Here is a 57,671-nt window from a genome sequence, read left to right on the forward strand (position 1 = left end):
CCTCTGCTGTTGTCGCATTTTTCCCCTGTAAAGTCTGTTTGGCCGCTGCGCAGGGAGTTTTTATCCCGATCCCCAGGGTTTGTTTGCATGAGATACATTAAGTCGATGACGCAGCAGAAACTCAGTTTCTTGCTGGCAATCTATATCGGTTTGTTTATGAACTGTGCTGTATTTTTCCGTCGTTTTAGCGGATATGCGCACGAATTCACCGTCTGGAAAGGACTCTCTGCGGTTGTTGAATTAGCCGGCACTGTGCTGGTGACCTTCTTTTTATTACGGCTTCTCTCTTTATTCGGTCGACGGGCCTGGCGTGTGCTGGCCACCTTTGTGGTGCTGTGTTCTGCCGGCGCCAGCTATTATATGACCTTCCTGAACGTGGTTATTGGCTACGGTATTATTGCCTCCGTCATGACCACGGATATTGATTTATCGAAAGAAGTGGTTGGCTGGCATTTCATCGTGTGGCTGGTTTCGGTCAGTATTATCCCATTGGTGTTGATCTGGAGTAACCGCTGCCGCTATACCCTGATGAGACAGATTCGTACGCCGGGCATGAGATGGCGTAGCGTGGCGGTGGTGTTACTGGCAGGTCTGATGGTGTGGGTGCCGATTCGCCTGTTGAGTATGCAACAGAGAAGCGTTGAACGGGAAACCGGCATCGATCTACCCAGCTATGGCGGGGTTGTGGCGAACTCTTATTTACCGTCAAACTGGCTCTCGGCGTTGGGTCTGTACGCCTGGGCGCAGGTGGATGAGTCTTCAGATAACAAATCGCTAATGAACCCGGCCAAAAAGTTTACCTATGTTGCGCCGAAGAACCTCGACGACACCTATGTGGTGTTTATCATCGGCGAAACCACCCGCTGGGATCATATGGGGATTTTTGGCTACGAGCGAAATACCACGCCAAGGCTCGCCCAGGAGAAAAATCTGGCCGCGTTCCGGGGATATTCCTGTGATACGGCAACCAAACTTTCTCTGCGCTGCATGTTTGTACGTGAAGGTGGGGCGGAAGAAAATCCTCAGCGAACCCTCAAAGAACAAAACGTTTTTGCCGTGCTTACTCAGTTAGGGTTCAAGACAGACCTTTACGCAATGCAAAGCGAGATGTGGTTTTACAGTAATACCATGGCGGAGAACATCTCCTACCGTGAGCAGATCGGCGCTGAGCCGCGTAACCGTGGCAAAAACGTTGATGACATGCTGTTGATTCCCGAGATGCAGCAGTCTCTGCAGCAGAACGATGACGGTAGTAAGCACCTGATTATTCTGCATACCAAAGGCTCGCATTTTAACTATACGCAGCGCTACACCCGTGAATATGCACAGTGGAAGCCGGAATGCGTCAATGTTGATAGCGGCTGCTCAAAAGCTGAGATGATCAACTCATTCGATAACTCGGTAACCTATGTGGATCACTTTATTACGCAAGTGTTTGATCAGCTGCGCGATAAGAAAGCGATAGTGTTCTACGCCGCCGATCACGGTGAGTCGATTAACGAGCGTGAGCACCTGCACGGGACGCCGCGTAAAATGGCGCCGCCAGAGCAGTTCCGCGTTCCTATGCTAGTGTGGATGTCTGACAAGTATCTGGAAGATCCCGACCATGCGAAGGCGTTCGCACATCTGAAGCAAGAAGCTGATATGAAGGTGCCGCGTCGTCATGTGGAGCTATACGACACTATTTTAGGTTGCCTCGGTTATACCTCGCCAAATGGCGGTATTAACGAAAATAACAACTGGTGCCGTATTCCGGACGCGAAGAAGGTTGCAGCCCAGTAACGAAGGCTGCTGACTTTCTCGCCGATCAAATGGCATTTTGATGCTAAGGGATTGACGGGCGCGCTGCTGAGCAGTAAGATGCGCCCCGCATTCGGTGATTGGCGCAGCCTGGTAGCGCACTTCGTTCGGGACGAAGGGGTCGGAGGTTCGAATCCTCTATCACCGACCAAATTAGAAAAGCCAGCCTTCGGGCTGGCTTTTTGCTTTCCGGAATTGACGAGGATGAGAACCTCCGGGGGAAAGAGGTTCGACTCGAGCGTAGCGAGAGAACGTTGCGCCAGCAACGGCCCGCAGGGCGAGCCACGTAGTGGCGAGTAATCCTCTATCACCGACCAAATTCAAAACCCTGCTCAACGAGCAGGGTTTTTTGCGTTTGTAGGCCTGATAAGCGCAGCGCCATCAGGCAATTCGGGAGGCATCGCCGGATGGCGTCGCAGGCGCCTTATCCGGCCTACAGGCTTAGTTTCATCCCGGCGTGTAAGGCGTTATTCCAACCCCACCTTTGACCTTCATTTTGCCTACAAAAATTGTGCGCCACTTCCCACTGACTGTTAACGATTCTGTGACATATTCCATTGCCTTTTTTTATATTTGCATGAAACTTTTTTTGCGCTACTTATGGCTGAACCTGGCATTTTCCGCTGTGCGTTTTAACGTTCATGGTATTAATCGCTCAGATATGCAGCATTAATTTAGAAAGTTTTAAGAATTTGCATAAATGTTAATCACCAAATGTTGCGAAATATTAAGAAGTTTATTCTGGCACAGAGCGCGTAGCACAAATTTCCCTGCTGAAAATAGCCGTCTGCACTTTTTTTAATCTTTGTTTGTCAATTCTCACCGTTGGTGTAAATCACGGTTACCTGTATTGACGTTTTCACATTCTGTTGACAGATTGTAGGGCATGAGGGGCATTTCATGGAGAATCCGCACTGCAACTCAGTCGCTTATGTGAACGGAATCCCCATCCTCTTAACGCCGACCCGGCCGGGTAAAAAACAAAAAAGGCCAGGCGGTGCAAACCCACTGCAAAGGGTAAAACAACAAACATCACATTTGGAGCAGAAGAATGAGTATTTCCTTGAAGAAGTCAGGGATGCTGAAGCTTGGTCTGAGCCTGGTGGCCATGACCGTCGCAGCAAGCGTACAGGCTAAAACTCTGGTTTATTGTTCAGAAGGATCTCCTGAAGGCTTTAACCCACAGCTTTTCACCTCTGGCACCACCTATGATGCCAGCTCCGTACCGATTTATAACCGCCTGGTTGAATTCAAAATCGGTACCACCGAAGTGATCCCGGGCCTTGCTGAGAAGTGGGAAATCAGCGAAGACGGTAAAACCTACACCTTCCACCTGCGCCAGGGCGTGAAGTGGCAGGACAACAAAGATTTCAAACCGACGCGCGATTTTAACGCCGATGACGTGGTGTTCTCGTTCGATCGTCAGAAAAATGCCCAGAACCCGTACCACAAAGTCTCTGGCGGCAGTTATGAATACTTCGAAGGGATGGGTCTGCCAGATCTGATCTCCGAAGTGAAAAAAGTGGACGATAAAACCGTTCAGTTCGTGCTGACGCGTCCGGAAGCACCGTTCCTGGCCGATCTGGCGATGGACTTTGCTTCTATTCTTTCTAAAGAATACGCGGACAACATGCTGAAAGCCGGTTCCCCGGAGAAAGTAGACCTCAACCCAATTGGTACCGGTCCGTTCCAGCTGCAGCAATACCAGAAAGACTCCCGTATTCTGTATAAAGCTTTCCCTGGCTACTGGGGTACTAAGCCGCAGATCGACCGTCTGGTCTTCTCTATTACGCCTGACGCTTCCGTGCGTTACGCCAAACTGCAGAAGAACGAATGCCAGGTGATGCCGTATCCGAACCCGGCAGACATCGCGCGCATGAAGCAGGATAAAAACATCAACCTGATGGAGCAGGCTGGTCTGAACGTGGGCTACCTCTCTTACAACACCGAGAAGAAACCGTTTGATGACGTTAAAGTTCGTCAGGCACTGACTTACGCGGTAAACAAAGAAGCGATCATCAAAGCCGTTTACCAGGGCGCTGGCGTAGCTGCGAAGAACCTGATCCCGCCGACTATGTGGGGTTATAACGATGACATTAAAGACTACAGTTACGATCCTGAGAAAGCGAAAGCGCTGCTGAAAGAAGCCGGTCAGGACAAGGGCTTTACCGTTGAACTGTGGGCAATGCCGGTACAGCGTCCGTACAACCCGAACGCGCGCCGTATGGCGGAGATGGTTCAGGCTGACTGGGCGAAAATTGGCGTTCAGGCCAAGATTGTGACCTACGAGTGGGGCGAGTATCTGAAACGCGCCAAAGCGGGTGAGCATCAGGCCGTCATGATGGGCTGGACCGGTGACAACGGGGATCCGGATAACTTCTTCGCCACCCTGTTCAGCTGTGCGGCAGCGAAAGACGGTTCAAACTACTCTCGCTGGTGCTACAAGCCGTTTGAAGACTTGATCCAGCCAGCGCGTGCCACCGACGATCACAACAAGCGTATCGAACTGTACAAACAAGCTCAGGTTGTTATGCACGATCAGGCTCCGGCTCTGATTGTTGCTCACTCCACCGTGTACGAGCCAGTGCGTAAAGAAGTTAAAGGCTATGTGGTTGATCCATTAGGCAAACATCACTTCGAAAACGTCTCTGTCGAATAATTAAAAGCAATCAAGGAAGCGCTGCGCCCCGGTGTTGTGTAGGCCGGATAAGCGCAGCGCCATCCGGCGTAATGCTTTACCCGCGATGCAGTTTGCGTGGGATAAGATTTGTGAGCAATACAGACTCACGGTTCCAGGCCGTGCGTCATTAGAGAGAATCCGGGTTATGTTGCAGTTCATTCTCCGACGTTTGGGACTCGTCATCCCCACGTTTATCGGTATCACTCTTCTCACTTTTGCCTTCGTCCATATGATCCCCGGCGATCCGGTAATGATCATGGCGGGTGAGCGTGGGATCTCCCCTGAGCGTCATGCTCAACTGCTGGCCGAACTTGGTTTGGATAAACCGATGTGGCAGCAGTACCTCCATTATATCTGGGGGGTTATGCATGGTGATTTAGGTATCTCGCTGAAAAGTCGTTTACCTGTGTGGGATGAGTTCGTGCCTCGTTTTAAAGCCACGCTGGAACTTGGTGTCTGCGCGATGATTTTCGCCGTCGCAGTGGGTATTCCGGTGGGTGTGCTTGCCGCCGTTAAGCGCGGTTCCATTTTCGATCACACCGCCGTTGGACTGGCGCTGACCGGTTACTCGATGCCGATTTTCTGGTGGGGCATGATGCTGATCATGCTGGTTTCCGTGCAGTTGAACCTGACGCCGGTTTCCGGCCGGGTGAGCGACATGGTATTCCTTGATGATTCCAACCCGCTGACCGGTTTTATGCTGATTGACACCGCTATCTGGGGTGAAGAGGGTAACTTTATTGATGCGCTGGCGCATATGATCCTGCCCGCGATGGTGCTGGGTACCATTCCTCTGGCGGTAATTGTGCGTATGACTCGTTCATCAATGCTGGAAGTACTGGGTGAAGATTACATTCGTACCGCCCGTGCCAAAGGCCTGACCCGTATGCGGGTCATCATCATTCACGCTTTGCGTAACGCCATGCTGCCCGTTGTCACCGTTATCGGCCTACAGGTTGGTACATTGCTGGCCGGGGCGATCCTGACCGAGACTATTTTCTCATGGCCTGGGCTGGGACGCTGGTTGATCGATGCGTTACAGCGCCGCGATTATCCTGTGGTACAGGGCGGGGTGCTACTGGTCGCGACGATGATTATTCTCGTCAACCTGCTGGTAGACCTGCTGTACGGCGTGGTGAACCCGCGTATTCGTCATAAGAAGTAAGGGGCCATCATGTCACAGGTTACTGAAAATAAAGTTATTGCCGCACCGGTGCCGATGACCCCGATGCAGGAGTTCTGGCACTATTTCAAGCGCAATAAAGGCGCGGTTGTCGGGCTGGTTTATGTTGTCATCATGATTCTGATTGCGGTCTTTGCGAATGTTCTCGCCCCGTATAATCCGGCTGAGCAGTTCCGTGATGCGCTGCTGGCACCGCCTGCGTGGCAGGAAGGCGGCACGATGGCGCACCTGTTTGGTACTGACGATGTGGGCCGCGATGTGCTCTCGCGTCTGATGTACGGCGCGCGTCTGTCGCTGCTGGTCGGCTGTCTGGTCGTGGTTCTCTCCCTGCTGATGGGGGTCATTCTCGGGCTGATCGCCGGCTACTTTGGCGGGATTATCGATAACGTTATCATGCGCGTGGTCGATATCATGCTGGCGCTGCCGAGCCTGTTACTGGCGCTGGTGCTAGTGGCGGTATTTGGCCCCTCGATTGGCAACGCCGCGCTGGCGCTGACGTTCGTGGCGTTACCGCACTATGTGCGCCTGACACGCGCCGCCGTACTGGTGGAAGTCAACCGCGACTACGTTACCGCTTCGCGCGTGGCGGGAGCCGGTGCGATGCGCCAAATGTTCGTCAATATTCTGCCTAACTGTCTTGCGCCGCTGATTGTTCAGGCATCGCTTGGTTTCTCTAACGCTATTCTCGATATGGCTGCCCTCGGCTTTCTGGGGATGGGCGCACAGCCGCCTACGCCGGAATGGGGCACCATGCTCTCTGACGTTCTGCAGTTTGCCCAAAGCGCCTGGTGGGTCGTGACCTTCCCGGGGCTGGCGATCCTGCTGACGGTGCTGGCATTTAACCTGATGGGTGACGGTCTGCGTGACGCGCTCGATCCCAAACTGAAGCAGTAAGAGGTTCGAGATGGCGTTATTAAATGTAGATAAATTATCGGTGCACTTCGGCGACGTAGGCTCCGAATTCCGCGCCGTAGACCGCATTAGCTACAGTGTGAACCAGGGTGAAGTGGTTGGCATTGTGGGAGAGTCCGGCTCTGGTAAGTCTGTCAGTTCGCTGGCGATTATGGGGTTGATTGACTACCCTGGCCGTGTGATGGCCGAAAATCTGGAGTTTAACGGTCGTGACCTGAAGCGCATCTCTGAGAAAGAGCGTCGCCAGCTTGTGGGCGCGGAAGTGGCGATGATTTTCCAGGATCCGATGACCAGCCTTAACCCGTGCTACACCGTCGGCTATCAGATTATGGAAGCCATCAAGGTGCATCAGAGCGGCAATAAAAAAACGCGCGTTCAGCGGGCGATTGACCTGCTGACGCTGGTGGGGATCCCCGATCCGGCTTCGCGTCTGGATGTGTATCCGCACCAGTTGTCCGGTGGGATGAGCCAGCGCGTGATGATCGCGATGGCGATTGCCTGTCGTCCGAAGTTGCTGATTGCCGACGAACCGACGACGGCGCTGGACGTGACCATTCAGGCGCAGATCATCGAGCTGCTGCTGGAGTTGCAGCAAAAAGAGAATATGGCGCTGGTTTTGATTACCCACGACCTGGCGCTGGTGGCAGAAGCGGCGCACAAAATCATCGTGATGTACGCCGGGCAAGTCGTAGAAACCGGCGCTGCACAGGATATTTTCCGCGCGCCGCGTCATCCGTATACCCAGGCATTGCTACGCGCGTTGCCAGAGTTTGCGCAGGATAAAGCGCGTCTGGCCTCGTTACCGGGTGTGGTCCCAGGTAAATATGACCGACCGACGGGCTGTTTGCTGAACCCGCGCTGTCCGTATGCAACCGACAAATGCCGCGCTGAAGAACCTGAACTGAATCTGCTGGAAGGCGGTCGTCAGTCGAAATGCCACTACCCACTTGATGATGCCGGGAGGCCCACACTATGAGTACGCATGAGGCCACCTTGCAACAGCCGCTGTTGCAGGCTATCGATCTGAAAAAGCACTACCCGGTGAAAAAGGGCATGTTCGCCCCGGAACGCCTGGTAAAAGCGCTGGACGGTGTCTCCTTTACCCTCGAGCGCGGTAAAACGCTGGCGGTGGTAGGTGAGTCCGGCTGTGGAAAATCCACGCTTGGCCGCCTGTTGACGATGATTGAAGTGCCGACCGGCGGTGAGCTGTATTACCAGGGGCAGGATCTGCTCAAGCACGACCCGCATGCGCAGAAGTTGCGTCGGCAGAAAATCCAGATTGTGTTCCAGAACCCGTACGGTTCTCTGAATCCGCGTAAGAAAGTGGGGCAGATTCTGGAAGAGCCGTTGCTGATCAACTCCACGCTTAGCAAAGAGCAGCGGCGTGAAAAAGCGCTGGCGATGATGGCGAAAGTCGGGCTGAAAACGGAGCACTACGATCGTTACCCGCATATGTTCTCCGGCGGCCAGCGTCAGCGTATCGCGATTGCCCGTGGTCTGATGCTGGACCCGGACGTGGTGATTGCCGACGAACCGGTCTCGGCGCTCGACGTTTCGGTTCGTGCGCAGGTACTGAATCTGATGATGGATTTACAACAGGATCTTGGACTGTCCTACGTTTTTATCTCGCACGACCTGTCGGTGGTGGAGCACATTGCCGATGAAGTGATGGTGATGTATTTAGGCCGCTGCGTGGAAAAAGGGACCAAGGATCAGATCTTCAATAATCCGCGTCATCCGTATACCCAGGCGCTACTCTCTGCCACGCCACGTCTGAACCCGGACGACCGCCGCGAGCGTATCAAACTGACCGGCGAGCTGCCGAGCCCGCTGAATCCGCCGCCGGGCTGTGCGTTCAATGCTCGTTGCCGCCGCCGCTTTGGTCCGTGTACCCAGCTTCAGCCGCAGTTGAAAGACTATGGCGGTCAGCTGGTGGCCTGTTTCGCCGTTGACCAGGATGAAAACCAACAGCGATAAACGTGGGTTATGACCTAATAACCGGAGCCTTGTGCTCCGGTTTTTTTATATTTTGTTTTTACGTCCACAATGTGAGTCCTCTGGCAGAACATTATTCCACAGCGTCTAAAATGTAGTCAGATTCCCTTTTGTCACAGAAATAGCGATTTCGCAGTTGCTAACGATCAGGAGCAAATGTGGTCACGATACGCTGGGATATTAAAACAATTGATCGTCTGTCGATGGTTGAGGATGTCCTGAAGGAGTTTTCCTGCTGTGATATCAATATCATCTCCATGAAAGTCACGCCGGGACGGATCCTGATTAAATCCTGGTGCCGCCAGTTACAGGATATTTCCTGCGTGCAATCCTGTTTAAGCCAGCGCGCCGATATTATTAACGTCGCTTACCTGTGTGAAGAGATAAGCGAACTGTCAACGTCCGAGCCGGAACGCCCGCGCTATTTCTCTGACATTATTTGCAGTAGCCAGAGCATGCGCTTGCTTATCGAAAAGGCGATCAGAATTGCCGACAGCAAATATACCGTTCTGATCCGCGGTGACACGGGAACCGGCAAGGAGTTACTGGCCCGGGCTATCCATAATTCCGGGCAGCGGCGGTTTTATCCGTTTATTCCGGTCAACTGCTCTGCATTACCTGAGTCGTTGATGGAGAGTGAATTCTTCGGCTATGAGAAAGGGGCCTTTAGCGGCGCAGATTGTAAAGGCAAAAAAGGGCTGTTTGAAATGGCTGATAAAGGCACCCTATTTCTCGATGAGTTTGGTGAAATGTCGCTGAGCTTACAGGCTAAATTACTGCGTGTGCTTCAGGATGGTGGGATCCGTCGCGTTGGCGGGGCACAAATTATACCGGTTAATGTACGTATTATTGTGGCGACCAACGCCAATCTGGAAGAGATGGTGGAACAACGTCTGCTGCGTGCCGATCTCTATTATCGCATCAACGTACTTTCACTCACCATTCCTCCTTTAAGGGAGCGTCCGCAGGATATCACTCTGCTTATTCGCCACTTTGTGCAGAAGTACGCGAAGGAATTTCAGCGCCGGATAATCCTGGATAAAGCCTGTTTTGCGGCCTTGCACCATCACGCCTGGCCGGGAAACGTTCGTGAACTGGAAAATACCATTATTCGTCTGATGCTGATGGCGGAATCGGATGTCATTACCCTCTGGGAATGGTGAATTTACCCGCGGTTGAGCAAGCCCCAACGGAACGCCCTTTTAAAGAACAGGTTCTTAGTGCTGAGCGTCAGCTCATCGAACAAATGGTCGAAGATAATGTGTCGTCGCGGCATATCGCTAAAGCGTTGGGGGTGTCGCATACGACGGTGTTGAATAAAATTCGCAGCTATCAGTTGGAGAGTGTGAGTTAAGCGCCGCCAGTGGCTTCAATAATGGCGACAGGCATAGCAGAATTCCGTACAGCAGGATCAGCCAGGTTTTAACGCCGCGCAATTTCTCCAGTTGCGTTACTTTATAGATCAGGAAAAAAGGAATAATACACGACACAATCCCGTACAGTGGGCTACCCAACTGGAAGAAAACCAGTACCGATACGCGGAACGACACCCAAATAACCAGGGTGATCACAATAAATGTGCAAATACCCAGCGTAAGCACTAACGGATTAATTTTCTCAACGTCAATGACACGACTCAGGACGTTAAGAATAATACCCTTAATCGCCTCATGGAACCCCAGGTAAATACCAAAAAACGCCGTTAATACGGCGAAGATATTCAGTACCGTTGAGGTGATATGAATAATTTGTCCTGGAATAACCTGCGCTGCCAACGCCAGGGCGGAAATATTTTGTTCAAAGGCCGAAACGGCCTCTTCATGGCTAATCGAAAAGGTAAAAGAGAAGGAGAAAAACAGAATAACCGCAATCAGCGTAATGTAACTGATGCGATGCGTGCGTATCGCCATGCGCGTCGCCAGTACCCGGTCAGCCACCCGTTTGCGATAAGCGATGTTCATTGGGTTTAATACCTGTATAAACACCGCAGAGAAGAAGCAGAACGGGATGGTCAACAGCACGTTGCGAAAGAAAACCGAGGCTTCAGGAAATGCGCTGATATTGCTAAAGTTCCAGTGCGGGACCATCGCAAAACCAAACACGATGATGATCCCCACTTTTACTACTACCATCGGACCGGAGATTTTGAACAGCAGCTTTTCTCCCCCGGAAGCAATGGCGACCAGCACGGCAAAAATGGCAACTTTGTAGATTATTGACTGCGAAAGGTCGGCCTCGGTCAAGCGAAAGGTTTTGATATAAGAGGCACTGTCAAATACTACGGATAAGGAATAAATAAATATACCGTGAATAATCATCAGGAAGTAAATGACGCCAAGAAATACGCCCCAGTTTCTCCCCAAATAATGACTTATAATATCGGTATAGTCATTACAGGTTTCACTTTCTGATAATGTTTTTAAATAAATGTCCTGCACAATATAGGTTGCGGGATAAGCAATAATAAAGGCGACAATAAATACCCAAATACCAGTTAAGCCAATTTGTACCGGCATCAGTACCGTTCCGGCGCCAATTGCCATGCCGATACAGAGTAATACCCAGCCAAAATCGTATTTCGTGAACGGTATTTTTTTTGAGATTGGTACGGCGGTTGCTGTATTGTTGCTTAATTGTAATGTGTTGTCCTGCATAGAACCCCCTGCCCAAAATACACGCTCTCCCCGGAAAAGGATTGCGCGTATAGCCAGACTGTTGTGCCTTGATTCCCAACAGCCTGAACCGATCGGCGTCGGCTCAGGCTGTAGTGGTCAGAATGTTGCCTTTCTGATGGCGTGTTCAAGGTCATTAATAATATCTTCTGGATCTTCAAGACCCACAGAAAGACGGATAAGCCCGTCGGTAATACCTGCTTTAAGCCGTTCCTCTGGCGCAACGGGCGAATGTGTCATAGACGCTGGGTGCTGAATGAGGGTTTCGGTATCACCGAGACTGACCGCGAGGAGGCACAATTCTACAGAATTGATCATCCGTCTGCCAGCCTCGAGGCCGCCGGCGATTTCGAAGCTAATAATTCCTCCTGGCAGACTCATCTGCCGTTGGCCCAGCTCATACTGCGGATGTGAAGAGAGGCCGGGATAATAAACGTGGGTGATGGACGGATGTCCTTCCAGGAAGCGGGCGATTTTCATCGCATTTTCGCAGTGACGTTCCATTCGAATGCCCAGTGTTTTAACGCCGCGCAGCGTCAACTAGGCGTTGAACGGACTCATGCAGCCGCCGGTGATATCTTTCAACCCAACAAACCGCGCCTGGTCGATAAACTCCTGCTTGCCGACGATAATGCCGCCAATCACATCCCCGTGACCGTTGATATATTTGGTGACGCTGTGCACCACGATGTCTGCGCCCAGTTGCAAAGGCTGCTGACAGTACGGCGACATAAAGGTGTTATCCACCACCAACACTGCGCCTTGCTGATGGGCAATACCGGCCACCGTTTCAATATCAACCAATGAGAGCGTCGGGTTGGCGGGCGTTTCGATATACACCACTTTGGTTTCCGGGCGCATGGCGGCGCGAATTTCTTCAGGATTCGCCGCATCGACAAAGCTGACGTTAATCCCGAACTTCGGCATGCTGTGTGACAGAAACGCGTGGGTGCAGCCGTAAATTGCGCTGGCGGAAACGATATGGTCACCCTGCTGGCACAATGTCAGCAGCGTTGTGGTGATGGCAGAAATACCGGACGCGGTTGCCAGCCCGGCTTCACCTCTTTCCAGTACCGCCAGCTTTTTCTCCAGCGCATCGGTGGTGGGGTTACCCAAACGAGTATAAATGTACCCGGACTCCTCCAGCGCAAACCGTGCGGCACCTTGTTCGGCGCTGTCAAACACAAACGTTGAAGTCTGGAAAATAGGCGTACTGAGCGCGCCAGTTGAAGGGTCGGGTTGTTGCCCCGCGTGAACGATCTGGGTGTTGAATCCGTAAGTACGACAGTCAGACATGATATCTCCTTTAATTCGGAACAGAACAGCTCACACTCAAATAGCAATCGCTGTGCCAGAAATTGAATTAATAGATATCAACGAGTTATGTATTTACCTGGGTTGATGGTCGGCAGGAATGTTGCCAACTGGCAAGAATCTTTCCAGCGTCCTGGCGAGAAACGGGTGAAATGCGAGGCGCTACGCAAAGCGGAATATTGCGCGGTGATATGGCGAATGGGCTGCCGTAGAATCAGCGGCAAGCTGGGAATTCCCGGTGAGGCGCAATGTTGCGGGGGCTTGATCCCCGGCGGCATCGGTTGCTGGAAAGAGAAAACCCCCGCACGTTGTTCGGTATAAACCTGGCAACAAAACGGGGGCTAACTTGACTCCAGACAAGTTAAGAATAGCCGCGAACAGTTGCCATTGCAACACAGGCGGCTATATGACGCTCGCACAGTTAGGCGTGGCCTTCTGGCACGATTTAGCGGCTCCAATCATCGCTGGTATTATTGCCAGCCTGATTCTGAGCTGGCTGCGTAACAGGAAGTAATGCTCTTAGTGGGCGTCTGCCTGCCGTGATGGCAACATGCGCCCGAACCAGGCCGCAGGGGTGACCTTGCGGCCTTTTTCGGCTTAAATGCAGATAAATCTCGTCGTCAGGTGCCTATCCTGTCGCGATAATGCACGCTGGGAAGTTTTCAGATACCGTCTCTCTTAATACCGCTACGATCGGGTATACTCTGACGGCAGTTTCGTCTATCCGTGGAGAGTCAGTTTGCGTGTCAGTCGCTCGTTAACAATTAAGCAGATGGCAATGGTCGCGGCCGTTGTCATGGTGTTTGTTTTCATTTTTTGCACCGTTTTGTTGTTCCATCTGGTACAGCAGAACCGCTATAACACGGCTACACAACTGGAAAGTATCGCTCGCTCCGTCCGTGAACCTCTTTCCGACACTATCCTGAAAGGGGATATTCCCGAAGCGGAAGCCGTTCTACGCAGTATTCGGCCAGCAGGCGTGGTCAGCCGCGCTGATGTGGTGCTCCCCAATCAGTTTCAGGCGCTGCGGATGAGCTTTATTCCCGAACGCCCGGTTCCCGTTACGGTGACCCGCCTGTTTGAGCTGCCGGTGCAAATTTCGCTGCCGGTCTATTCACTTGAGCGTTCAGCGAACCCACAACCGCTGGCGTATCTGGTGCTACAGGCGGATTCGTACCGCATGTACAAGTTTGTGATGAGCACTCTCTCAACGTTAGTGACCATTTACTTACTTTTATCGTTAATACTCACGGTAGCCATCTCATGGTGTATTAACCGTTTGATTGTGCATCCATTACGCAAAATCGCTCGTGAGTTGAACGACATTCAACAGCAGGACCTGATTGGCTATCAACTGGCATTACCACGTCTGCATCAGGATGATGAGATTGGTATGCTGGTGCGTAGCTACAACCTCAATCAGCAGCTCATCAAACGCCATAGCGAAGAGCAAAGCGACCATTCGATGCGCTTCCCGGTTTCAGAATTGCCCAACAAATCGTTTTTAATGGGATTGCTGGAGCAGGTAGTGACGCGTCAGCAAACGACGGCGCTGATGATTGTCACCTGTGAAACCCTGCGTGATACCGCGGGCGTGTTAACCGAAACTCAGCGAGAAATCCTGCTGCTCACGCTGGTCGAAAAACTGAAATCCGTATTGGCTCCCAGAATGGTGCTTACCCAGGTGAGCGGCTATGACTTTGCCATCATCGCGCATGGTGTAAAAGAGCCCTGGCATGCCATTACACTAGGTCAGCAAGTACTCACTATCGTTAATGAGCGGTTACCGATTCAGGGCATTCAACTACGTCCGAACTGCAACATTGGGGTGGCGATGTTTTATGGTGATTTAACCGCAGAGCAACTCTATCGCCGCGCCCTGTCCGCCGTGTTAACGTCGCGTCATAAAGGTAAAAACCAAATTCAGTTCTTTGATCCGTTGCAAATGGAAGAGGCGCAGCAGCGTTTAACCCAAGAGAACGATATTTTAACTGCTATGGATAACCAGCAATTTGCGCTCTGGATGCAGCCCCAGGTAGAGATGTCCAGCGGCAAGGTATTGAGTGCAGAAGCATTATTGCGGATGCAGCAGCCGGACGGTAGCTGGGAGCTTCCGGAAGGGTTAATCGACAGAATTGAGTCTTGTGGTCTGATGGTGACAGTCGGTTATTGGGTGCTGGAAGAAACATGCCGCCAGCTGTCAGCCTGGCAAGAACGCGGTCTGATGCTGCCGCTCTCGGTGAATTTATCCGCTCTCCAGTTGATGCACCCAAGTATGGTGTCTGATCTGCTGGAGTTGTTGACGCGCTATCGCATTAAGCCTGGCACATTGATTCTGGAAGTGACTGAAAGTCGGCATATTGACGATCCCCACGCCGCAGTGACCATTTTGCGACCGCTGCGCAACGCGGGCGTGCGCATCGCGCTGGACGACTTTGGCATGGGGTATGCGGGTCTGCGACAGCTACAGCATATGAAGTCGCTACCGGTGGATGTACTCAAAATCGATAAGATGTTTGTCGATGGTGTGCCCGAAGATTGCAGCATGATCTCCGCTATCATTCAGTTGGCACACAGCCTCAATTTGCAGATGATCGCCGAAGGCGTTGAAACGGAAGCGCAACGCGAATGGTTATCACAAGCCGGGGTGGAAGTGGCGCAAGGCTTCCTGTTTGCCCGACCCGTTCCGGCAAATATCTTTGAAGAACGTTACCTGGCACCGGAAAGCGCTGATTACAAAAGTTAAAAAAGGTCTCGCTTGTGCGAGCCAGCTCAAAATTTTTAACATTTTTGTATCAATTATGATCCAGGTGCATTTCTGTCATGTTGAGTGGGTGTTACTTTAAGGCCGCAGGTTAAACAAAACCTTACAAGACCTGTGGTTTTTACTTTAAGGACACCCTATGAAGACCTCTATATTCAAAAGCCTTTACTTTCAGGTCCTGACAGCAATTGCCATTGGTATTCTCCTTGGCCATTACTACCCTGAATTAGGCGCCCAAATGAAGCCGCTTGGTGATGCTTTCGTTAAGCTCATCAAGATGGTCATCGCACCTGTCATCTTCTGTACTGTCGTGACCGGCATTGCAGGTATGGAAAGTATGAAAGCAGTAGGCCGCACCGGTGCGGTTGCACTGCTCTATTTTGAAATTGTCAGTACGATTGCGCTGATCATCGGCCTCATCATCGTCAACGTGGTGCAACCTGGTGCCGGGATGAACGTCGATCCGGCAACGCTGGATGCCAAAGCGGTAGCGATTTACGCCGAACAGGCAAAAGACCAGGGGATCGTAGGTTTCCTGATGGACATTATCCCTGCGAGCGTCATTGGCGCGTTTGCCAGCGGTAACATCCTGCAGGTATTGCTGTTTGCGGTAATGTTTGGTTTTGCTCTGCATCGTCTGGGCAGCAAAGGCCAGATGATCTTCAACGTAATTGAAAGCTTCTCGCAGGTTATTTTCGGCATCATCAATATGATCATGCGCCTGGCGCCGATCGGTGCTTTCGGTGCCATGGCCTTTACCATCGGTAAATATGGCGTCGGAACGCTGGTGCAACTGGGGCAGCTGATAATCTGCTTCTACATCACCTGTATTCTGTTTGTGGTTCTTGTACTGGGCTCCATTGCTCGCGCGACTGGCTTTAGCATCTTCAAATTCATCCGCTATATCCGTGAAGAGTTGCTGATCGTACTGGGTACGTCTTCATCTGAATCCGCACTGCCGCGTATGCTCGATAAAATGGAGAAACTGGGCTGTCGGAAGTCGGTTGTCGGGTTGGTTATACCCACGGGGTACTCGTTTAACCTTGATGGAACATCAATCTATCTGACGATGGCGGCAGTATTTATCGCTCAGGCCACCAACAGTCACATGGATATCTTCCATCAGATAACCCTGCTGGTGGTGCTCCTGCTCTCCTCGAAAGGCGCAGCGGGTGTGACCGGGAGTGGCTTCATTGTTCTGGCCGCGACTATTTCTGCGGTGGGGCATTTACCGGTCGCTGGCCTGGCGCTGATTCTCGGTATTGACCGCTTTATGTCTGAAGCCCGTGCGCTGACCAACCTGATTGGTAACGGTGTTGCTACTGTAGTGGTCGCTAAATGGGTGAAAGAATTGGATACCAAAAAGCTGGATGACACGCTGAATAATCGTGCGCCGGATGGCAAAACGCACGATTTATCCTCTTAATCTCGTCACTTATGCCCGTAGTCCCTTCCAGGACTGCGGGTGTTTGCGCATAATTACCCCCTGTGCCTGAAACCGTCGATTCGGCGGCGTCGGGATTTTTTCACTTCCTCCGTGACATTTTCATGTTCTTGCGGTCTAACACGAAGTGTTTTTAACGTCATATTCAGAGAGCCCTTTCGCGGGCTGTCTTTTTATTACCAGGATAGTTGATCAGGGGTTCACATGCAGGGCACAAAAATTCGACTTTTAGCGGGCGGCTTGCTGATGATGGCTACTGCCGGCTATGTGCAGGCAGATGCGCTCCAGCCTGACCCGGCGTGGCAACAGGGCACGCTGGCAAATGGTTTGCAGTGGCAAGTGTTAGCCACTCCCCAGCGCCCCAGCGACCGTATTGAGGTTCGCCTGCTGGTCAATACCGGTTCACTCACCGAAAGTACGCAACAGAGTGGTTTCAGCCATGCGATCCCGCGTATCGCGCTGACGCAAAGCGGTGGCCTCGATGCCACGCAAGCCCGTTCATTATGGCAGCAGGGGTTCGATCCTAAACGCCCCATGCCGCCCGTTATCGTTTCCTATGATTCCACGCTATATAACCTCAGTCTGCCTAACAGCCGTAACGATCTGCTGAAAGAGTCACTTTCTTACCTGGCGAATATTTCCGGCAATCTGAGCATCACTCCTGAAACGATCAACCACGCGCTGAGTAGCGAAGATATGGTCGCAACCTGGCCGTCCGATACCAAAGAGGGGTGGTGGCGCTACCGTCTGAAGGGCTCAACCCTGTTGGGGCACGATCCAGCCGATCCGCTGAAAACGCCTGTCGACGCCACGAAAATCCAGTCCTTCTACCAGAAATGGTATACCCCGGACGCGATGACGCTGATTATCGTTGGTAATGTAGATGCGCGCAGCGTAGCTGAGCAAATCAACAAAACCTTTGGCGAGTTAAAAGGAAAACGCGAAACACCTGCGCCGGTGCCGACGCTTTCGCCGCTGCGTGCTGAAGCCGTGAGCATTATGACCGATGCGGTACGCCAGGATCGCCTTTCCATCATGTGGGACACGCCGTGGCAGCCAATCCGTGAATCCGCCGCGCTGTTACGCTACTGGCGAGCTGATTTAGCCCGTGAAGCGCTGTTCTGGCATATTCAGCAGGAACTGACCAAAAACAATGCCAAAGATATCGGCCTTGGATTTGATTGTCGGGTCCTGTTCCTGCGTGCCCAGTGCGCTATCAACGTGGAATCGCCGAACGGTAAGCTGAATGCGAACCTCGGTACGGTTGCGCGTGAGCTGGCGAAAGTGCGTGATAAGGGCCTGCCGGAAGAAGAGTTCAATGCGCTGGTGGCGCAAAAAAATCTGGAACTGCAGAAACTGTTTGCCACCTATGGCCGTACCGATACCGACATTTTGATCAGCCAGCGTTTGCGCTCGCTGCAAAATCAGGTGGTGGATATCGCGCCTGAACAGTATCAGCGTTTACGCCAGAGCTTCCTCAACAGTCTGAACGTTGAGATGCTGAATCAGGATCTGCGCCAGCAACTGTCGCAAGATATGGCGTTAATTCTGCTGCAGCCGAAGGGGGAGCCTGAATTCAATATGAAGGAACTGCAGGCGACGTGGGATAGCATTATGGCACCCGTTACCGCAGCGGCAACGCCGGTAGAAACGGATGAGTCACATTCTGAAGTGACGGATATCCCGCCGGTACAGTAACCTCCAGGCCGGATAAGGCGGTTACGCCGCCATCCGGCCTTGGGTGGATTGGCCGGGGGCGCTTCGCTTGCCCGGCCTAAAAGAACAGCACGTTATTGCGGCATAGCGTCGCGTGGGATAATCGCCCCGCGATGCTGAATCACCGTGCTTGCCGTCAGGTGACCACGTTTTGCGGCATCGGCGGCATTGCCACCGGTCAGACGTACCGCCAGATACCCGGCGCTGAAGGAGTCTCCCGCTGCGGTGGTATCAATCACTTTCTCTTTCGGTAATTTAACGGCCGGGACGTCGATCAGCGTTTCACCCTCGATAGAAACCAGACAAGAGTCTGCGCCGCGCTTCACCACGACTTCCTGAACGCCAGCCGCGTGAGTACGGGCAATCACCTCGGCTACAGGTTTTTCACCCCACAATGCGTCTTCATCATCCAGCGTCAGGAACGCGATATTGGTGCATTCCAGCATCTGCTGATAAACCTGCTGCGTTTCTTCTTTGCTGCTCCACAGGCGTGGGCGGTAGTTATTGTCAAAAATGACTTTTCCACCGTTAGCGCGGCATTCACGCAGTAACGTCAGCAGTTTGTCACGGCTGGCCGGGCTTAGAATCGCCAGGCTGATTCCGCTCAGATACAGATAGTCAAATGTCGCCAGCTCTTCGCAAATCGCGGCGGACTGTTCGCTCTCCAGCCAGAATTTTGCGGCAGCTTCATTACGCCAGTAGTAGAAGGTGCGCTCGCCGGTGCTGTCGGTCTCAATGTAGTAGAGTCCCGGAAGGCGGTTTTCCATACGCTGGGTTAATGAGGTATCAACATTTTCACTCTGCCAGGAGTCCAGCATTTGTTGGCTGAAACTGTCAGTACCCAGTGCAGTCACATAGTGTACGGAAAGTGCCGCCGCATCGACCTGGCGGGCGATATAAACGGATGTATTCAACGTGTCGCCACCGAATCCGCGCTGAACGTCAGCGCCTTTCTGTGACAGCTCAATCATGCATTCGCCAATCACGGCAATCTTTCTGGACATAGTCGTAACCTGCTCTGAAAAAAATTAGCGTTAGTGTGCGCTGTGGGTGTTAAGTGGTCAACTATATTAAAACAACGTTCCATTATTTTTTTGAGCCAGCACGTGTTCTGCGCTGTTTTTGCCGCTTAGTTTTTATTTTGCCTGCGGCGGAACGTAAAGTTCTGCGCCCGAGCGCCGATAACCTTTGACGAGTCCGGTCAGTCACACTCTTATTTACAGGACATCTTTGATGATAAAGCAGGTTACCCAGCAGCTCATTACGCCCGATGCGAGTATCGAAAGCTTGCAGGCGAGACGCTATTGGCTGCAGTGCGAGCGTGCTTACACCTATCAGCCGATTTACCAGACCGACGGACGGCTGATGGCCGTTGAACTGCTGACCGTCGTGACCCATCCTGATAATCCTGCCCAACGTATTGCGCCAGATCGCTATTTTGCTGAAGTGGCCGTCCGACACCGTATAGAGGTCGTGAAAGAGCAGCTCCTGCAGCTTGAGCTGAAAAAGGACTTTTTCAGAGCCAATAACCTGCTGGCTTCAGTGAATGTCGATGGCCCAACGCTGATTGCGATGCGCCAGGATCCTGAAATCCTGAAAATCATCGAATGCCTGCCGTGGCTGCGTTTTGAGCTGGTGGAGCATATCCGCCTGCCGAAGGGGTCGTCGTTCGCCTCAATGTGCGAGTTTGGTCCACTCTGGCTGGATGACTTTGGTACTGGAATGGCGAACTTCTCGGCCCTGAGCGAAGTGAGTTACGACTATATTAAAGTGGCGCGGGATCTGTTTGTCATGCTGCGCCAGACGCCGGAAGGCCGCAATCTCTTCACGCTGTTGTTACAGCTGATGAACCGCTATTGCCGCGGGGTGATTGTTGAAGGTGTTGAAACACTTGAAGAGTGGCGTGATGTGCAAAACTCACCGGCTTTCGCGGCGCAAGGCTATTTTCTTTCTCGTCCAGTACCTCTGGACACCCTCGAAGAGGTGATCCTGTCGCTTTGATTCGGATGTAACGTCCCTCATTTTGCCCTGCTGGACTATCTTTAGGACAGGCAAGGAAGGAAGTGAGGACGCTAACTATGACAAAAGCAGGCAAAATAACCGTATCAATATCAGGGGTTTTCTTGTTGTTGATCGTCGTATTCATCATTGTGATTGCGACATTTGACTGGAACCGGCTCAAACCGACCATCAACCAGAAAGTCTCTACAGAACTCAACCGGCCCTTCGCCATACGGGGCGATCTGGGGGTGGTTTGGGAGCGCCAGAAGCAGGAAACCGGCTGGCGTAGCTGGGTTCCGTGGCCGCACGTTCATGCCGAGGATATTATCCTTGGCAACCCGCCGGAGATTCCCGACGTCACCATGGTGCATCTTCCCCGCGTGGAAGCCACGCTCGCGCCACTGGCATTACTGACAAAAACCGTCTGGCTACCGTGGGTCAAGCTGGTAAAGCCTGATGCGCGCCTTATTCGCCTGTCGGAGAAAAACAATAACTGGACCTTTACCCTCGCAGAAGACGAAAACCGCGATCCTAATGCGCCGCCATCCGCGTGGTCGTTCCGGCTGGATAATATTCTCTTCGATCAAGGACGCATCGCTATTAACGATAAGGTGACCCGCTCGGAGCTTGAGATCCTGGTCGATCCGCTGGGTAAACCGTTGCCCTTTAGCGAAGTGACCGGCGCAAAGGGTAAAGAGAGCAACGCCCGCGTCGAGGACTACGTATTTGGTTTGCAGGCCAAAGGACGCTATAACGACGAACCGCTAAGCGGTAGCGGAAAAATAGGCGGGATGCTGGCGCTGAGGGGCGAAGGAACCCCTTTCCCGGTGCAGGCTGATTTCCGTTCGGGCAATACGCGGGTAGCATTTACCGGTACGGTAAATGACCCGATGAATATGGGCGGCGTGGATCTGCGGCTTAAATTCTCGGGTGATTCGCTAGGGGATTTGTACGATTTGACGGGGGTGCTGCTCCCGGATACGCCGCCATTTGAAACCGACGGGCGTCTGGTGGCGAAAATCGATCCGGAAAAATCCTCTGTTTTTGATTACCGCGATTTTAATGGTCGCATTGGCGACAGCGATATTCATGGAACGCTAACTTATACGACCGGTAAGCCGCGTCCGAAACTGGAAGGGGACGTCGAATCACGCCAGCTGAGACTGGCTGATTTGGGACCGCTGATTGGTGTGGATTCGGGTAAAGGCGCGGAAAAGGCCAAACAATCTGAACAGCGCAAAGGTGAGAAGAGCGTCCAGCCTGCCGATAAAGTCTTACCGTATGACCGCTTCGAAACTGACAAATGGAATGTGATGGATGCTGACGTACGTTTCAAAGGTCGACGCATTGAGCACGGCAGCAGCCTACCGATTAGCGATCTCTCCACCCATATCATCCTGAAAAATGCCGACCTGCGCCTGCAGCCGCTGAAATTTGGCCTGGCGGGAGGCAGCATTGTTTCCAGAATCCATCTGGAAGGGGATAAAAAGCCGATGCGCGGGCAGGCGGACATTCAGGCTCGCCGCCTGAAACTAAAAGAGCTCATGCCGGATGTAGAACTGATGCAGAAAACGCTCGGTGAAATGAACGGTGACGCTAAATTTAGCGGCAGTGGAAACTCGGTGGCCGCGCTGTTGGGGAACAGCAATGGCAACCTGAAGCTGCTGATGAACGATGGCTTAATCAGCCGGAATCTGATGGAAATTGTGGGGTTAAATCTGGGTAACTATCTTGTTGGTCAGATATTTGGTGACGACGAAGTTCGCGTAAACTGCGCGGCGGCGAATCTGGATATCGTTAACGGCGTGGCGCGTCCGCAGATCTTTGCTTTTGATACGGAAAATGCGGTGATCAATGTGACCGGGACCGCGAGTTTTGCGTCTGAGCAACTGGATTTAACCATCGATCCGGAGAGCAAAGGTATTCGTATTATTACGCTGCGTTCGCCGCTGTATGTTCGCGGGACCTTCAAGAACCCGCAGGCAGGCGTAAAAGCTGGGCCATTGATTGCGCGTGGTGCGGTTGCCGCCGCATTAGCCACGTTAGTCACCCCAGCGGCGGCACTGTTGGCGCTGATTTCCCCTTCCGAAGGTGAAACCAATCAGTGCCGGACGATACTGTCGCAAATGAAGAAATGATGTCAGGCCGGATGCGGTGTTTACGCCGCATCCGGCAAAAGAATCACAATGATTGATGACGGGTCTCATGGGTTAACAGCAGCGCGATCAATGTTAACGCCGCCATCGACGCCAGATACGTTCCTACCGCTGCCAGACCGTAGTTCGCCTGCAGCCATGCGGCAATATAAGGGGCAACGGAAGCGCCAAGAATCGACGAAACGTTATACGAGAATGAGGCGCCCGTGTAGCGAACCTCGGTTGGGAACAGCTCCGGCAGCAATGCGCCCATTGGACCAAATGTCAGTCCCATCAGACTTAAACCCAGCAGCAGGAAAGCGAACACCAGTGCCGGATTGCCTGAGCCGAGCAGCGGTTTAAAGGCAAACAGCGCAAACAGAATGATAAGCGTGGTGATGATGAGCATGCTTTTGCGGCGACCAAATGCGTCGGCCAGCAGCCCCGCTACAGGCACCATAACGCCAAAGCCAATTACCGCCATCATCAGCATCCACAACACTTCATTACGCGGCAGGCCAAGCCCTACAGGCGCAGCGGCTGTACTGAACGTCATTGAATAGACGGTCATGATATAGAACAGCGTATAGGTCGCCAGCATGATGAACGTACCGAGGATCGTTACGCGAACATGTTTTGTCAGTAAGGTACCCAGCGGGATTTTCACCTGTTTTTTCGCCGCAGCCACTTTGGCGAAGACCGGGGACTCATGCAATGAAACGCGAACGTACAGGCCGATGATCACCAGTACCGCAGAGAAGATGAACGGTACGCGCCAGCCCCAGCTCATAAACTGTTCATCGGTCAGCAGCCAGGAAAGCATCAGGAAGGTGCCGTTGGCGAAGAAAAAGCCGATAGGCGCGCCCAGTTGCGGGAATGACCCGTACAGTGCGCGTTTACGCGGCGGCGCGTTTTCCGTTGCCAGCAACGCCGCGCCGCCCCACTCACCGCCCAGACCTAAGCCCTGACCAAAACGAGCGAGCGCCAGCAGCAACGGGGCGAAAATGCCGATAGTTTCATAGCCCGGCAGCAGGCCAATGACAACCGTTGAAATCCCCATGGTAAGCAGTGAAGCAACCAGCGTGACTTTACGGCCTACGCGATCGCCGAAATGGCCGAACACTGCGGAGCCGATTGGCCGGGCCACAAAAGCGATAGCGAAGGTGGCGAGGGACTGCAGCGTAGCCGCGGTCGGATCTCCCTGCGGGAAGAAAATATGGGGGAACACGATCACCGCGGCGGTCGCGTAGATATAGAAGTCGAAGAACTCAATGGCGGTACCAATGAGCGAGGCGACGACGACTTTATTGCGCGAGTTGACCGGGGTGTGTTCCTGTTCGTTGTCGAGTGTTGTGGCTGTTGCTTGCATAATATTTTCTTATTTTTGGCCGGACGAAAGGCCATATTACGCACAGCAAAAGCGATATTTCAATCTGTAACAAACCCTGTAATTGATCAAAAAGCGAGCAAAAAGGGAATAATATTTATGCTGGAGATTTCACTTCCATGAAATGCTTCACATAATTTAAAACTTAGATGATAAAACTGGTTTTTGGTTAAATAAAAGTTACGGGTTGGATTTATTCACTAAATCAGTAAGAGCGGGCGGCATTATAATTGCCGGATGGCGCTGCGCTTATCCGGGCTACAAAATTCACCCGTAGGCCGGATAAGACGCGTGCGTCGCCATCCGGCAATTCACAACTAATCCGGCAGTGGCTATTGAGTTTTCCCCGGCATCCGCGGGTCATCTTTGTATTCCGCCGTGGCTATCCAGGCGGCGCAAAACAGCGTCAGACGAGCGAAGAAGTAGAAGAACGCCATCAGTCCAAGTACGGAACCAAACGCCGCGCCTGACGGCGATTGCACCAATGATGGCAGCGTGTAGGTCATGATCATTTTGATAACTTCAAACCCCAGCGCCGCGATAAACGTACCGCGAATAAGTGCTTTCCTACGTGGTCGGTGACGTGGCAGTCGCCAGAAAATCCAGAAGAAAAGTAAATAGTTGGCGAAAATAGAGATGGTCAGGCCGATCAGGCGCCAGGCGGGCTTCAGCCATTCGATGCCGTCGAGATACAGCGCAGAGATAATCATCTGCTGGGCGGAACCGGCGATAGAAGTAATGGACAGGGTGACAATCAGCGCAATCAGCAAACCAATCAATGAGACAAAATCACGCAGGTATTTTACCCAAATTTTTTCCTGATCCTGCGGCGTACGCTCCCAGACATCTCGCGACTGGGCACGAATCGCTTCTCTCAGATTGCCCATCCAGTTAATCCCGGAATAAAGGGCGATCCCAAGCCCGACCAGACCCACGGTGGTTCGCTGCTGAACGGCGGTGTTAATGGTGTTTTTCAGCGTGGAGGCGAGCGTCGGGTCGCTGACATTAAGCAGAATCTTGCCGAAGATATCCTGTAACAGCGTAGGGTGCGAGGCGAGAATAAAACCGGCGGCGGCAAATGACACCATCAGGATAGGGATCATCGACAGGAACGAGAAGTAGGTGATAGCGGCGCCAAACTGGTTTCCCATGCGGTCATTAAAACGCTCTGCGGCTCGAATCATATGGGCGATGACGGGCTGACGTTGAATTTTATCGGCGAGGGTCAGGGCTGTTTGCAATGCCTGGTTGGTTGTACCGTTGGTTTCTATTTTTTCACGCTCCTGGGTCTCAATTTTTGGGATCGGCGCGTGCTCAAGTTCCTGAATGGGGCGTTTTATCTCTTTTTCCTGCGTCATCAGGCCAGTATTCCTTGTTCTGTTCATTCTCAGGACAGTATAGCTTGTCAGTCAACATAGTCTTTCATTACGCCGGTCAGCCATTCCATAAACAGATGAACCCGGCGGGAGAGGTTGCGGCGATGCGGATACAACAGAGAAACCGGCATTGGCGCGGCACGATACTGCGGTAATACCTCGACCAGCGTACCGCTGCGCAGGGCGTCGCGTACGCCGACGCGTGGCACCTGAATAATGCCCAGGCCGGCAAGGCACGCGGCATGATAGGTTTCCGTGCTGTTCACCGTCAGCATGCCGCCGGTTTTAACCCATTGAGTACCGTTTTCTGTCGCCACTTCGAAACCTTGCGCACGGGTTCCCAGGTTCACTGAGTAATGCACCACCGCATGCGAGGCTAAATCTTCCAGGCTTTCCGGGTAGCCAAAGCGGGCCAGATATTTTGGGCTGGCGCAGTTAATCTGCGTGAGTTTCCCCAGCGGACGGGCAATCAGCCCTGAATCTTTCAGCGTACCGACGCGTACCACGCAGTCAAAACCTTCGCGGATCAAGTCCACCAGACGGTCGCTGCTGCTGAGTTCGAGTTCAAGTCCTGGATATTGATGCAAGAAGGCTGTCAGGCGGGGCATCACCAGATTTCTCGCAACGCCCACCGGCATATCCACGCGCAGCTTGCCGCTGATGCTGGCCGGATCGTGATGAAATAGGCCATCCAGTTCATCCAGATTACTTAACAGATCTTTCGCGCGTTCATAATAGATCATGCCGTCTTGTGTGAGCTGGACGCGTCGGGTGGTGCGGTGCAACAGCTGCGTGCCAAGATGATTTTCCAGGGCCTGGATTTGTCGCGATACGCTACCTTTAGGTAGTCCAAGGGTGTCCGCCGCACGCGAAAAACTCTCCAGTTCTGCGACGCGGATGAACAACTGCATTGCGTGAATTTTATCCATTCCCATACCCTATTGTTGTTCTGTACGAAACAGTAATGCGTAGTTGGCGGTATTTATTGTTTTTTTACCACCTAATAAGCTTTGTCTCAATCTTCACTACACAAGAAATGAGGTTTCTTATGACGCAACGTATCGCATTGGTGACCGGCGGCGGTCGTGGACTCGGTAAAAACGCCGCGCTTAAGCTGGCGGGCAAAGGAATTGGTATCATCCTGACGTGGAACAGCAATGAAAAAGAAGCGCAGCAGGTTGTGGATGAAATTCGCCAATCAGGCGGTAAAGCCGCGGCATTGCCGTTGAATGTCGGGGATATTTCAACATTCCCTCAGTTTATAAAACAGGTGCAGAAAACCTTACAGGCCCAGTGGCAAAGCGACACCTTTGATTATTTATTGAACAACGCCGGGGTTGGTATTAATGCGCCGTATCCGGCGTTCACCGAAGCGCAATTTGATCAACTTTTGAATATTCACTTTAAAGGTCCATTCTTCCTGACGCAGAATCTTTTACCGCTGATGAATCAAGGCGGCAGGATCCTCAATGTTTCAACCGGGCTCGCGCGCTTTGCATTGCCGGGTTACAGCGCATACGCGGCCATGAAAGGGGCGATGGAAGTGTTAACCCGTTATCAGGCAAAAGAGCTGGGAGAGCGCGGAATTACCGCCAATATTATTGCCCCCGGCGCGATAGAAACGGATTTTAGCGGTGGAAATGTGCGGGATAACGCGCAACTGAATGCGTACATTGCATCGCAAACTGCGTTGGGGCGCGTTGGTTTGCCGGATGATATCGGTGACGCGATTGCCGCATTGCTCAGCGATGAGCTGGCCTGGATGACGGCGCAGCGTATTGAGGTCTCCGGCGGGATGTTCCTGTAATCCATAGTGTCTTATTCAGCCAGATATTGGCTGAATAAGCATTTAATGCGATGTTGTATTTTGTAACACATTTGGCTGATAGTATGGATTCCTTATTTTTCGCCACAAATATAGACTGCGTTTAATTAATTTTAATTTGATGGATATAAACGTCAGAATATAAGAATTTACTTAATATGTGTCGCTGTTTTTGTTCCTTTGTGTGATTCTGTTGATTGAGCTGTAACTAATCATAATTTCTGCTTCTTTCTTCTGCGACTATCGGTAGAATAGCCCTCCGCCAAATGGTGACTTCTTATTTTACCCTATGGGTTATACTCTTCCGCGCGCTAAGGCTAATATCTTATTCAGACGGAGATAAATAATGCAGTTAATAATGTTTGACAGGCAGTCAATATTTATTCATGGAATGAATGTAAGTTTACAGCAACGTATTCCAGGAGTGAATGTTCAGGGTGTCAGTCAGGCAGATGATCTGTGGCAGAAACTGGAAGACAACCCTGATGCGCTGGTAATGCTGGATGGCGATCTTGATGCTGAGTTCTGCCGCAGCTTGCTACAACAGATCGCGCAGCGCTATGCGGCGGCAAAAGTGCTGGTAACAGTAACGGATTGCCGTAAAAGATGGCTACAGGAGGTCACGCAATTAAACGTGCTGGCCATTGTTCCACGTGACTCTGACGCGGAAACCTTCACACTGGCGCTCAATAGTGTCGCGATGGGCATGATGTTTATCCCCAGAGACTGTATTACAGCGACTGAGAGTAGCAGACAAAATATAAAATCGCTCAGTGCGCGTCAGCGGGAGATTCTGACGATGCTGGCCGCGGGCGAATCGAATAAACAAATTGGTCGACTGTTAAATATCAGTACCGGAACGGTAAAAGCCCATCTTGAATCGCTTTATCAGCGCCTGGAGGTAAAAAACCGTACCCAGGCGGCAATGATGTTAAACGACGCCATTTAATGGCCGCAAATTTCACAGTCAGAACACTTCTGGCTGTGAAATCGCCACAGGCCAAATTTCTGCAGCGCTAAATCGAGTTATTCCCACGCTGAATATCCACGTAATTAATGCTTCCAATTGAAACCGATCTTTTATTTGCGGTCTTTTCTCATGTATGAACCCCTCGCAGAGATGCAGATCGGCGAGCAGAAGTGATTCTGCCTGCATTAGCGTAATGGGAGTATCAAAGGTTTCTTCTGCGGCAATTTCATGCCCGTAACCTATCACCCAAACCCCATTTTTATCCTGATACTTTTCCAGCGACAGGCCTTGCCATTGCTTAATAAATGCGACACAGGCGGGTGTGAAATGCGTCGAACGGAGCGGCATAAGTCTCTCTGAACAAAGAGATATATTTTAAGAAATCCACTCTGTTACGCCAGTTGCCATGTGGCCAGTTTTTACAGCAAAACGCCTTATGGCATTGGTGGCCGATATTCACGTTTTAACAGGCCGAAAATTCAGTCATCGCGCCATATGTGATGCAGCCGCTTCCCGCAGCGTATCTTTGTGAATGTATTCGTTCACCCTCAGTGGACGACAGATCGGGCGTGATGTTTTCAATACAGGCGCGGGCATATCTCCTGAATAATTTTCAATGATTGTGCGGAAGTCACTGTAAAACAGATTTATTTGCTATATGAATGTGTTTTAGTCTACGTCGATACATATCTGCTTTCATAGAAAATAACGACATACCATTGTGTGGCCGCACGTTTTGGGTCCTTTTAGGGAAGATGATGACCAATAGCGCGTTACAAGCGACATGTACACCCTTTGAACGTTGTCTGGCAATCATTCGTCAGGCATCGGTAGAAATATTGCTGCTGTTAGGCGTGCATGTAGCAGAAGGCAAAGAGCCGCGATGGTTCCTCGAGCAACTGGATCAGGCCAGACTGAATCTGGGCGGTTGGGGAGCTGTCGCCAGACGGTTGCAGATGAATGATGCGCAGTTGAGCCAGTTCACTCTGCGGCTGCGTCATCTGCAGCAGAGCGTGCCACAGTATGAAAATGGCCAGGACGTCAGTGAAAACCAGCTGATTTCTGCGCTGCGCTTCGTGGCGTCTCTGGAACAATTGCGCCAGCAACAGCCGATTCTGAAGTATGAAACTGAGATTGAACGTGCAGAGCCGGAAGCACAGATCCACGCGCAGCGTCAGCTTCGTGCAATAGAATTAGCGCTCAAATCGCTTATCGCACGGGTATGGCCGGATCAACATCCACTCAACAGCTTCCTGAAACAGCACTTCGGGGGGGAACGCCTGCGTCGTTGGTTAAAGCTGGGTGAAAGTCGGGATGCGCTGGACGGCATGATGTTTAGCGAGCTGGCGCTTATGGTCGTGGATAAGAAATTGTTTGTACGCCACTTTACCCAGATTTTTAACGACACCTCGGTGCTGACGCTGTTTGTCGAACCACGTCTTACGTTGCGTATGTTTCTGGATGATTGCCGGCTGGCCCGGAACGGCGTCATCGCGCAGCAGCCGCTGACCTCAGTACAACTGATGCTACTGGATTGTCAGTACCGACAGATTACTCACCCTGTACAACGGGCATTTGCAGAACGGCGTACGCGTGTTAATCCCGCGTCGTATATGGAGTCTGATGAGGCGACCGTCCGCCAGTTCTGGGAAACGGCAAAGCAAAAGGATGAGCAAGCGGGCGGCGATAAACAGGAAATTGCCGACAGTATTGATCCGCCGGAGAAGCGGGCAAAGCGCAGTGCGGAGGAGCGTGAACAGCTGATTTCCGGCGTGTTGTGGGTCGCGGTCGGCGTGATGGTGCTGGTGATTTCGCTGGGTGCGTTCTGGTTATTCACTTCGCCAGCGCCACAGGCGTCATCCGGACAATCCGTTGAAATCGTGCAGGAGGAGCCACGGCGTGATGCACCTTCCGCACGGGAATCTGTGACCCGAATGGGGATCACCTGGGATGCTTTTAACATGCGCGCGGCTATCGATCGCAACGATACTCGCGTGACGTCACTGTTCCTGCAAGGCGGGATGGACTGGAAGCTGGCGTGGACGGAGCAGGCATTTTCTGCGGGCAATACCGAGGTATTGAGACTGCTGCTGCGCTATCCTGCGCAGATGAACGAGAGCAAACCTTGCAGACAGTTTATGAGTACGCTCAGTCATGCCATGTCGAATGGGGCGTCACTCACTTCCTTGCACAAAAGCTACCTGCAAAGTTTTTGTTCGGTTCCGGCGGTTATCGCGCGTCAGCAGTATGATCTGGAACAGGCTCAGCGGCGCGCTCGTGCAGAGCCCAGCCCGGAGAATAAGAAGTGGCAAAAAATTCATACTGAACTCTACGATGCGATTAACTAACGGCCTGAGGAGTCAGGCCGTTAGCGGCTAAGGTTCGCCATACAGCCCGATGAGTCGGCGCACCACGCCGTTTGTCCAGCCAAAGCCGTCCTGCAACGGATATTCCCCGCCGCCGCCTTCGCGCGGCATGCCGTCGGCAATATGGTATTTTTCGATAAGTTTGTGGTGTTCCTGGTAAAAGAGATTCACCGTTTTCAACCAGTTACGGGCTATTTCATCGCCAAGATGGTCGTCGCCATACAGTTTGAAACCTTGAATAGCCATCCATTGCAGCGGTGCCCAGCCGTTGGGTTTATCCCACTGCTCACCGGTTTCATGTTCTGTGGCTAAAATGCCCCCGGGCGTTAGCAGGCGGCTGCGTACCGCATTGGCCAGCCGGTCGGCTTGTTCATGCGTTGCCATGCCGACATACAGCGGTACGATACTGGCGGCAGAGAAGAGGGCCATTTGTTCACGTCGCCAGTCATAATCGCGATAGCAGCCGTTTTCATCATCCCATAAGTAGCGATTCACCGCGTCGCGCCGGTCATTGGCTTTCTGGCGAAACAGCGATTCAGCTTCTTTATCACCTTTCAGCGCCGAAATATTGGCGATGGTGCTCTCCAGCTTGTAGAGGAATGCGTTTAGGTCAATTGGGATGAATTGTGTCGTGCGTATGCTGGCAAGGCGACCTGCATCGCGTAGCCAGCGCGAGGAGTAATCCCATCCCGAGGCCGCGCCTGCACGCAAATCGCGATACACCTCATTGGGCGGTCGCCCCGAATGCTTGGCGGTCTCGACGTCTTCAAGCCACGATTCATCGCGCGGCGTATCACGATCGTCCCAATAGCGGTTGAGCAAGGATCCGTCCGACATTCTGATCACGTGGCGGTAGGCCTGGTTGAGCACCAGGGAATCGGCGCCATCCATCCAGAACGCGTACTCCATTTTTAGATGATCAAGATAACGGCGCGCGCCACGTACGCCATCTTCTTCAAACAGTTCCACCATCAGCGCAAAGACTGGCGGCTGCGAGCGGCTCAGGTAGTACGTTCGATTACCATTTGGGATGTGACCATAGTTTTCGATCATCCAGGCAAAGTTATCCGCCATACATTTCAGCAGATCTTCGCGACCGCTCTCTGCCAGACCCAGCATGGTGAAATAGGAATCCCAGTAGTAGGTTTCGCTAAAACGTCCGCCAGGCACAATATATGACTGCGGTAACGGCAGCAGAGAGGACCAGGGAATGTGGTCCTGCGGTTCGCGCGTCAGCACTGGCCATAGTTGATCGATATGCTCTTTCAGCGAATTTTCCGGGTTAGAAACGTATTCGCTGGAGGGCGTTTCCGGGAGCCAGAAATGGTTCTCAACAAAGCGCTTCAGGTCAAAGTCCCGATGGCGTTTGACCTTGCGATAGCGGATCAAAATGTCCAGCGGGTCCATTTTGGGCGCACAGTCGGGGAAGGTTTTGCTATCGGCAAACAGTTTCGACGACTGAACGTGTTCGAACAGCTCAAGGTAACGATCGGCCGGGGTTAAGGCATCTGAGGCGGGCAGCCCTTCAATCATCTCCGGCTCAGGCTCTGCCTCAATCATTTCATCCAGCTTTAACTCGCACGGATCCATTTCATAAAGCAGATCGATGTCGATCGTCAGTTCTTCAGAAGGGGCGTGGGGTAGTTTCTGGTTGAGCATAATGAGAAAGACCTCCGATGGACGTTGAAATAGTAAGGCTGTTGCCCGGTCGTCAGTTAAGCGTAGACATTCGCTTCGGTATTGGCTGAGTAAAGCGTGCGGTTGATCACGTTTTAGAGTCACGCGTTATTTAAAAAATTAAACTATCTCAATGATAATAATGAATAATTCAGAATCGTGCGCGACCTTAAGATATTCCATTTTCAGAACATTCGATTGCAACGAGGTGTGAACGAAACCTGCTAATGGCTTTACGCTATAATAGGCACAGGCTATTCTATTGATAGTTCTCCTCCATGTAATTGCTTGATACTTATCAAAATAGTAATCCCCTCATTTCCTATGATGGTCAAGTCTGACAAAGACTGTGCATTAATTATTCTAATTTTTCTGGGTCACAATAACTCACAACGGTGAGGGTAAAATAATGAAAATCATTACCCGTCTTACCGCGATAGCCATAGCTGGCGTCGTGATTTGTTATTTTGGATTATCAGGTTATGTGTGGTATCACGATAATCAACGGAGCAAACAGGCTGATGTTCAGGCCTCTTCGCTGGAAGCAAATAATAAAGTTTTAGGATTCTTACGCGAAAAAGGATGCGATTATTGTCACACGCCTTCGGCTGAATTACCTTTCTATTCTTCTTTTCCTGTCGCTAAGCAGTTGATGAATTACGACATTCAACTGGGATACAAATCCTTCAATCTTGAGGCCGTTCGTGCGGCGCTGGTCGCAGATAAACCCGTTTCGCAAAGCGACCTGAATAAAATTGAATGGGTGATGCAGTACGACACCATGCCGCCGACGCGTTATACCGCGCTGCACTGGGCCGGTAAGGTGAGCGATGCGGAGCGTGAAGAAATTCTGGGCTGGATTGCGAAACAGCGTGAACAGTACTACGCCAGTAATGATACCGCCGCGCAGCATCGTAATGAACCCGTACAGCCAATACCAGAAAGCATCCCGACTGATGCCCGCAAGGTGGCGCTGGGCTTTACGCTTTATCACGATCCACGTATTTCCGGCGACAGCACGATCTCTTGCGCGCACTGTCATGCCCTGAATGCGGGTGGTGTGGATGGCCGGAAAACGTCAATTGGCGTAGGCGGAGCGGTTGGGCCGATCAACGCGCCAACGGTGTTTAACTCAGTCTTCAACGTGGAACAGTTCTGGGATGGTCGTGCGCCGACATTGCAGGCGCAGGCAGGTGGTCCGCCGTTGAACCCAATTGAAATGGCGTCTAAATCCTGGGATGAAATTATCCAGAAGCTGGATAAAGATCCGCTATTGAAGCAAGAATTTATTGCGGTTTATCCACAGGGGTTCAGCGGAGATAATATTACCGATGCGATTGCTGAGTTTGAGAAAACGCTGATTACGCCAAATTCGCCGTTTGATAGGTGGTTACGTGGTGATGAGGAGGCGTTAACGGCCCAGCAAAAACATGGCTATCAATTATTTAAAGAAAATAAGTGTGCGACCTGTCACGGAGGTATTATTTTAGGCGGACGCTCATTTGAACCATTAGGTTTGAAAAAGGACTTTAATTTCGGCGAAGTCACTGCCGCAGATATTGGCAGGATGAACGTGACCAATGAACTACGTGACAAACTTCGTCAGAAAGTTCCAGGATTACGTAACGTTGCGCTGACTGCGCCTTATTTCCATCGCGGTGATGTGCCAACGCTTGATGGCGCGGTTAAATTGATGCTGCGTTATCAGGTGGGTAAAGAACTGCCGCAGGAAGATATCGACGATATCGTGGCGTTCCTCGAAAGTTTGAATGGGGTTTATACGCCGTACATGCAGGGTAAATAATTATTGCCCCTATCCAGCCTGGCGCATTTTGCAGGCTGGATAATTCTCCTTTACCTGGCGGGTGTTTACCTCTGCTCGCCCACGAATATTTCCCATAATTCTTCTACCGCTCTGGACATTCTGCCTGCAGGTCTAAACAGTCGGATATCAATGGGTACCCATAACCCGCTCTTCTGTGGAGCCGCTGCGGCGATCGTCCCGGCCTGAACGTCCGGAGCCGCCAGACTTTCCGGCAGCCAGGCAATGCCGTCCCCGGCTTTAACCATCGCCAGCAGCGTGGCGGCCAGATCGGCGGTGAAGGCGATGTCCATACCGCGTCGGGCATGATTCACCGGTGACGTATTCGAGAGGATCCTCCCCAGACCGGATTCTGCAGAGAAGGAGAGAAACGGAAACTTTTTGCCCCCCGTAGCCTGCCAGAGCGGCTGATGAGAGCGGGGATCGCATTTGGCGTAAGGTATTAACGTTTCTCGCCCAAGGCGGACGCTGAGATATTTCGTCTGATCAAGGTTGATGTGCATGTGAGGGTGGTAATAACACAGCAGGAACTGCGCATCCCCTTTTTCAATCATCCGTTCACAGGCGCTGAGCGTGTCTGACAGCAGGCGAAATGAGCCGAAACGGGCGATTTTTTCGTTATTACGCATCAGCGCCGGAAAAAATGAGAACGACAGGGAATGTGTTGCGGAGAAAATAACATCCGGTCGGGTATTTCCCGCCGCTTCGATGGTTTCATTTCTCAGGGTGTATAGCGCCCGGATCAGTTCGGGCACCTGAGCGACGAAAACTTCCCCCGCACGGGTCAGGCTGACGCCACGGCGGTTACGTTCAAAAATCGGCGTTCCAAGCCACTCTTCCAGCGAAACAATGCGCCGACTGAATGCGGGCTGCGTCACATATCGGGAAGCGGCTGCGCGGGAGAAATTGAGTGACTGCGCCAGCGCAACGCAGTCTTCAAGCCAGGTGAGTTCCAGGTGATGCCGATTTTGCATTACAGCCAGCCTCTTTGGCATTAGATCAGTAAATAAGCACTGCTTAAGATGGAGAAATGCAGGACGATGGCGTCCTTAAATGCTGCCTGAGTACATTATGCCAATAATAAACCGGCATGAGTTATCACTTTTTACAGGCGCGTAAGTGCGAGCATAACTGACTAACAACCCGCCGGAGAAAACATGCGTATCCTCGATGTTGTAGAAATTACCAAACCCATCGCTTCCCCCATTCGTAACGCCTATATCGATTTCAGCAAGATGACGACCAGTCTGGTGGCCGTTGTGACTGACGTTGAGATAGAGGGTCGTCGCGTGGTGGGATACGGATTTAACTCTAATGGTCGTTACGGCCAGGGGGGATTGATCCGCGAACGCTTCCGTAACCGCATTCTGGACGCTGACCCGGAAAGTCTGCTGAATGCCGAAGGCGATAACCTGGATCCGCATAAAATCTGGGACGTCATGATGAGTAATGAAAAGCCGGGGGGCCATGGTGAGCGCTCGGTGGCTGTGGGTACGCTGGATATGGCTATCTGGGATGCCGTTGCCAAAATTGCCAACAAGCCGTTGTTCCGTTTGCTGGCTGAGATGAAGGGCGTTGAGGCGAATCCACGCGTCTTTGTCTACGCGGCGGGGGGTTACTATTATCCGGGTAAAGACCTGAGCGCGCTGCGTCAGGAAATGCGAGGCTACCTGAACCGCGGCTACAACGTAGTTAAAATGAAAATCGGCGGCGCATCGTTGGAAGAGGACCGTCGCCGTATCGAAGCGGTATTGACTGAAATTGGCGATGAAGCGCGTCTTGCCGTCGATGCCAATGGCCGCTTTGATCTGGAAACCAGTATTGCCTATGCCAAAATGCTACGAGATTATCCATTGTTCTGGTACGAAGAAGCTGGCGACCCGCTGGATTATTCTCTCCAGGCCGCGCTGTCAGAATTTTACCCAGGCGCGATGGCGACAGGTGAAAACCTCTTTTCTCATCAGGATGCGCGCAACCTGCTGCGCTACGGCGGCATGCGCCCGGATCGCGACTACCTGCAATTTGACTGTGCGCTTTCCTACGGTCTGGTCGAATATCTGCGTACCCTCGACGTACTGGCGCAGTTTGGCTGGTCCCCATCACGCTGCATACCGCATGGCGGTCATCAGATGTCGCTGAACATTGCGGCGGGTCTTGGTCTTGGTGGGAATGAAAGTTATCCGGATCTGTTCCAACCGTACGGCGGTTTCCCAGATTCAGTTAAGGTGGAAGAGGGTCATATCGTCATGCCAGAACTGCCGGGCATAGGGTTTGAAGGTAAATCTGACCTGATTAAAGAGATGCGCGCGTTGGCCGAATAGCGCTGGCGGCGGTGAGATAACGCCCCTCTGGTTGCCGGAGGGGCGCGTGTTAAGTGAATAGCGTCTACACGTGGGCAATTAGCGCATGGTACTGTGACTGTCTGTCCATTTTTAATTAACATGAGCTATTTAAGAACCAATTTAATCACACCGCTCGCTTCAGCAATGACGAGGCTTGCGTTTAGCGAGCAGCGTTCTTTGATATGATTTTAATTATATATTCTGGTCTGGCTGATTCATGGCTTTAAGATAGTGCTCATATAATGAAATAAAGATGTTATCAATCAGTATCAGCATGGAAAAGTAAATAAAGTAATTTTCGTATTGATAATTTTTGTTTAACAAAGTTTTTAAAGTTGGAAGATTTTGTTGATATGAAAGAGTGTTATGAGCGACTCTATTTCGGTGTTTATATAAATATTCGTACATATCGACAAGATCTTTTTCAATATTCTTTTCAATATTTTTTTTATTTACAAAAAGATTTTCTTTGTTAGCGAAGTATTTTTCAGTAATTTTTGACCAAAGAGATTTGTACTCAAGGTAAGGTTTTTTAGCCCAAATTAATAAATTTGTGTTTGCAAAAGAACTTGTTATTGCAAGATTGGTGTTTTGTAATATTATACTATTCTCTATCAAACCATCTTCGAATCTTAATTCACTGTGTTTTTCTATTTGTTTAACTAAATCTTTGTAAATCTCTTTTTTTTCTTGATAGTTTGAGCATTCGCCAAAAGGATTCAAATTGAATCTTTGATATCTATATTCATAATCATTTGTGGCAAGTTCCCAGCAGATGCATTTCATTTTTTGTTCTTGAGCACCTGTCATCTTAAGTAAAGCTGATTGCATTACATAATCACATAGCGGATAGGTTTCTACACCTGAACCTATACCAATACATGCAGAGGTTACATCTACGAGGATATCTTTTATAGGGGATAATATAAATTTATTATGATTCATTGATTGTATGCACCCCATAGATTGCAATAGAATCTGATATTCTCTTTCTAAGATGACCTAAGTTGTTAGGGCTTTTTAAATGAGAATTGTCCATCTTATATTCGGCTATTTTATTTTCCAACTTTTCAAGTATATTCTCCTTTTGTGATGTATCAATCAGTTTCTTTTCGAAAAGAATGTGATAGACAATACCAAAAAGGTAAGTATCCAGTTCAATAATGGATGTGTATTTTTTCAGTAAATTCATCTCAGTCAACGTTTTTTCTAGATTATCTAAGTGAACTTTATATTTTTTATCTGGAAAAACACTCAAGAAACTTCCAAATATATCGGAATCCTTCCCATTTATTGCAAAGAAAATATATTCTTCGTATAGCTTCTCCATTTTCTGCTTGTAGCCACGAGCTATCTTCCAACTATCTCCATCAATATAATATTGTGATAAAAGTGCTAGATATCGAATGAAATCGGCTTTTGATTCACTACTAATAAGCTTGATTATAATTTTTTTAGAAAAATCAGGATCAAATAACCCAACCAATTCCTGGTCTAGAAAGTATAAAGAAGCTCTACTTTCTTGTGGTAATAACGGTTCACCTTGAATATTTATGTTTCTAAATACTGATGAGTAATAACTTTGTTGTGTCTTTTCATCCGATGTTTGAGGAACTAAGTATGAAAACCCAAGGAAATTACTATCTAAGAACTCATCAGTTATGTTCAGATTAGTGTGTTTATAGTTTCCTGGCTGAATGTTACGTAAAATCTCTACTTTGGTTGTTCCCTTTTCAACTAAACTTTTGAAGTTCCACTCTAGAATGTTGTCATAAAGTTCGTCGTTATTGTCATCATCGTTATCGTTGGCAAAAGAATCAACTTTTAATTTATAATTTGCGGCATCAGGGTAGAGACCTAAATATGCCAGTAAAATACTTGTTACCCTCTGTTGGCCATCTAATAGTAAGTTTTTATTACTGTCTCTAAATTTGAAGGCACCAATAGTTACAGGAGGAACAAACTGCTTTTTTGTAAATGTTTCAATGAGCGTTTCGACCTTCTTCTCATTCCAAACGAAATAACGTTGATAGTCAGGTAAAACAATATTTTTCTTTAACACTAAGTCAATCCAGTGACGTAGTGAGTATTCTCCGTAATATACTCTATTTTCCATTTTCACTAACTCCCAGTTTTTCAATGATTTTCTAATCTTTCTCTGTAATGGTCAACTAAAATTGATCACTTCTTTGGAGTGCTAGAAACTCGCTTTGATATTATCTAACATTATGATTTAGTGTATGTTTTCTTTCTTGTGATCACCGCCATTATGACTGGTGACAAGGGTAGATAAGGTGTTCAGGCACACGAAGATGCCAACCAAAGCTGGTTTAAGCAATATGACGAAATCAGAGCTTAAATTTGCCAAAGAGAAAGATATCTTCCTGGCTACTAGCACTACTGAATCTCGTTATCGATGAGCTTGTGCTAGTGAGATTTGGGGCATAAACGCGTTAGAAGGGGCAATGTATCGATGAGTCGATACATAAAGGCCAGAGAACGATGCTCTGGCCTCTCAGCTTTTCTACAGTACGAACGCGTGTAGGTGGGTTTTTGACATTAACCCCTCATGGTGACGAATTCTTCGGCCGCCGTTGGGTGAATCGCAACGGTGTTATCGAAGTCTTTCTTGGTCGCGCCCATTTTCAGCGCCACCGCGAAGCCTTGCAGCATTTCGTCCATGCCAAAACCGATGCCATGAATACCAACAATCTTCTCTTCCGGACCCACGCAAACCAGCTTCATGCGGCACGGCTGGCGGTGTGAAGTCACGGCAGTGTACATCGCGGTAAACGAGGATTTATACACTTTCACCTGGTCATCGCCGTGCTGTTCGCGAGCCTGCTGCTCGGTTAAGCCCACGGTGCCAATTGGCGGGTGGCTGAAGACCACGGTCGGGATATTGTTGTAGTCCAGGTGCTCGTCCGGTTTGTTATTAAACAGACGCTCGGACAGGCGACGGCCCGCGGCAACGGCAACCGGCGTCAGCTCAACGGCACCGGTGTTATCGCCAACGGCATAAATCCCCGGTACGCTGGTGTTTTGGTATTTATCAACGACGATGTAGCCTTTTTCGTTGGTTTTCACGCCAGTAGCGGCCAGGTTAAAGTTATCGGTGGCTGGTTCACGACCGATCGCCCAAATCAGGCAATCCACCGTTTCGCTACGGCCATCTTCCAGTTGCAGAGTCAGACTGCCGTCGGCGTTTTTAATGACCGCTTGCGGAATCGCATGAGTATGCAGGGTCGGACCTTCGGTGTTCATCACCTCGACCAGCGTCTCGACGATCATCGGATCAAAGCTGCGCAGCGGCGCGTGTTTACGCACGAACAGGTGAGTTTCTGCGCCCAGGCCGTTAATTACGCCTGCCAGTTCAACGGCGATGTAGCCTGCGCCAACAACGGCTACACGTTTTGGCAGCGCTGGCAGCTCAAAGAAACCATCGGAGTCGATACCGTATTCCACGCCTGGAATATTCGGATGGCTCGGGCGCCCGCCGGTGGCGATCAAAATATGATCGGCAGTAATGGTTTCACCGTTCACTTCAATGGTTTTGGTATCAACGAAGCGGGCAAAGCCTTTAATCACATCAACGTTATTTTTACCCAGCACGTTGTCGTACGAGGTATGAATGCGATCGATATAGGCGGTACGGCTGGCGATCAGTTTATCCCAGTCGAACTTATTAATTGTGGTATCGAAACCGTAATCCGGGCCGTACATATGAATCGCTTCACGGATTTGTGCGGCATGCCACATCACTTTTTTCGGTACGCAGCCAACGTTAACGCAGGTGCCGCCTAACTCTTTGGCTTCAATCAGTGCGCATTTCTGGCCGTACATTGCCGCACGGTTAATGGAGGCAATACCGCCGCTGCCGCCGCCAATAGCGATGTAATCATAGTGCTTGGTCATGACCGCTCCTTCATGTTCATTGTAGGGCGGAGAAGCGTTACGCCATCCGCCAAAATATTCGCGATTGTATACCTGAAATTAAAAGGTTCCACCGATGGCTGCGATTACTCCGGCACGATCCAGCTTACGGAAGTGTGTCCGGTTCCTGCGGGAACCAGCTTGCTATGTAGCCACGGCAGGACGTTGTTCATCTGCTGCTCCAGCTTCCATGGCGGGTTAATCACAATCATGCCGGACGCCGTCATGCCGCGCTGATCGCTGTCCGGGCGCACCGCCAGCTCAATTTGCAGAATTTTGCGGATACCGGTGTCTTCCAGAGCGTGGATCATGCGCTTGATTTGCTGGCGCAGGACCACCGGATACCACAGCGCATAGGTGCCCGTTGCGAAGCGCTTGTAGCCTTCGTTAATGCCGGACACTACCGCCTGGTAGTCGGTTTTGATTTCGTATGGCGGATCGATAAGGATCAGTCCGCGGCGGGAAACCGGCGGTAATTTTGCTTTTAGCTGCTGATAACCGTCGGCTTTGGCTACGCGTGCGCGTTCATCTTTTTGAAATTCGCCGCGCAGCAAAGGAAAGTCACTCGGGTGCAGCTCGGTTAATTGCAGGCTGTCCTGTTCGCGCAGCAGCTGACGTGCAATTAACGGGGAGCCTGGGTAGTAGCGCAACTGGCCGCTACGGTTGAAATGCTGCACCACGGAAATATAGGGTTCAAGTTCAGCAGGCAAATCGTCCTGCTGCCAGATACGGGCAATACCTTCCAGGTATTCACCGGTACGTTCGGCATGCTCACTGCTCAGCTGATAACGGCCTGCGCCAGCATGGGTGTCCAGATAGAGAAACGGTTTTTCTTTCTCTTTGAGCGATTCAATGATCAGGCTCTGAACGGTGTGTTTAAGGACGTCGGCGTGGTTGCCTGCGTGATAACTGTGGCGATAGCTGAGCATGGGTAATGAAATTCCGCTGAAATGACGATTTGCGACAGTTTACAGCAGATCGGCACAGATTACCCGTAGGCCCGGTAAGCGTAGCACCACCGGGCGTCTTTCCGTCACGGTGAGCATTGAAATCCTCTACACTTAACCCCATTGTACAAATTAATATGCACAGCGCCGGATACGCGCTTCATTCACTCTTTTCAACAGGACCGCGCTAATGACCAATCCATTGCTGACTCCCTTCGAACTGCCGCCGTTTTCTAAAATTCAGCCCGAACATGTTGTGCCAGCCGTTACTAAGGCGCTGAACGATTGTCGCGAAAACGTTGAGCGAGTCGTTGCGCAGGGCGCGCCGTACACTTGGGAAAATCTCTGCCAGCCGCTTGCTGAAGTGGACGATGTGCTGGGGTGTATTTTCTCTCCGGTCAGCCACCTGAACTCGGTGAAAAACAGCCCGGAACTGCGTGAAGCCTACGAGCAAACGCTGCCGCTGCTCTCCGAGTACAGCACCTGGGTTGGGCAACATGAAGGTCTGTACAAAGCGTACCGCGACCTGCGTGACGGCGACCATTACGCCACCCTGAATACTGCACAGAAAAAAGCGGTCGATAACGCGCTGCGTGATTTCGAACTGTCCGGTATCGGCCTGCCGAAAGAGAAACAACAGCGCTACGGCGAAATCGCCACCCGTTTGTCTGAGCTGGGTAACCAGTACAGCAACAACGTGCTCGATGCCACCATGGGCTGGACCAGGCTGGTGACCGACGAAGCGGAGCTTGCCGGAATGCCGGAAAGCGCCCTGGCGGCGGCGAAAGCCCAGGCGGAAGCCAAAGAGCAGGAAGGCTACCTGCTGACCCTGGATATCCCAAGCTACCTGCCGGTAATGACCTACTGCGACAACCAGGCGCTGCGTGAAGAGCTGTATCGCGCCTACTCCACCCGCGCCTCCGATCAGGGGCCGAACGCGGGCAAGTGGGACAACACCCCGGTAATGGAAGAGATCCTCGCGCTGCGTCACGAGCTGGCACAACTGCTGGGCTTCGAAAGCTACGCCTTTAAATCTCTGGCCACCAAAATGGCGGAAAACCCGCAGCAGGTGCTCGACTTCCTGACCGATCTGGCCAAACGCGCCCGTCCGCAGGGGGAAAAAGAGCTGGCCCAGCTGCGTGCCTTTGCCAAAGCAGAATTTGGCGTTGAAGAGCTGCAGCCGTGGGATATCGCTTACTACAGCGAGAAACAAAAACAGCATCTGTACAGCATCAGTGACGAACAGCTGCGCCCGTACTTCCCGGAAAACAAAGCCGTTAACGGCCTGTTTGAAGTGGTGAAACGTATTTACGGCATCACCGCCAAAGAGCGTACCGACGTTGACGTGTGGAATCCGGAAGTGCGTTTCTTCGAGCTGTACGATGAAAGCAACGAACTGCGCGGCAGCTTCTACCTCGACCTGTACGCCCGTGAACACAAACGCGGCGGGGCGTGGATGGACGACTGCGTTGGCCAGATGCGTAAAACCGACGGCACGCTGCAAAAACCGGTCGCCTATCTGACCTGTAACTTTAACCGTCCGGTGAACGGCAAACCGGCGCTGTTTACCCACGACGAAGTGATCACCCTGTTCCACGAGTTCGGTCACGGCCTGCACCATATGCTGACTCGCATCGAAACCGCCGGGGTGTCCGGTATTAACGGCGTGCCGTGGGATGCGGTCGAACTGCCAAGTCAGTTTATGGAAAACTGGTGCTGGGAGCCGGAAGCGCTGGCGTTTATCTCCGGTCACTATGAGACCGGCGAACCGCTGCCGAAGGAACTGCTGGATAAAATGCTGGCGGCGAAAAACTACCAGGCCGCGCTGTTTATTCTGCGTCAGCTGGAGTTCGGCCTGTTCGACTTCCGCCTGCACGCGCAGTACAACCCGGAGCAGGGGGCGAAGGTCCTTGAGACGCTGGCCGAAATTAAGAAACAGGTCGCCGTGGTGCCGGGCCCAACCTGGGGCCGCTTCCCGCACGCCTTCAGCCACATTTTTGCCGGTGGCTATGCGGCGGGCTACTACAGCTACCTGTGGGCCGACGTGCTGGCGGCAGACGCATTCTCCCGCTTCGAAGAAGAAGGCATCTTCAACCGCGAAACCGGTCAGTCATTCCTCGATAGCATCCTGACCCGTGGCGGTTCGGAAGAGCCGATGACGCTGTTCAAACGCTTCCGCGGCCGTGAACCTCAGCTCGATGCCATGCTGGCGCATTACGGCATCAAGGGCTGATTGTTCGCGTGAAAATTTGTTTACTGGATGAAACGGGCGCCGGAGACGGCGCCTTATCTGTTCTGGCCGCCCGCTGGGGGCTGGAGCATGATGAAGACAACCTGATGGCGCTGGTGATGACGCCGGAGCACCTGGAGCTGCGCAAACGCGACGAGCCGAAGCTCGGCGGCATCTTTGTCGATTTTGTCAGCGGGGCGATGGCGCACCGACGTAAATTCGGCGGCGGTCGTGGTGAAGCGGTGGCGAAAGCCGTCGGCATCAAAGGCGATTATCTGCCGGACGTGGTTGATGCCACCGCCGGGCTGGGGCGCGATGCGTTTGTGCTGGCCTCCGTCGGCTGCCGTGTGCGGATGCTGGAACGCAATCCGGTGGTCGCCGCGTTACTCGATGACGGCCTGGCGCGCGGCTATGCCGATGCGGAAATTGGCCCGTGGTTGCAGGAACGTTTACAGCTGATTCACGCCTCAAGCCTGACGGCGTTAACCGATATTACCCCACGCCCACAGGTGGTCTATCTCGACCCGATGTTCCCGCATAAGCAGAAAAGCGCGCTGGTGAAAAAAGAGATGCGCGTGTTTCAGTCGCTGGTGGGGCCGGATCTGGATGCTGACGGTTTGCTGGAACCGGCGCGTCAGTTGGCAACCAAACGTGTGGTGGTGAAGCGCCCGGACTACGCGCCGCCGCTGGCTGACGTGGCCACGCCTAACGCGGTGGTGACCAAAGGGCATCGGTTTGATATTTATGCCGGAACCCCTCTGACGGAGTAACGGATTGCCCGATGGCGCTACGTTTATCGGGCCTACAATTCTCAATTATTTGTAGGCCGGATAAGGCGTAAGCCGCATCCGGCACTGAGTATTACTGTTCGGTACTTGGCGTATTAATCATTCGGTTCAGCCATGGCACCATAATTGCCATTACGACCGTTACCGCCAGCGTCACCAGGCCTATCTTACTGAAGACATTGGTATAGATAGGCAGCGTTTGCAGCGGGTCGGTGATGTTTTCCGGTACTGCGGTGAACGTCGCGACATAACCCCCCATCAGGAAAGCGGCTGCCTGGGTCAGGAACCACATCCCAAGAATGAAGCCCATCAGGTGCTGCGGTACCAGCGCGGCGACCATCGCCAGTCCCAGGGCGCTTATCAGCAGTTCACCCAGACTCTGGAACAGATACACCAACACGATAAACCACGGCGACGTCAGTCCCTGCGCATCGGCAAACCACATTCCGGCAGCAGCAGCGGTCAGGAAGCCCAGCGAACACAGGAACATACCGAGTGTAAACTTCATCGGCATGGTCAGGTCTTTGCCTTTGTTTCCCAGACGGGTATAAATTGCGGCCAGCACCGGACTTGCCAGTACCACCCAGAACGGGTTCAGCGCCTGGAAGCTTACCGGGTTGATTGCGAAACCAAGAATTTCATGGTGCACGTTATTGATAGCAAAGAAGTTAAGTGACGTAGGCATCTGTGCGTACAGTACATAGAACACGACCGCTTCCAGCATCAGGATAAAGGCCACGAACATCTTGTTGCGCCCGGTTTTATCCAGTTTGAAGGCCTGACGGAAGAAAATGATCGTCACGGCAATCGACAGAACGATCAGCACCAGGTTGGCAATCTTCACGTTGTGCATCAGCCAGGCGCAGATAAATATCGTCACTACCGTACCGGCCAGCACGCAGAATAGATTACGGAAATTCAGCGGCTTATGATCTGGCTCAGAACCGATATTCTTCACCATCCCACGGCAGGCAAAGTAGACCAGCAGTGCGACGATAAGCCCGGCCCCGCACAGGTTGTAGGTCACCGCGTAGCCAAACTTATCGGCAATCACCGGCGCCAGCGACAGCGACAGCAGCGAACCGATGTTAATCGACATATAAAACAGGGTGAAAGCGCCATCCAGTCGGGCGTCTTTCGGTGGATAGCATTTTGACAGCAGGCTTGCCGGGTTGGCTTTAAACAGCCCGTTACCCACGGCAATGGTACCCAAAGCAATAAAGATCAGATCGGGCTTGAGTAGCGACATCCCGGTCATGAAGTAGCCGATCGCCAGCACAATCGCACCGAGTACCAGCGTGCGCTTGGTCCCTAACAGGTGGTCGCCGACGTAGCCGCCGATCGAGATCAGGCCGTAGACCAGTGCGGCAAAAGCACCAAAGGTGACGAATGCCTGTTCCTGAGAAAAACCGAGTTGCTTAACAAAAAATACCGCCAGGATGCCCTGAACGCCGTAATAGCCAAATCGTTCCCATAATTCCACAAAGAAGATCATGAAGAACGGACGAGGTTGCTGCAGCAAGCCCGTAGGTGCAGTTTTATTCATATTCCATCGCCTTTCAAAGCCATCCCGAAAAGTATGAACGCGTATGCTTAAACGCGCCGAAAAAGTCTTGTTTTGTTATAGACTGCGGCGATTAGCCGTGCGGGTAGAGTATTATACAGATAGTTTTCGATCCAATTAGTTGATCACACTAATTATGATTTATTTGTTGGGTTGATGTACTAATTGTGTCCGGATGATAAAAACAAAAACGCCCGCGCGAGCGGGCGTTTACAGGCTTTACTGTTTGCAGCGGGCCGGGTTATCTCCCGGCGGCAAGCATTTTATGCTTCTTCGTCGTCACGTAACGGAACAATCAGCATGTCGACGTGGACGGTGTTGATCAGTTGACGTGCGGAGGACATCAGTTTGCTCCAGAAATCCTGGTGGTGACCACAAACGACCAGATCCATGTCGTATTTTTTGATGGCATCAACCAGAACCTGGCCCAGGTCGCCGCTACCGCTCAGGGTTTCGGTGATAGGGTAGCCTGCGCTGGTGGACAGCTCGGTTAACGCGTGGTGGGTTTCTTCAGAAATACGTTTCTGCATGTCGCCCAGATTCACGTCGATTAGCCCGGTGTACAGGTCGGAATAGTTTACGTCAACGTGGATAAGGGAGACTTTAGCATTGTAAGGCCGCGCCATGGAGACCGCTTTTTCAACCAGAACTTTGCTTTCCGGAGAAAGATCAACCGCGATAAGAATGTGTTTATAAGCCATAGTGTTACTCCTTCCATAAGTTGTCGATGACTAGCCTGCTGGCGTTTATCTGCCGCCGCGTCATTCGCGTCCTGCGAACCTTATGCGCGGGGCTAGCCCAGTCGTAAAAACGTATCATATAAGGACTATCCTTACATTATAGCGACCAGGATAATCCGTCAATCCGCCTTGCTTGCCAAGCAGTTAAACAAATTTTTTAGTTAATTGCATTGATAGCGATTAACCTTCTGGCAAAAAAATTAACTAATCTCCTACACTATTTAGAGAGGCGCTCGGATGCGTGATACTAACACGAGCGGTTTCGGTAGCACTCTTCACTGAATGATTGGTAGGGTATCGGGGAGCGGTAGTCCCGGAAAGGAGTTCCGTGGGCGGGTCGCCGGGGAGGAGATATGATAAGCACCATTGCGTTGTTCTGGGCTTTGTGTGTCGTTTGCATTGTTAATATGGCGCGCTATTTTTCTTCGTTACGCGCACTGTTAGTGGTACTTCGTGGTTGCGATCCATTACTTTACCAGTATGTCGATGGTGGGGGATTTTTTACCTCGCATGGGCAACCCAACAAGCAGATGCGTCTGGTGTGGTATATCTACGCTCAGCGTTACCGCGATCATCATGATGATGAATTTATACGCCGCTGTGAGCGGGTTCGCGGTCAGTTCATTCTTACCAGCGCGTTATGCGGACTGGTGCTTATCAGCATGGTTGCGCTGATTATCTGGCACTGATTACCAACAACGGATACAAAAAAAGCGGGTCAGTTTCCTGACCCGCTTTTTTACCGTGCATCCGCTTAGATAAGCTTCAGGGAGAGCCAGTACAGCACCCCGGAAAGAATAATCGCCGCCGGCAGGGTGAAGACCCAGGCCATCAGAATGCTGGTTACCGTTTTACGCTGCAAACCGCCGCCATCAACAACCATCGTTCCCGCAACGGAAGAGGAAAGAACGTGGGTGGTGGAAACGGGCATACCGGTGTAGCTGGCGAGACCGATAGAGACTGCGGCAGTCATCTGCGCCGACATCCCCTGGGCATAGGTCATGCCTTTCTTACCGATTTTCTCGCCGATGGTGGTGGCTACGCGACGCCAGCCGATCATCGTACCAATACCCAGCGCCAGTGCGACGGCCATAATGATCCAGATAGGCGCGTACTCAATGGTGCTCAGCATGTCAGCTTTCAGTTTCTTCAGCAGACGCTGATCGTCAGCGCTTACGCCAGGCAATTTCACCACTTTATCCGTGGTATCAGAGATACACAGCATAATACGGCGCAGCTGGCCACGCTGTTCAACGCTTAACTTGTCGTAGGTTTCCAGATTCGCCAGCATACCTTTCGCACGCTCAAGCGCGTTGATGGTATTCGCCGGGTGGCAATGGAACTCTGTCGATGCCGTTGTGACCGTTTCCGTCGGGGACGGAATCAGCTGGTCAACGCCAGTCGCCTGCTTGAGCAGGTCCGGGCGTTGCTGGAAGAAGACTTCGACGTTATTGATAGCATCGCGGGTACGGGTAATTTCGTAACCGGAAGCATTCATATTCACTACGAAGCCCGCAGGCGCTACGCCAATCAGCACCAGCATCACCAGACCAATGCCTTTCTGACCATCGTTCGCGCCGTGAGAAAACGCCACGCCGATAGCGGAGAGGATCAGGGCAATACGCGTCCAGAACGGCGGCTTTTTCTTGCCGTCTTTCTTTTCACGTTCTGCCGGGGTCAGGTGGATACGGGCACGTTTTTTCGTACCGCTCCAGTAGCGACGCAGAATGAAAATAAGACCGCCAGCAACCACCAGGCCGACAATCGGCGAGATGATAAGCGAGGCAAAAATCCCCATCACTTTCGGGATGTTAAGTGCGTCCACCACCGAGGTGCCGTTCATCAACGCATTGGTTAAACCAATACCGATAATCGCGCCAATCAGCGTGTGGGAGCTGGATGCAGGTAAACCAAAGTACCAGGTACCCAGGTTCCAGATAATTGCCGCCAGTAGCATGGAGAACACCATGGCGAGGCCATGTGATGATCCCATATTTAGCAGCAGATCCGTTGGCAGCATATGCACGATGGCATACGCTACGCTGAGACCACCCAGCAAAACACCAAAGAAGTTGAACAACGCAGCCATGACCACCGCCAATTGCGAACGCATTGCACGGGTATAGATCACGGTTGCGACAGCATTGGCTGTGTCATGGAAGCCGTTAATTGCTTCATAGAACAGCACGAAAGCCAGAGCAAGCAATAGTAAAAGCCCGGTATGTAAATCCAGGCCAGCAAACAAATGTAGCATAGGACGTTACGCCATTTTGAGGACATGAACGCGGCGCATTATCAGTGACTTTGGCGGCGCGGGCAAAGTGAAATATAGAGTTTTTTTGATTTGTCTCCTGCTTTGTTTTACACCACTAAAGAATTATCCTATATATTTCAGATAAATACCCTTTATCGGTAGTTTGGCGCTGGTGCGACCACTGAGGAATCTTTACAATTCACCTCCGCTTTTTAGAGAGGATCGCAACGTGGAAAGGTTTGATACCGTTATTATAGGCGCTGGCGCAGCGGGTATGTTTTGTGCCGCGCAGGCAGGACAAGCAGGTAGTCGTGTGCTGCTGATTGATAATGGTAAAAAGCCGGGACGCAAGATCCTCATGTCTGGCGGGGGCCGCTGCAACTTTACCAACCTTTATGTCGAACCTGCCGCGTATTTGAGTCAAAACCCGCATTTTTGCAAATCGGCGCTGGCGCGTTACACCCAATGGGATTTTATCGATCTGGTGGGCAAGCACGGTATCGCCTGGCACGAAAAAACGTTGGGTCAGCTGTTCTGCGACGATTCTGCCCAGCAAATTGTCGATATGCTGGTGGACGAGTGTGAAAAAGGTAACGTAACTATGCGGTTACGGAGCGAAGTCCTCAGCGTTGAGCGGGAGGGTGAAGATTTCATCCTGGCGCTGAACGGCATGACTGTCGGCACGAAAAAACTGGTTATCGCCTCTGGTGGTCTTTCGATGCCGGGTCTGGGCGCGACGCCGTTTGGCTATAAAATTGCCGAACAATTCGGTCTGAACGTGTTGCCGACGCGCGCAGGTCTGGTGCCCTTTACTTTGCACAAGCCGCTGCTGGAGCAGCTTCAGGTGCTCTCTGGCGTATCCGTTTCCTCCGTTATCACCGCCGAGGACGGTACGGTCTTTCGTGAAAACCTGCTCTTTACGCATCGCGGGCTTTCTGGTCCGGCCGTGCTGCAGATTTCCAGTTTTTGGCAGCCAGGTGAATTTGTCAGCATTAATTTGTTGCCGGATGTTGACCTTGCGAGCTTCCTTGATGAACAGCGCAGCGCCCACCCTAATCAGAGCTTAAAGAATACGCTTGCTATGCAGTTGCCAAAACGCCTGGTGGAATGTTTACAGCAGTTAGGGCAAATCCCGGATGTCTCGCTGAAACAACTGAACGTGCGCGATCAGCAAACGCTGGTGGAGACCCTGACCGAATGGCGGGTGCAGCCGAACGGTACGGAAGGGTATCGTACCGCTGAAGTCACGCTGGGCGGCGTGGATACCAACGAGCTGTCATCGCGCACAATGGAAGCCCGCAAAGTGCCAGGACTCTATTTTATCGGTGAAGTGATGGACGTCACCGGCTGGCTGGGTGGATACAACTTCCAGTGGGCATGGTCGAGCGCCTGGGCGTGCGCGCAGGATTTGATCGAAAAAAACTAACTTAATACCTCCGACGCAGGTGGCGGGTATAAACGCCTGCCACCTAACTTTTCTGAAATGCTTGATTAACAATTGTGCTACATATCACAAAATCAAAGCCAGCTTAAAAAGTCGCTTTGACACGCTTTGCCTTACCTTCTAGAGTGGAAAAATACAGATTTTAGATAAGAGACTATCTGTGAAATTAAGATGGTCTCTTATTGCATTTTTTTAGCTAATGGCGACCTTCTTCCGAATATTATGAAGGGGAAAGCCATGTCCGCATGCTCATTCTCAAATCCGATAAAAATCCGTGGCGTTGATGACGTTATCAATTGCATCGACTCTCGCGGAAAAATAAGTGGCAGAGCCGGTGTTATTTGGTGGTTGGCATTAGGCGGCCTGTTCCTTGATGCTTTTTCAAATTCAGCTCTGAGTGCTGGATTAAATCCAATGACCCGCAATTTAAATCTGAGCGCAACTGAAGTTGCGTTACTTACCTCATTTTCATCGTGGGTTGCCATATTATTTAATCCCATTGGCGGCTGGATTGCCGATCGCTGGGGGCGTGTACCACCGCTGATTATCGCCAAAATAATGGCGGTGATTGGTGCGCTGTTGGTGATGTCATCCTCCAGTTTCAGCACCATAATCGTGGGCCGTTTCTTTGTTGGCGTGTCTTACGGGATGGATTTTGCCGTGGCCATGGCGATGCTTGCAGAGTTCACGCCAGTGAAACTAAAAAGCCGTTTAAACACCTGGCAAGGGGTCTGGTATGTTGCGGTTTGTTTAAATCTGGCATTAGCGCTGATGTTTTATTCCTGGGATGTTGGGGATGCTATCTGGCGTTATTCTATTGCCGTGACAGCGTTATGTGGACTCATCGTACTTTTTTTCCAGTTCCGTTATTTAGTAGAAAGTCCGGTATGGTTGGCGAGAAAATCACGGCTTTCTGATGCTGTGATCGCTATGAATAAAATATACGGTGATAATTTTATTCTGGCGCCAAAAGCGGAGCAAAAACCTGTCATTGGGCAAGCAGAAAAAGGGGCGAGAAATGTACTGCTAATATTCCGTGGCGTATATTTACCGCGTACGATTCTGGCTTCTACGGTTCAGATCTGCCAGTCAATCCAGTATTTTGGCGTCGGCTGGTATTTGCCGGTTATTAGTGCCGCGATGTTCGGTAAAAACTTTGTGTACGCAACCTTGTGTTCACTATTTTTTAACGTATTTGGTATTGTTGGCGGTTTCTTGTCTCCTGCAATCGGTCGTCGTTTGGGCTTGCGCCGCTCTTCGGCGATCGGTTTTGCCGTGGCTTTTCTCGTACTGCTCACGCTGGGACTGTTCAGCGACAGTATGCCGCTGTGGGCCTCTTTGCTGGTCCCCGCGTTGTTTATTCTTTGTCACTCAGGTGGACCCGGTGCAAACGGGAAAAGCCTTTCATCCCTCTCTTTTCGCAGTGAACTGCGGGCAGGCGCAAATGGCGTGGTCGGTGCGCTCGGGGCAATAGGTGCGGCGCTCGGTCTGTTTATCTTCCCCGTTTTCCGTGATCTCTACGGCCTGCAAACGACCTTCCTGATCATGTCCGCCGTGCCGTTGTTCGCCAGCATCGTCTGTTTTGTGATCCCATGGGATCCCACTCGCACCACGATTCAGCCGGATAACGAGCCTGGCGCCCCGCAGTTCGAATCATCCCATTCATCCTATCCCGAGTCGATGGCCCCAGAATCAAACAGGAGTACGAAATGATTGAATATGAAGATGTCATTCTGGCTATTGATGAAGGTACATCTGGTACGCGTGCGGCAGTGGTGAGGCGAAATAGCCAGGTCCACTGCCTTGAATACCAACCGCTTCAGGTCAGTAGCCAGCGCCATGGCGTTGTTGAACAAGATGCTGATGAAATTTTGCAGGCCACTATTGCGGTATGTCGTACAGCGATTGCTAATGCGCAGCACAGCAAGATGCGTATTGTGGCGCTGGCGATTGCGACGCAACGTTCAACGGCGGTGCTCTGGGATGCAGACACTGGCAAGGCGCTGGCACCTGCGATGGTCTGGCAGGATGCACGTTTTACGGATGAGCTGGCGCAACTGGCTCCCGAATGGGATACGAAACTGCTGCCAGTAATTGGACGACCGGTTGGGATACGTTCACCTTACCTCTGGGCGTCATACCATATCGCCAATACACCGGCAGTGAAGAGGGCGCACCAGGCAGGAACACTGGTTTTTGGCACCGTTGACAGTTGGTTGCTCTGGCATCTGGCGGAAGAAAAAAAATGTGTCACCACCCCCACCAACGCCACCTCTGCGGGCGCGTATTGCCTCAACGAGCATCAGTACCATTTGCCATGGCTGCAGACCCTGAAGTTCCCGACGTCATTGCTGCCTGAATTGCACGATGATACCGATGATTTTGGCTCTACACGTGAAGATATCCTCGGGATCAGCGTCCCGATCCGGGCTTGCGCCGGGGATCAGTTTGCGGGGGCTATTGGGCTGGGTTGCACTGAGCGCGGGCAGGCGTTGTGTATGCATGGGACCGGCAGCTTTGTTGATTTAATGATGGGGCCGACGGTGCCGACATTGAAAAAAAGTTGTGAAAGTACGCTCACCATGACCGCGCGCCGACAAAAAGGACGCTCACACTTCTCTGTAGAAACATTCGTCCCGACGACCGGGTCGGCCCTGAACTGGGTGTGCGAAAAGCTGCGTTGGTTCGACTCACCCGAGCAAATCAGCGAGCTGGCTGCGCAGACCAATGATTCTGGCGGCGTGAGTTTCATTCCAGCATTAACGGGGCTGCGTGTTCCTCATTTGCAGCCGCATGCCCGCGCCTCGCTTAACGGTATTTCAATCTCGACCACGCGTCCGCAGGTGGCCTACGCCATTCTGGAAGGCATTGCGCATTCGGTAGCCGCCTGTATGCGCGCGAATGAAGCGGCAACCGGCATCGCAACGCAAGAGCTGGTGGTAGGCGGCGGGTTGTCCAATAGCGACACGTTATTGCAAATCCAGGCCGATGTTAGCGGGATCCCCGTACGACGGATGGCCGAAACGGCGAGGGCCAGCTTACGCGGCGCGGCGTTTCTGGCGGGAGCCGATGGGCTGCTGTGGGATTCGTTGTCTGATGCCTGCGCCACGCTGAAAACGGCGCGTCTGTTTGAACCCAAAATCAGTCATGACCTTCGCGAACAAAAAATCAACCGCTGGGAGATGCGTATTGCGCTCGAAATGGAAACCGCCAGCAGCCTCACTACCGCTAATCAGGAGCACGCCGACTCATGAAGTTTTTCCCTTCGCGAAAGCCAAACAAAACACGCAGTGATATGTACGGCGCCGAGCCGTTGCGTCTTCAGCGTCCTGAGCAACTGGACCGGCTGGAAAGCGAAACCTACGACATTCTGATTGTCGGCGGCGGAGTGACGGGAGCCTATGCGGCGCTGGATGCCAGCCTGCGCGGCTATCGGGTGGCGTTAATTGAGAAGAGTGATTTTGCCTCGGGGACGTCATCGAAGTCATCAAAAATGGTGCACGGCGGCCTGCGTTACATCGAGCAAGGGAACCTCGGACTGGTACGTCATTCTTTGCTCGAACGCCAGCGCATGCGCCGCAATGCTCGCCATCTGGTGCAGCGGCTGCCCTTTTTATTTCCGGTACTCGATAAGAATGGCGTGTTTGATAAACGCATGTCCTCTGCGTTTGAAAGTCTGCTCTGGACCTACGATCTCGCCGGGGGATGGCGGGAAGGTATTCTTCACCAAAAATTAACTCCGGCGGAAGTGTTATCGCACTGCCCAACGCTGAAAGAAGAGCAGCTCTCCGGTGGCTTTATGTATTTCGATGCCCGCGTTGATGACGCCAGGTTAACGCTTGCCCTGGTACGGACGGCGGCGTTTCATGGGGCGACGGTGACAAATCATGCCGAAGTCATCGAAACCACACGCGACCAGCATGGCAAGGTCAATGGGGGCATCGTGTATGCCGATGGCAGGGAAATCCGGGTCAAAGCGCGGGTGGTCATTATGGCGACGGGCGTCTGGTTGCGTGACTGGAGTGGGCTGAAAAAAGGGGAATCATCGCCGCTGAATATCCGTCCGGCGAAGGGGGTTCATGTCGCCATCCCGTGGATGAAAATTCGCAATGATTGCACGGTGACCATTCCGGTGGCCGGACGCAGTCGGCGCGCGACCATCACGCGCTGGGGCAACGTCTCCTATCTGGGCACTACGGATGAAGACTATCAGGGCGATTTGAACGATGTTCACTGCAATCGCACTGAACTGGACTTTCTGCTGGAAGGCGCAAACTCGGCGCTGAAAACGGATCTGCGCCCGGAAGATGTGGTGGGAAGTATCGCTGGTTGCCGCCCGCTTGTCGGTAGCGCGGGCGGCAAAACCGTTGAGATGAAGCGTAACCATGAGATCAGGGTTGCAGCGGACGGACTGATTACCATTGTCGGCGGCAAACTGACGACATCACGCCACATGGCGGAAGAAACCATTGATGCGGCCAGCAAAATACTGGGCCGTAAAAAAGCCTGCTCAACGAAAACTGCGTATTTGCTGGGCGCGGCTGGCTATGACCCACAGGCCATTCTGGCCTCTGGCGGCCTGTCTGCGCATCTGGGCGAGCGCTATGGCACCGAAGCGCATTTTGTCAGTGACATTATTCAGGCCGATCCCTCGCTGGTTAAACCTATTGTGGAAGGGCTTCCCTACACCGAAGCGGAAGTGGTGTATGCCGTACGCCATGAGCTTGCCAGCACCGTTGATGATGTGCTGTCGCGTCGAATTCGCGCGCGTCTGATGGCACGCGATGCGTCAGCCACTGCCGCTGAACGCGTTGGGGAAATACTGCAACAAGAACTCCGGTTACAGCCTGAACAGGTGGCAAAACAGGTAGCCAGCTATCAGGCCGCAATTAAACATGAAAAATCAATGCTTATGGGGACATCAGAATGATCAGTAAAGAAGCGATTAAACGTGGTTATAACCGTGGAAACTATACCATTGGCGCACATACTCGCCCCGCATGGGCAACGGATATCACCTGCAGCAATGGCGCAAAAGGAATGCAGGTAGATCCCGTTGCGGTTAGCGAAGCGACGTGTGACCGGCTGCGGGCGATTGCTGATGAGGTGCTGACGTCGGAGTCCGATGTGATTACCTGGACCCGCGACTGGTGGGCCGGTTCAATGATTGCGGAAACCCAGGGCGCGCCTGCCACCTCAAAAGGCGTGATTGTACGCGTTTCTACCGTAGAACAGATTCAGGACGTAATGCGCCTCGCCAGTGAATCCGCTATTCCGGTTACAGTTTCTGCCGGGCGAAGTAACGTTACCGGAGCCGCATTGCCGCTGCGCGGGGGGATTGTGCTCGACGTTTGCGAACTCAACAAATTGCTCGATTTTGACCCACAAAGCCAGATTGTTGAGGTAGAAGCCGGCATGTTTGGCGATATTTTCGAGCAAACTATTCAAAAAGAGTATGGCATGACCATGGGGCACTGGCCGTCATCGTTTGGGATCAGTACTGTCGGCGGTTGGGTTGCCTGTCGCGGTGCGGGACAGCTATCTACACGCTACGGAAAAATTGAAGATATGGTTTTTGGCATGGATGTGGTGCTGGCTGATGGGCGCTTAATCACCGTTGGCGGTTATGCCCGCAGCGCTATCGGACCTGATTTACAGCAAATGTTTATCGGTTCGGAAGGCACGCTGGGCGTGATAGTACGTGTGCGTTTGAAGCTACATCGTCTGCCGGATTATGGCCGTGCCATCGCCTGGGGCTTTTCCAGTTTTGCCAGTGGGCTGGAGGCGTGTCGTGAAATCTTACAGCATGGCGCTAATCCAGCGGCACTGCGCTTGTACGATAACCTGGAAAGCGGCGTGCAGTTTGGCCTGCCCGAGACCAATGTCCTGTTGATTGCGGATGAGGGAGAACCTGACATTGTCGACGCGGTGTTGGCGATCAGTGAACGTATTTGTCAGCAGAGCGGAGAAGAACTTGACGGTGAATCCATCTTTGAGCGCTGGCTGGATACCCGTTATCTGACGGGAAAAAGCGCCGAAGGCTTTAAGAAAAGCCCCGGCCTGGTGGCGGATACGCTGGAAATGGTGGGGCGTTGGCGCGATCTCAGCGCGGTTTATGATGATGTGGTGGCTGCGATTAACGCCGTACCGGGCACGCTGGCGGGGTCTGCGCATCAGTCCCATGCCTACGTCGACGGCGCATGTCTTTACTTCTCACTGCGTGGCGATGTGCCCGTCGAGCAGCGTGCGGCCTGGTATCGTGCGGCATGGGACGCGGCAAATGCGGTGCTGATTAAACACAATACTTCCCTTAGCCATCACCATGGCGTCGGGCTACTCCGTTCCCCCTACATGCAGGCTTCTTTAGGCGAATCGCTGTCGGTTCTGGCTGATATTAAAAAAGCGCTGGATCCGCAGAATATCCTTAACCCGGGCAAGCTGGGCTTAAGCGCCCAGCTTCACGCACATCAGGCAGGTCAATCATGATAAAAAACCTTGGCGTGCTTCTGGCACGCCAGCCCGTCATCATGGCGATTTACGGTATTGAGCAACTGAAAACCGCACTGTCCAGCAAAGCTGAAGTCTGCATTATTGCCAATATCGATCTGATCAAGCTTCAGCCGGTGATCGAACTGCTCTCGAAGGCGGGAAAGTACGTCATCGTGAATATCGACAGTTGTAATGGGCTGTCTCAGGATAAAGGCGGCATTGATTATGTGGCCGAAACGGGGGCGATGGGGTTGCTTTCCACGCGTCTGCAAACCGTACAGCGCGCGAAAAAATGCGGGCTGATCACCATGCAGAAAATCTTCGTCACCGACCGCTCCACCTGGCTACGCAGCCTCAAAGCCGTGGAGCAAAGCGAACCCGATTATGTGCAACTGATGCCTGCACAGATGCTGCCGTTGCTGCCGCAGGCCGATCGTAATGTGTTGCCGCCGATTGTGGCCTCCGGGTTTGTCTGCAATGAGGAACATGCCCGGACGGCGCTGTTGCACGGCGCGATAGCTGTATCAAGCAGCGACAGCGCGTTATGGGATGTGAATTTGCTACGTTAAACCACCGGGAGCCAAAAATGGAAAACACGCAGCTGTTTGTCGTTGCACATTATTTTGCCCAACCGACGATGGGTGACAAGGTTAACGACGCGCTCAGAATACTGGCAGGGGCAACGCGTCAGGAGCCTGAAAATATATCGTATGAGTTTTTCCGCTCCACGGAAGATGGCGATCGCTTTGTGATTCTTGAAACTTATCGTTGTGCAGAGGGGCTGGAACTTCACCGGCAAACGGAACATTTCCAACGTATTGGCACTGGCATTATTGCCCCGATGCTGGCGCGTAAAGAGGTGAAAAGCTTTCACATTCATCCCGATGAACCGCATTGCTAA

Annotated in this window: 42 protein-coding genes, 1 tRNA gene, 1 other RNA gene and 3 pseudogenes; 31 read left to right on the forward strand and 16 right to left on the reverse strand. The window is 51.9% G+C overall.

What is annotated here, in order from left to right; all coding sequences use genetic code 11:
• The first annotated feature begins 87 nt into the window (after window positions 1–87).
• From eptB to FDX11_RS19040, 9 genes and pseudogenes are all read left to right on the forward strand, one after another.
• A complete protein-coding gene (gene eptB / locus FDX11_RS18995; RefSeq protein WP_042311709.1) occupies window positions 88–1,782 on the forward strand; it encodes a kdo(2)-lipid A phosphoethanolamine 7''-transferase in 1,695 nt (564 codons plus the stop codon).
• 92 nt (window positions 1,783–1,874) lie between these two features.
• Window positions 1,875–1,951 (forward strand) — tRNA-Pro (locus tag FDX11_RS19000).
• A gap of 32 nt (window positions 1,952–1,983) precedes the next feature.
• Window positions 1,984–2,117: non-coding RNA, RtT sRNA (locus FDX11_RS19005), on the forward strand.
• 734 nt (window positions 2,118–2,851) lie between these two features.
• Window positions 2,852–4,459, forward strand: coding sequence for a dipeptide ABC transporter periplasmic-binding protein DppA (gene dppA / locus FDX11_RS19010; RefSeq protein ID WP_038635147.1), 1,608 nt, complete (start codon window positions 2,852–2,854; stop codon window positions 4,457–4,459).
• Between the two features lie 166 nt (window positions 4,460–4,625).
• Window positions 4,626–5,645: a dipeptide ABC transporter permease DppB gene (dppB, locus tag FDX11_RS19020; protein ID WP_032940634.1), complete on the forward strand. Its 1,020-nt coding sequence runs from the start codon at window positions 4,626–4,628 to the stop codon at window positions 5,643–5,645.
• 9 nt (window positions 5,646–5,654) lie between these two features.
• Complete coding sequence (gene dppC / locus FDX11_RS19025; protein WP_042311715.1) at window positions 5,655–6,557, forward strand: dipeptide ABC transporter permease DppC; 903 nt, start codon at window positions 5,655–5,657, stop codon at window positions 6,555–6,557.
• Between the two features lie 10 nt (window positions 6,558–6,567).
• The gene (gene dppD, locus FDX11_RS19030) at window positions 6,568–7,551 is read left to right on the forward strand and encodes a dipeptide ABC transporter ATP-binding protein (RefSeq protein WP_137398373.1); all 984 of its coding nucleotides are present in this window, start codon (window positions 6,568–6,570) and stop codon (window positions 7,549–7,551) included.
• Entirely contained in the window at window positions 7,548–8,552 is a 1,005-nt protein-coding gene (dppF, locus tag FDX11_RS19035; RefSeq protein ID WP_042311718.1) for a dipeptide ABC transporter ATP-binding subunit DppF, read from the forward strand. Before dppD ends, dppF begins: the two co-directional genes overlap by 4 nt.
• A gap of 176 nt (window positions 8,553–8,728) precedes the next feature.
• Window positions 8,729–9,924, forward strand: a pseudogene (locus tag FDX11_RS19040) (sigma-54 interaction domain-containing protein).
• Window positions 9,925–9,937: 13 nt separating this feature from the next.
• Here the strand turns inward: FDX11_RS19040 and FDX11_RS19045 are convergent.
• A pseudogene (locus FDX11_RS19045) lies at window positions 9,938–11,224 on the reverse strand (aromatic amino acid transport family protein); the annotation flags it as partial.
• A 117-nt stretch (window positions 11,225–11,341) separates the two neighbouring features.
• Window positions 11,342–12,538, reverse strand: a pseudogene (gene megL / locus FDX11_RS19050) (methionine gamma-lyase).
• Between the two features lie 105 nt (window positions 12,539–12,643).
• On the opposite strand from megL, the gene FDX11_RS19055 reads away from it, so the two are divergent.
• The 5 genes from FDX11_RS19055 to FDX11_RS19075 all read left to right on the forward strand — a co-directional run bounded on the left by FDX11_RS19055 (window position 12,644) and on the right by FDX11_RS19075 (window position 18,462).
• Window positions 12,644–12,877, forward strand: coding sequence for a hypothetical protein (locus FDX11_RS19055; protein ID WP_137365837.1), 234 nt, complete (start codon window positions 12,644–12,646; stop codon window positions 12,875–12,877).
• A gap of 85 nt (window positions 12,878–12,962) precedes the next feature.
• Complete coding sequence (locus tag FDX11_RS19060; protein WP_042311730.1) at window positions 12,963–13,070, forward strand: type I toxin-antitoxin system toxin Ldr family protein; 108 nt, start codon at window positions 12,963–12,965, stop codon at window positions 13,068–13,070.
• Window positions 13,071–13,295: 225 nt separating this feature from the next.
• On the forward strand, window positions 13,296–15,302 hold the full coding sequence (gene hmsP, locus FDX11_RS19065) for a biofilm formation regulator HmsP (RefSeq protein WP_072014793.1): 2,007 nt from the start codon (window positions 13,296–13,298) through the stop codon (window positions 15,300–15,302).
• Window positions 15,303–15,459: 157 nt separating this feature from the next.
• Complete coding sequence (gene dctA / locus FDX11_RS19070; RefSeq protein ID WP_006687518.1) at window positions 15,460–16,746, forward strand: C4-dicarboxylate transporter DctC; 1,287 nt, start codon at window positions 15,460–15,462, stop codon at window positions 16,744–16,746.
• Window positions 16,747–16,968: 222 nt separating this feature from the next.
• The gene (locus FDX11_RS19075) at window positions 16,969–18,462 is read left to right on the forward strand and encodes a pitrilysin family protein (protein ID WP_137349098.1); all 1,494 of its coding nucleotides are present in this window, start codon (window positions 16,969–16,971) and stop codon (window positions 18,460–18,462) included.
• A 92-nt stretch (window positions 18,463–18,554) separates the two neighbouring features.
• On the opposite strand, the gene FDX11_RS19080 is transcribed toward FDX11_RS19075, so the two are convergent.
• Window positions 18,555–19,484 carry a sugar kinase gene (locus FDX11_RS19080; RefSeq protein ID WP_137398374.1) on the reverse strand — a complete coding sequence of 310 codons (930 nt, stop codon included), beginning with the start codon at window positions 19,482–19,484 and terminating at the stop codon, window positions 18,555–18,557.
• Window positions 19,485–19,713: 229 nt separating this feature from the next.
• Between FDX11_RS19080 and pdeH the strand changes: the two genes are divergently transcribed.
• Window positions 19,714–20,481 carry a cyclic-guanylate-specific phosphodiesterase gene (pdeH, locus tag FDX11_RS19085; RefSeq protein ID WP_061380956.1) on the forward strand — a complete coding sequence of 256 codons (768 nt, stop codon included), beginning with the start codon at window positions 19,714–19,716 and terminating at the stop codon, window positions 20,479–20,481.
• A 77-nt stretch (window positions 20,482–20,558) separates the two neighbouring features.
• On the forward strand, window positions 20,559–22,619 hold the full coding sequence (locus FDX11_RS19090) for an AsmA family protein (RefSeq protein WP_137398375.1): 2,061 nt from the start codon (window positions 20,559–20,561) through the stop codon (window positions 22,617–22,619).
• Window positions 22,620–22,662: 43 nt separating this feature from the next.
• Here FDX11_RS19090 and FDX11_RS19095 read toward each other — a convergent pair whose 3' ends face one another.
• The 3 genes from FDX11_RS19095 to FDX11_RS19105 form a co-directional block, all read right to left on the reverse strand.
• Window positions 22,663–23,985 carry an MFS transporter gene (locus FDX11_RS19095; protein WP_042311748.1) on the reverse strand — a complete coding sequence of 441 codons (1,323 nt, stop codon included), beginning with the start codon at window positions 23,983–23,985 and terminating at the stop codon, window positions 22,663–22,665.
• Window positions 23,986–24,335: 350 nt separating this feature from the next.
• Entirely contained in the window at window positions 24,336–25,361 is a 1,026-nt protein-coding gene (yhjD, locus tag FDX11_RS19100; protein WP_137398376.1) for an inner membrane protein YhjD, read from the reverse strand.
• A gap of 47 nt (window positions 25,362–25,408) precedes the next feature.
• Complete coding sequence (locus FDX11_RS19105; RefSeq protein WP_079225853.1) at window positions 25,409–26,308, reverse strand: LysR family transcriptional regulator; 900 nt, start codon at window positions 26,306–26,308, stop codon at window positions 25,409–25,411.
• Between the two features lie 119 nt (window positions 26,309–26,427).
• On the opposite strand from FDX11_RS19105, the gene FDX11_RS19110 reads away from it, so the two are divergent.
• Window positions 26,428–27,186, forward strand: coding sequence for an SDR family NAD(P)-dependent oxidoreductase (locus FDX11_RS19110; protein ID WP_061380957.1), 759 nt, complete (start codon window positions 26,428–26,430; stop codon window positions 27,184–27,186).
• A gap of 364 nt (window positions 27,187–27,550) precedes the next feature.
• Window positions 27,551–28,153: a response regulator transcription factor gene (locus FDX11_RS19115; protein WP_042311756.1), complete on the forward strand. Its 603-nt coding sequence runs from the start codon at window positions 27,551–27,553 to the stop codon at window positions 28,151–28,153.
• Window positions 28,154–28,171: 18 nt separating this feature from the next.
• Here the strand turns inward: FDX11_RS19115 and FDX11_RS19120 are convergent, their stop codons facing one another.
• Window positions 28,172–28,522 (reverse strand): glycoside hydrolase family protein, encoded by a 351-nt coding sequence (locus FDX11_RS19120; RefSeq protein ID WP_042311758.1) that lies wholly within the window; start codon window positions 28,520–28,522, stop codon window positions 28,172–28,174.
• Window positions 28,523–28,932: 410 nt separating this feature from the next.
• Here FDX11_RS19120 and FDX11_RS19125 point away from each other — a divergent pair, with 410 nt between their 5' ends.
• Window positions 28,933–30,522 carry an STY4199 family HEPN domain-containing protein gene (locus FDX11_RS19125; RefSeq protein ID WP_137398422.1) on the forward strand — a complete coding sequence of 530 codons (1,590 nt, stop codon included), beginning with the start codon at window positions 28,933–28,935 and terminating at the stop codon, window positions 30,520–30,522.
• Between the two features lie 27 nt (window positions 30,523–30,549).
• Here FDX11_RS19125 and FDX11_RS19130 read toward each other — a convergent pair whose 3' ends face one another.
• A complete protein-coding gene (locus FDX11_RS19130) occupies window positions 30,550–32,199 on the reverse strand; it encodes an alpha,alpha-trehalase (RefSeq protein ID WP_137398377.1) in 1,650 nt (549 codons plus the stop codon).
• A 427-nt stretch (window positions 32,200–32,626) separates the two neighbouring features.
• On the opposite strand from FDX11_RS19130, the gene FDX11_RS19135 reads away from it, so the two are divergent.
• Window positions 32,627–34,021, forward strand: coding sequence for a cytochrome-c peroxidase (locus tag FDX11_RS19135; protein ID WP_137398378.1), 1,395 nt, complete (start codon window positions 32,627–32,629; stop codon window positions 34,019–34,021).
• A 65-nt stretch (window positions 34,022–34,086) separates the two neighbouring features.
• On the opposite strand, the gene FDX11_RS19140 is transcribed toward FDX11_RS19135, so the two are convergent.
• Entirely contained in the window at window positions 34,087–35,013 is a 927-nt protein-coding gene (locus tag FDX11_RS19140) for a LysR family transcriptional regulator (protein ID WP_137398379.1), read from the reverse strand.
• Between the two features lie 183 nt (window positions 35,014–35,196).
• Between FDX11_RS19140 and FDX11_RS19145 the strand changes: the two genes are divergently transcribed.
• Entirely contained in the window at window positions 35,197–36,360 is a 1,164-nt protein-coding gene (locus FDX11_RS19145) for a mandelate racemase/muconate lactonizing enzyme family protein (RefSeq protein WP_085049058.1), read from the forward strand.
• A gap of 213 nt (window positions 36,361–36,573) precedes the next feature.
• On the opposite strand, the gene FDX11_RS19150 is transcribed toward FDX11_RS19145, so the two are convergent.
• From FDX11_RS19150 to FDX11_RS19165, 4 genes are all read right to left on the reverse strand, one after another.
• Window positions 36,574–37,326 (reverse strand): hypothetical protein, encoded by a 753-nt coding sequence (locus tag FDX11_RS19150; RefSeq protein ID WP_212734570.1) that lies wholly within the window; start codon window positions 37,324–37,326, stop codon window positions 36,574–36,576.
• Window positions 37,316–38,443, reverse strand: a complete 1,128-nt coding sequence (locus tag FDX11_RS19155; RefSeq protein ID WP_212734571.1) for a DUF262 domain-containing protein — start codon at window positions 38,441–38,443, stop codon at window positions 37,316–37,318. The genes FDX11_RS19150 and FDX11_RS19155 overlap by 11 nt, the downstream gene beginning before the upstream one ends.
• A 497-nt stretch (window positions 38,444–38,940) precedes the next feature.
• Entirely contained in the window at window positions 38,941–40,296 is a 1,356-nt protein-coding gene (gorA, locus tag FDX11_RS19160) for a glutathione-disulfide reductase (RefSeq protein ID WP_137398381.1), read from the reverse strand.
• A gap of 104 nt (window positions 40,297–40,400) precedes the next feature.
• Window positions 40,401–41,243: a 23S rRNA (adenine(2030)-N(6))-methyltransferase RlmJ gene (locus FDX11_RS19165; protein ID WP_137398382.1), complete on the reverse strand. Its 843-nt coding sequence runs from the start codon at window positions 41,241–41,243 to the stop codon at window positions 40,401–40,403.
• Window positions 41,244–41,451: 208 nt separating this feature from the next.
• On the opposite strand from FDX11_RS19165, the gene prlC reads away from it, so the two are divergent.
• Window positions 41,452–43,494 (forward strand): oligopeptidase A, encoded by a 2,043-nt coding sequence (gene prlC, locus FDX11_RS19170; protein WP_137398383.1) that lies wholly within the window; start codon window positions 41,452–41,454, stop codon window positions 43,492–43,494.
• 8 nt (window positions 43,495–43,502) lie between these two features.
• Entirely contained in the window at window positions 43,503–44,261 is a 759-nt protein-coding gene (gene rsmJ / locus FDX11_RS19175; protein WP_137398384.1) for a 16S rRNA (guanine(1516)-N(2))-methyltransferase RsmJ, read from the forward strand.
• Window positions 44,262–44,352: 91 nt separating this feature from the next.
• Here the strand turns inward: rsmJ and dtpB are convergent, their stop codons facing one another.
• Together dtpB and uspA are read right to left on the reverse strand one after the other, a co-directional pair.
• Window positions 44,353–45,825, reverse strand: a complete 1,473-nt coding sequence (gene dtpB / locus FDX11_RS19180) for a dipeptide/tripeptide permease DtpB (protein ID WP_042311784.1) — start codon at window positions 45,823–45,825, stop codon at window positions 44,353–44,355.
• A 281-nt stretch (window positions 45,826–46,106) separates the two neighbouring features.
• Entirely contained in the window at window positions 46,107–46,544 is a 438-nt protein-coding gene (gene uspA, locus FDX11_RS19185) for a universal stress protein UspA (RefSeq protein WP_137398385.1), read from the reverse strand.
• Between the two features lie 392 nt (window positions 46,545–46,936).
• On the opposite strand from uspA, the gene uspB reads away from it, so the two are divergent.
• A complete protein-coding gene (uspB, locus tag FDX11_RS19190; protein ID WP_003023371.1) occupies window positions 46,937–47,272 on the forward strand; it encodes a universal stress protein UspB in 336 nt (111 codons plus the stop codon).
• Window positions 47,273–47,337: 65 nt separating this feature from the next.
• On the opposite strand, the gene pitA is transcribed toward uspB, so the two are convergent.
• On the reverse strand, window positions 47,338–48,837 hold the full coding sequence (gene pitA / locus FDX11_RS19195; RefSeq protein ID WP_038635082.1) for an inorganic phosphate transporter PitA: 1,500 nt from the start codon (window positions 48,835–48,837) through the stop codon (window positions 47,338–47,340).
• Between the two features lie 229 nt (window positions 48,838–49,066).
• Between pitA and FDX11_RS19200 the strand changes: the two genes are divergently transcribed.
• From FDX11_RS19200 to FDX11_RS19230, 7 genes are all read left to right on the forward strand, one after another.
• Window positions 49,067–50,263, forward strand: coding sequence for an NAD(P)/FAD-dependent oxidoreductase (locus FDX11_RS19200; protein WP_042311785.1), 1,197 nt, complete (start codon window positions 49,067–49,069; stop codon window positions 50,261–50,263).
• Window positions 50,264–50,518: 255 nt separating this feature from the next.
• Window positions 50,519–51,994, forward strand: a complete 1,476-nt coding sequence (locus tag FDX11_RS19205; RefSeq protein ID WP_137398386.1) for an MFS transporter — start codon at window positions 50,519–50,521, stop codon at window positions 51,992–51,994.
• Window positions 51,991–53,535, forward strand: a complete 1,545-nt coding sequence (locus tag FDX11_RS19210; RefSeq protein WP_137398387.1) for an FGGY family carbohydrate kinase — start codon at window positions 51,991–51,993, stop codon at window positions 53,533–53,535. Before FDX11_RS19205 ends, FDX11_RS19210 begins: the two co-directional genes overlap by 4 nt.
• On the forward strand, window positions 53,532–55,211 hold the full coding sequence (locus tag FDX11_RS19215; RefSeq protein ID WP_137398388.1) for a glycerol-3-phosphate dehydrogenase/oxidase: 1,680 nt from the start codon (window positions 53,532–53,534) through the stop codon (window positions 55,209–55,211). The genes FDX11_RS19210 and FDX11_RS19215 overlap by 4 nt, the downstream gene beginning before the upstream one ends.
• Complete coding sequence (locus FDX11_RS19220) at window positions 55,208–56,767, forward strand: FAD-binding oxidoreductase (RefSeq protein WP_137398389.1); 1,560 nt, start codon at window positions 55,208–55,210, stop codon at window positions 56,765–56,767. Before FDX11_RS19215 ends, FDX11_RS19220 begins: the two co-directional genes overlap by 4 nt.
• Window positions 56,764–57,339, forward strand: a complete 576-nt coding sequence (locus FDX11_RS19225) for a glycerol-3-phosphate responsive antiterminator (RefSeq protein WP_042311797.1) — start codon at window positions 56,764–56,766, stop codon at window positions 57,337–57,339. Before FDX11_RS19220 ends, FDX11_RS19225 begins: the two co-directional genes overlap by 4 nt.
• A 17-nt stretch (window positions 57,340–57,356) precedes the next feature.
• Complete coding sequence (locus tag FDX11_RS19230; RefSeq protein WP_061380971.1) at window positions 57,357–57,671, forward strand: putative quinol monooxygenase; 315 nt, start codon at window positions 57,357–57,359, stop codon at window positions 57,669–57,671.

This window comes from Citrobacter sp. wls714 (assembly GCF_005281025.1).
In the GTDB taxonomy this organism is placed as follows: Bacteria; Pseudomonadota; Gammaproteobacteria; order Enterobacterales; family Enterobacteriaceae; genus Citrobacter; species Citrobacter werkmanii.

Excerpts from the sequence above, each read along its gene's own strand:
- eptB (WP_042311709.1), top strand. The coding sequence starts at position 88 with ATGAGATACATTAAGTCGATGACGCAGCAGAAACTCAGTTTCTTGCTG.
- dppA (WP_038635147.1), top strand. The coding sequence starts at position 2,852 with ATGAGTATTTCCTTGAAGAAGTCAGGGATGCTGAAGCTTGGTCTGAGC.
- dppB (WP_032940634.1), top strand. The coding sequence starts at position 4,626 with ATGTTGCAGTTCATTCTCCGACGTTTGGGACTCGTCATCCCCACGTTT.
- dppC (WP_042311715.1), top strand. The coding sequence starts at position 5,655 with ATGTCACAGGTTACTGAAAATAAAGTTATTGCCGCACCGGTGCCGATG.
- dppD (WP_137398373.1), top strand. The coding sequence starts at position 6,568 with ATGGCGTTATTAAATGTAGATAAATTATCGGTGCACTTCGGCGACGTA.
- dppF (WP_042311718.1), top strand. The coding sequence starts at position 7,548 with ATGAGTACGCATGAGGCCACCTTGCAACAGCCGCTGTTGCAGGCTATC.
- FDX11_RS19055 (WP_137365837.1), top strand. The coding sequence starts at position 12,644 with ATGGTCGGCAGGAATGTTGCCAACTGGCAAGAATCTTTCCAGCGTCCT.
- FDX11_RS19060 (WP_042311730.1), top strand. The coding sequence starts at position 12,963 with ATGACGCTCGCACAGTTAGGCGTGGCCTTCTGGCACGATTTAGCGGCT.
- dctA (WP_006687518.1), top strand. The coding sequence starts at position 15,460 with ATGAAGACCTCTATATTCAAAAGCCTTTACTTTCAGGTCCTGACAGCA.
- FDX11_RS19075 (WP_137349098.1), top strand. The coding sequence starts at position 16,969 with ATGCAGGGCACAAAAATTCGACTTTTAGCGGGCGGCTTGCTGATGATG.
- FDX11_RS19080 (WP_137398374.1), bottom strand. The coding sequence starts at position 19,484 with ATGTCCAGAAAGATTGCCGTGATTGGCGAATGCATGATTGAGCTGTCA.
- pdeH (WP_061380956.1), top strand. The coding sequence starts at position 19,714 with ATGATAAAGCAGGTTACCCAGCAGCTCATTACGCCCGATGCGAGTATC.
- FDX11_RS19090 (WP_137398375.1), top strand. The coding sequence starts at position 20,559 with ATGACAAAAGCAGGCAAAATAACCGTATCAATATCAGGGGTTTTCTTG.
- FDX11_RS19095 (WP_042311748.1), bottom strand. The coding sequence starts at position 23,985 with ATGCAAGCAACAGCCACAACACTCGACAACGAACAGGAACACACCCCG.
- yhjD (WP_137398376.1), bottom strand. The coding sequence starts at position 25,361 with ATGACGCAGGAAAAAGAGATAAAACGCCCCATTCAGGAACTTGAGCAC.
- FDX11_RS19105 (WP_079225853.1), bottom strand. The coding sequence starts at position 26,308 with ATGGATAAAATTCACGCAATGCAGTTGTTCATCCGCGTCGCAGAACTG.
- FDX11_RS19110 (WP_061380957.1), top strand. The coding sequence starts at position 26,428 with ATGACGCAACGTATCGCATTGGTGACCGGCGGCGGTCGTGGACTCGGT.
- FDX11_RS19115 (WP_042311756.1), top strand. The coding sequence starts at position 27,551 with ATGCAGTTAATAATGTTTGACAGGCAGTCAATATTTATTCATGGAATG.
- FDX11_RS19120 (WP_042311758.1), bottom strand. The coding sequence starts at position 28,522 with ATGCCGCTCCGTTCGACGCATTTCACACCCGCCTGTGTCGCATTTATT.
- FDX11_RS19125 (WP_137398422.1), top strand. The coding sequence starts at position 28,933 with ATGACCAATAGCGCGTTACAAGCGACATGTACACCCTTTGAACGTTGT.
- FDX11_RS19130 (WP_137398377.1), bottom strand. The coding sequence starts at position 32,199 with ATGCTCAACCAGAAACTACCCCACGCCCCTTCTGAAGAACTGACGATC.
- FDX11_RS19135 (WP_137398378.1), top strand. The coding sequence starts at position 32,627 with ATGAAAATCATTACCCGTCTTACCGCGATAGCCATAGCTGGCGTCGTG.
- FDX11_RS19140 (WP_137398379.1), bottom strand. The coding sequence starts at position 35,013 with ATGCAAAATCGGCATCACCTGGAACTCACCTGGCTTGAAGACTGCGTT.
- FDX11_RS19145 (WP_085049058.1), top strand. The coding sequence starts at position 35,197 with ATGCGTATCCTCGATGTTGTAGAAATTACCAAACCCATCGCTTCCCCC.
- FDX11_RS19150 (WP_212734570.1), bottom strand. The coding sequence starts at position 37,326 with ATGAATCATAATAAATTTATATTATCCCCTATAAAAGATATCCTCGTA.
- gorA (WP_137398381.1), bottom strand. The coding sequence starts at position 40,296 with ATGACCAAGCACTATGATTACATCGCTATTGGCGGCGGCAGCGGCGGT.
- FDX11_RS19165 (WP_137398382.1), bottom strand. The coding sequence starts at position 41,243 with ATGCTCAGCTATCGCCACAGTTATCACGCAGGCAACCACGCCGACGTC.
- prlC (WP_137398383.1), top strand. The coding sequence starts at position 41,452 with ATGACCAATCCATTGCTGACTCCCTTCGAACTGCCGCCGTTTTCTAAA.
- dtpB (WP_042311784.1), bottom strand. The coding sequence starts at position 45,825 with ATGAATAAAACTGCACCTACGGGCTTGCTGCAGCAACCTCGTCCGTTC.
- uspA (WP_137398385.1), bottom strand. The coding sequence starts at position 46,544 with ATGGCTTATAAACACATTCTTATCGCGGTTGATCTTTCTCCGGAAAGC.
- uspB (WP_003023371.1), top strand. The coding sequence starts at position 46,937 with ATGATAAGCACCATTGCGTTGTTCTGGGCTTTGTGTGTCGTTTGCATT.
- pitA (WP_038635082.1), bottom strand. The coding sequence starts at position 48,837 with ATGCTACATTTGTTTGCTGGCCTGGATTTACATACCGGGCTTTTACTA.
- FDX11_RS19205 (WP_137398386.1), top strand. The coding sequence starts at position 50,519 with ATGTCCGCATGCTCATTCTCAAATCCGATAAAAATCCGTGGCGTTGAT.
- FDX11_RS19210 (WP_137398387.1), top strand. The coding sequence starts at position 51,991 with ATGATTGAATATGAAGATGTCATTCTGGCTATTGATGAAGGTACATCT.
- FDX11_RS19215 (WP_137398388.1), top strand. The coding sequence starts at position 53,532 with ATGAAGTTTTTCCCTTCGCGAAAGCCAAACAAAACACGCAGTGATATG.
- FDX11_RS19220 (WP_137398389.1), top strand. The coding sequence starts at position 55,208 with ATGATCAGTAAAGAAGCGATTAAACGTGGTTATAACCGTGGAAACTAT.
- FDX11_RS19225 (WP_042311797.1), top strand. The coding sequence starts at position 56,764 with ATGATAAAAAACCTTGGCGTGCTTCTGGCACGCCAGCCCGTCATCATG.
- FDX11_RS19230 (WP_061380971.1), top strand. The coding sequence starts at position 57,357 with ATGGAAAACACGCAGCTGTTTGTCGTTGCACATTATTTTGCCCAACCG.